The organism is Burkholderia sp. LFS061 (genome assembly GCF_047978125.1).
Lineage (GTDB): Bacteria > Pseudomonadota > Gammaproteobacteria > Burkholderiales > Burkholderiaceae > Burkholderia > Burkholderia pyrrocinia_C.
This window is the reverse complement of the sequence record NZ_JBFPFS010000015.1, coordinates 1-56542: the sequence shown is the minus strand read 5'-3', so window position 1 is coordinate 56542 and position 56542 is coordinate 1. Positions and strand designations below refer to the sequence as shown.

Genomic DNA, 56542 nt, shown 5'->3' with positions numbered 1-56542 from the left:
TAGCTCGGCACGATCTGGCGGATCTTCTGCTGCCACTCGGGCGTCGCGACCTTGTCCTTGAACACCTTCTTCATCAGGTTCAGCATGATCGGCGCGGCCGTCGACGCGCCCGGCGACGCGCCGAGCAGGCCCGCGATGCTGCCGTCCTGCGAGCTGACGATCTCGGTGCCGAGCTTCAGCACGCCGCCCTTCACCGGGTCGCGCTTGATGATCTGCACGCGCTGGCCGGCCTGCCACAGGCGCCAGTCTTCCTTCTTCGCGTTCGGGAAGTATTCCTTCAGCGCGTTGTAGCGGTCGTCGTCGGTCAGCATCAACTGGCCGGCGAGGTACTGGACCAGCGGGAATTCGTCGACGCCCACGCGCATCATCGGCGCGACGTTGTGCGTGTTGGTGCTCGTGAGCAGGTCGAAATACGAGCCGTTCTTCAGGAACTTGGTCGAGAACGTCGCGAACGGCCCGAACAGGATGATCTTCTTGCCGTCGATGATCCGCGTGTCGAGGTGCGGCACCGACATCGGCGGCGAGCCGACCGACGCCTTGCCGTACGCCTTCGCGAGGTGCTGCTTCACGACGTCGGGGTTGTCGGTCACGAGGAACGAGCCGCCGACCGGGAACGCGCCGTAGTCCTTCGCCTCGGGGATGCCCGACGCCTGCAGCAGGTGCAGCGCGCCGCCGCCCGCGCCGATGAACACGAACTTCGCGTCGACGGATTGCGGCGGTTCATCCGAATGCAGCTTGACCCACGACACGTGCCACGTGCCGTCGGCGTTGCGCGAGATCTCGCGCACTTCGCTCGACAGCGACAGCGTGAAGTTCGGCTGCGTCTTCAGGTAGCCGACGAACTGGCGCGTGATCTCGCCGAAGTTCACGTCGGTGCCGATCGGCGTCCACGTCGCGGCAACCTTCTGCTTGCGGTCGCGGCCTTCCATCATCAGCGGCACCCACTGCTTGATCTGGTCGTAGTCTTCCGAATACTGCATGCCGCGGAACAGCGGGCTCGCCTGCAGCGCTTCGTAGCGCTTCTTCAGGAAGCGGACGTTGTCGTCGCCCCACACGAAGCTCATGTGTGGAGTCGAGTTGATGAACGAATGCGGGTTCTTCAGCACGCCCTGCCTGACCTGCCACGCCCAGAACTGGCGCGAGATCTGGAACGATTCGTTGATCTCGACGGCCTTCGAGATGTCGACCTTGCCGTCCGCCTTTTCCGGCGTGTAGTTGAGTTCGGCGAGCGCCGAGTGGCCGGTGCCCGCGTTGTTCCAGCCGTTCGAACTTTCCAGCGCGACGCCGTCGAGGCGCTCGACCATCGTCATCGACCAGTCAGGCTGAAGCTCGTGCAGCCAGACGCCGAGCGTCGAGCTCATGATGCCGCCGCCCACCAGCAGGACGTCGACCTTCTTCGTATCGGCCGCGTGCGCGGACGACGCGGCGACGCACAGCGCGAGCGCCGACAGTATTACCCGTAACGTTTTGATCACAGCAGATCCCTTTTTCAACTTGGATGCATCGGTTTGCCATGCCGCCCGACGAGCGTTTCGATCGCGGCCGATACGCGCATCCGGAGATCCGGATCGCGATTCCGGAATTCCGGACCGACGCTGCTCGTCGTTGCATTTGCGCACGCGAAACCGTTGAGAAGGACACCTTCGGATCGGCTTCTTGCGGGCGGGCAATCACCTGCGTCGCGGTGGCGCGCAACGCGCCCGGGCCCCTGCGGCAAGCCGGTGCGGACGACGCTTCAGGCTGCGTGGAAAGAGGCCGCGCGCGACGCGTGTGGCGGGGGCGGGGTGGCAAGGGGCGCGTAATATAACCGAAGTCGATTGCCGTGTCGCACGCGAAAAATGTCCTTGTTTTTGTGGGGTTTTTCGCGTGTCCGGGTTTCCGGAATCGGGGTGTGCGACGCCGGAAAAGCGTGGGAAGTTGAGTTTCGACGCAAGAAAAAGGACATGCAGTTTCCGGAAAGTCGAGAAATTCTTCGAACGCACTTCCCGCCCTTCGGTTCATGCTTCTTCAGATTCCGGGTCTCTCGCCCACCATACTGGATGGTCGTGTTGCCCTCTTAGCCACATCCACTGGCCTGCTACGAACTCGGTGACCCGTCGCTGTTCGCGTTCCTCGCGCGGCGTCAATGTGCGGACCTTGGGAAATTTTTGGCCCTTGTAGACCACCAACTTGTCCGAACTGGAGACCGTGCGATATCCCTCCCACAACCCCGTCTCCGGACACAGCATGCCCGTGCAGAGGTTCATTTCGCCATATTTCTGGCGTTTGGCTTGCCGCTCTTCGAGGCGGCGCTGCTTGCGTTTCTCGGGCGTCAGAATCGTGTAGGCGCGACTTAATCTGACTACACTCAGCATTTGCGGCAACGATCCATCCAACGGGTTTGCATAACCAAGCTCGACATCGATGGGGAATTTACTTCCGGGAATATCTTTTGATCGATAACGAAAGTCCTGCGCATTGGGCATGCTCGGGTGACGTGGTATTATCTCGTTGCCATATTCACGATTTCCGTCCGAGTCAATCCAAAAGCCCTCCAATTGAAGAAGAGCCTTGATTTCCGTGTCTGGCAGACCGGCAATCATCGGGCTAAGGCGAATTCTTATTTCTGCCGGAACGATTTTCACCTTCGACCGGTCATCGCTGTAATCTTCCGGATCGGTGCGTGTGACAAGTTCAATCGTCGTTGAAGACAAGGCGCGATTGGCATAACGATAAAGAGCGCCTTTCGCGGATTGCTGAGTCCATGTTGAAAAGAGTTTTCCAACGGTCATATCCCGAGGATCATACGGCTTGTCATCGCGCAGGATCGTCATCGCTTCTTTCAGAATGCTGCGTACCGTGGCCCGCTGTTCATCGGCGGTCGTCTGCATTTCAAACCCCTCCCCCAATGGCTCGTAGTGACTCACTATAGGCTCCAGTGCATGTGCCGGGGTTGAACACGAGAGTGCGATCATGACGGTCCCAATAATCCTGCACGACACCAGCACATGCGTAAGCGTCTTCTTCATGTAAATGGCTCCGATATCCGTCTTTGAAACTCGCCATCTTCGTCGCTGTCTCGGGCGACACTCGTAGCAATTTGCACACTTCGGCCTGTGCAACAGGCACATCGGGTTTCACATAAGTTCCACCCGCTTGGTCTTGCATATACGAGACCATCCAGTAATAGTGGAAAATCAACATGCGGTGCAGTCCCGCCATCACTCGCGAGTCGCCGGGAATATAAATTTTTCCAGCGGAATCTAAGGAATATTTTTGTGTGCTTTCCTTGTATACCTTCGTTGCATGAGCGAACATTGCATAGTCAGGTGAATGTTGCTGAAACAGTGCCATCATCCAGAATGTTTGCTGGCAGTGTCGTGCCTCATGGTAGAGAATGTCAGCAAATGCCTTTAGTGTTCCATCGAGCGCGGCTGAATCATTCGCTGCCGCAATAATTTGTGCGACCTCTTTCTCCTGAATGGCCACGGTCCATTCCTTGGTGACAAACGATGCACTAACATCGGGGCGCATGTTGTATCGCGATAGACCTGTCTGCACATCAATAATTTCTATTTGAGGAAGTGCTCCGTTTGAAGTCGAACCGTCACCAACATCTCCATCCGGCAACCCGAAAGGCCCTGTGGTGAGGGCAGTATTCAACACTCGGAATACCGCAATCACGATCTGGTTCTTGAGTTCGTTGGATATTCCGCCGCTCAACGTGTTGAACTTGGTCCACTCGATCTCGCGAAGCGCATCCTTGATCGCCGCAGTATAGGCTTTCGTCACCGGATACACGACATCGTTGCGCGGTCGATTCTCCGGCACATCGCTCTGCTTGGCCCCGTCGATGAAGTGATGGAAGCGCAGCCCGAAGTTGAGCGGGTCGCAAGTCGCATAACTGGGTCGCTGATTCTCGGACGTCGCACCCTGTTCCGGCGTGCTCGCCGTATTGCCCCTGATTTTCGCAGTCCGCTTGTCAGCATTCGGCGCGGTGGCGGTGTAGGGCGTCGCGTTGTCGCGCACGACCGCCGCATGATTGACCGCAATCACCTTGTCCGGATCGCTTGCGGCCAGCAACTCGACGATCCCGAACGCAACGTCGTGGTCGGCAATCAGCGACGTTTCACCACGCTCGTTACTTACCCCCTCGATCACGCGCCCGTTATCGAGCGTGATGCGGTAAGGCTGTTGCGGCAGCGCGAAGCCGCTGTCGTGTTCCATCAAGACAAAGTGTGCGGCAAACTGCCCCGGATTGTCCGGCGTGACCGGCAGGCGCATCGGCCGGGTCCGAGGAGTGTCGGTCTGATGGCTTCCCGCGTAGATCCTATGCTCACCCGCCGTGCGCACCACGTAACCTTGATCGCTGATGCGCACCTCCGTACTACCGGCATGCAGCACGATTTCCTTCGCCGCATGGAGATGAATGCTGTCGGTGGTACTCGTGATCGTGACCGCGTGCTTGGCCGTCATGTCGATACCGTCGGCCTGCGCTTCGATACGAACCTTGCCAGCGGCGGCAATCAGCTTTATGCCTGCCTTGTGCACGAACAGCGAGAACGCGTTCGCCACGCTCGCGAACAGCGACCGGCCAACCGCCAGGCCAACATGACGACCGCTCGTTACCGCGACATCCTCGTTGCTCGCGATATGAACGTTACGTTCGGCCGCGAGACTGATCCCCGCCGGTCCTGACAGCAACATGTCGGCTTCCGCCAGTTCCGGGAAGTCGTCCGGATCGCCCGATGGATTCCCTTTGATCGTGTCATTGCGCGCCTTGATCGCTTTGGCAACCTCGCTTTGGTCAGCGTCGTGTCGCTGTGCCTCATGCCTTTGCGCCAGCCCGGACAGGCTCTCTTGCAGTTCTCGCGCCCGCGTCAGCCGGCCGATTGCCTCACGCGCATCCTTCGTGTGGCCAGGGCCGCCGGCTTGGCCGTCTGTCGTGACGAACAGGCCCTTCAACGCCCGCATGACACCCCAATAGTCCGTGCGCAGGTCGAATCCCTTGCCTCGTGCATCCGCCCGCCCCTTCTTCTTCACGATGCGCCGGATATTCCCAAGACTGAGTTGAGAGGCACCCGCATCGCTCGCAATCTGCGTCTGGATTTGCCCCTGCGTATCGTCGATCGCCAGATGGCCGGATGCGGTGCCGTGGAATTCCCGGCCGCGGATTACCGATACGGCCTGGTTGTCCGGTACGTAAAGCGCCGGTTGACGGAACGCGTTCACGGCACTACCGACAATTACCGGCAAATCCGGGTCGCCGTAGTAATGATCCACGGCGACTTCATGGCCGATCCGGGGAATAAACGTCGCCCCCATGTCCATGCCCTGCCACGGCGACAGCACGCGCAGCCAGATGCCTGAATTCTCGTCGTGCCTCCCTTCACGATCCCACTCGAACTGCACCTTCACCCGGCCGTATTGGTCCGTCCAGACTTCCTGCCCGGCTGGCCCCACGACGATGGCTTTCTCCGGACCGCTCAACATGGGTTTGTCGACGCTGCGTTTGAGCCGGAACGACTCGTTTGCCGGCAGCAGTTCGAACTGCGTTTCGACGCGGTATGTTTGCGCGATGCCTGCGCGATTGCCGATTTCCTCGATATCGAGCGTGCATGACACGACGACGTATTCGCGGTTCGCAGACTGCTGCGGGTAGCCTGTCAGGGTGAACGTGCGGCCGACCGTCAGCCCGCGCAGATTGCCCGCGCCATGCGCACGCAGCCCCGCACAGCGCTGCGTCTCGAGTTGCACGCGTGCAAAATGGTGCGCTTCCCGGTCCGTATCGTTCGGCTGGCCCGCAAGACCCTGGGCGCCCGCCAGCGGTTGGCTGTAGTCGCCCCATGCGTAGATCTCGCCGTCTGCGCTGGCGGTCCCGCGTGGATTCTCTTCGGTGGCAGCCAGCTTCGCGCGCGGACGCGTGTAGTCGTAGTCCGTCACGGTGACACGGCCGACCGTGAGCCGGCTCGTTACCGACAGCGCATGAATGTGTTCTTCATCAATGCGCTTGCTGTCGGGCGGTAGATAGCGCAGCGTCTCATACGCCGCACCGTGCGGCTGGTGGCCGCCCATCGTGTCGCACAAGACCAGGCGATGATGGCCGTTGTCGTGTTCGAACCACCACCAGATGCCCCATTCCTCCCACAGCCGTTGCAGGAACGCCCAGTCCGATTCGAGCGCCTGACGCTGCATGTCCCGCTTTGGATAAACCCCTCGAAATATGCCCGCGAGACGTTTTTCAACCATGTACGGGTATTTCGACAGCACCGCGTCGGTAATTTCGACGACGGTCATCTCCTGAAAGAGTCGGCTGTCCTGCGTCAGCGTCGCACGACAGAGCCACGGGCGCAATTCCAACTCGTACAGAATCGAATCGCGGTCCTGACCGGCAATTCGGGCCGCCACGACCAACCCCGTGATTTCGCGCGTTCCTGCGCCGATACTTCCAAGTCCAGTATTGCCGGCCAATCCGGGAATGAAATGGCCTTTGCCTTCGAACCGGATCAAAATGGTGACCTCGGTGCCGACCACTTTATCCAGATCGAGATTGGACGTTACGCTCGGGGAGAATGCATAAGCGTCATCGGTGCGCAGCGTAACGAGATAATGACACTCGTCAATACGGCCGATCGTTTCGGTGCCCTGCAATCGCACCGGAACAAATACCGGCAGCGCATCCATTCCGTAGGTGGGCAATGCTGCGCCGGAGATGGACAGCGTACGGGCTTGGGTCAGAATCGACATGATTGCTGGTCCTCGCCGCTCAAGCACCGACGACCGTGGCGCCGCAGCCGGTCTTGTCGCCGCGATACTCGACCAGACGGCCATGGTGCGCGCGCGGGCCGCTCGCCAGCAGCGGAAAAGCGCCGCCGCATTTTGGGCATGTCACGCCGTGGCCGTCCAGCGCTACGCTGATGCCAAGATGTTTGAGATCACTGGCGGCCTCGGTGACGGCGCCGCCATGGTCGGTGGCATCCCCTAGGAGGACCATTTCGCGGCCTTGTGCGTTTTTCATCGATGACTCGTACGAGGAATGAAACCGTCCTTTTACCGCGCTTCGACGGGCTGCACAATTTTCAAGATGGGAATCGGTCGCTTTCGATAATTTGATTAGTATTTCGACTGATATTTTCGTACTTATATGAGCGTTTCGGCTGTGCCGCACGCGTCGTCAGCAGCAGGGCGCTGCTCTTTGCGGCGGCTCGGGAAGCCTGAAGACCGTGGATCCGGATAAATATTTATTCTTCCGGCAACCGCGCGCGCGATGAGCCTTCGTCTCGCGCAATGCGAGGCCCGACAGGATCGATGACACGCCCGCTCGCCCTCCGATCAAGCGCTCGACGAGTTCCGTCTATCCGCTCACTTCGCCGAATTGTTCCTGCAGAATTGCTCGTACGACAGCGCCGAATTCGCGAAGCCCTTTTGCTTCGCGAGTTCCCACGGGCGCTCGCATTGCTGCGTCTGTTCGCACCATGCGTAGCCGGCCGAGCCGATACAGCCGTGCGCATCGCGATCGCCGCCGACCATCGGCGGCGCGGCCGGCGCGGAAGCGTCGATCGGCGCCGACGCATTGGCAGGCGCGGTGGATTGCGCCGCACAGGCGCTCAATGCGAACGCGATCGCGGCGGCAAGCGAGGCGGAGGGGATGAAACGTTTCATGGGGGCGTGCTCCATGGGATGGGTTTAAGGGAACGGAATGACGGGCTGCATGTTCATCGCACCGTTCACGCGTCCGGCACCCGCACGCGCGACGAGAACTTCACCTCGCGCAACGCGAGGCTCGACTGGATCGACGACACACCGGCCTGCTTCCTCAGCACGCGCTCGACGAATTCCGCATACGCGTCGAGATCGGCCGCGACGACCTGCAGGATGTAATCGGCCGCGCCGGTGATCTTGTGGCACGACAGCACCTCGTCGTGCCGCCGCATCACATCCTCGAAGTGATCCGAATCCTGGCCCGAGTGCATGTTGAACGTCACCTGCACGAACGCGAACACGTTCATCCCGAGCGCGCGCCGGTCGAGGTTCGCCTGGTAGCCGGTGATCACGCGTTCGTCCTCGAGCCGCTTGCGGCGGCGCCAGCACGGCGTGACGCTCAGCGACAGCTTTTCGCCGAGCGTCGCGTTCGACAGCGCGCCGTCTTCCTGCAGCAGGCGGAGCATCGCGCGGTCGACGCCATCCAGTTCAACCGAAGCGCGATTTTTGCTCATGACCGTGGTTCCGTAGACAGTTTTCTCAAAATTGTACGAAACGGGAATGTGAAAAGCAAAGTTATTGCCGGTCGGCGGCAATAGACTGTTGCCACCCCCTCACTGCCATCACTGCAACGGTCAACCATGCTCACGGTCTACAGCAGCGATCATCACCTGCATCGCGGCGTCGAACTGAAGGACGGCGCGATCACCGAGTCGTTCGAAACCCCCCTTCGCGCCGAAACGGTGCTCGCGCAGGTCCGCGCGGCCGGCCTCGGCGACGTGATCGCGCCGCGCGCGTTCGACCGCGCCAGCTATGCCGGTGCGCACAGCGCGCGCTATGTCGATTTCCTCGCCGGCGCCTGGGACGAATGGACCGCGACCGGCCGCACCTGCCAGGCGCTGCCGCTCGTGTGGCCGGTACGCGCGATGCCGGCGGCCGCGACGCTGCCCGATTTCATCGACGGCAAGCTCGGCTTCTTCGCGATGGACGCCGGTGCGCCGATCAACGCGGGCACGTGGGACGCGGTGAGCGCGAGCGCGAATTCGGCGCTCACCGGCGCCGACCTGCTGTCGAACGGCGCCGCGCGCGCGGCGTTCGCGCTGTGCCGGCCGCCCGGGCACCACGCGGGCCGCGAATACATGGGCGGCTACTGCTATCTGAACAACGCGGCGATCGCGGCGCAGCACGGCATCGCGAGCGGCGCCGCGCGCGTCGCGGTGCTCGACGTCGATTTCCATCACGGCAACGGCACGCAGGACATCTTCTACGAACGTGAGGACGTGCTGTTCGCGTCGATCCACGGCGAGCCGCCCGTGTCGTACCCGTACTTCTCCGGCTACGCGGACGAGCGCGGCGCGGGCGCGGGCGAAGGCTTCAACCTGAACCTGCCGCTGCCGAAGGGCACGCAGTGGGACACCTACGAAGCGGCGCTCGGCCACGCGACGGCCGCGATCGTTGCGCATGCACCCGACCTGCTCGTCGTGTCGCTCGGCGTGGACACGTTCGAGCACGACCCGATCAGCCATTTCCGCCTGCGCTCGCCCGACTACCTGCGCATCGGCGAGGCACTCGCGCGCCTGAACCTGCCGACGCTGTTCGTGATGGAAGGCGGCTACATGGTCGAGGAGATCGGCATCAACGCGGTGAACGTGCTGTTGGGTTTCGAAGGGCGCGCGTGAGCGCGTCGCACGCGGTTGCGCACCCCGATGTCGTTACGCGTTATGCCCGTACGCGCACGCTGTCCGCGCGACGTTCCGCGTCGTGCACGATGTGCAGCTCGCGCGTGCGGATCGGCAGCGCGCAATCCGCATCGGCGAGCGCCTTGCGCACCTGGCGCGCGAGGCGCCAGCGCATCGCCCAGAAGTTGTCGGTATGCGTCCACACGCGCATGTTCGCGACGGCCGTGCTGTCGTCGAAGCGCATCACCATCACGTCCGGCGCGGGATCCTGCAGCACGTCGGGATCGGCTTCGGCCAGCGCGCGCAGCGCGTCGAGCGCGCGATCGATATCGTCATGCACGGACACTTCGACCTCGAGATCGAGGCGGCGCGTCGGATTGCGCGTGTAGTTGCGGATCGAGCTGCCCCACAGCGCGCTGTTCGGCACGTATTCGCAGATGCCGTCCGGCTTGGTCAGCCGCGTCATGAAGAGCCCGACCTCTTCGACGGTGCCCGCGACGCCCGTGCCGCCGTCGATATAGTCGCCGACCTTGAACGGCCGCAGCAGCAGAAGCATGATGCCGGCCGCGATGTTCTGCATCGTGCCCTGCAGCGCGAGCCCGATCGCGAGGCCGGCCGCGCCGAGCACCGCGACGATGCTCGCGGTTTCGATGCCGAGCTGCGACAGCGCGCCGACGATCGCGACGATGCGGATGCCCCACACGGCGACGTCGCAGAGAATCGGCCGCAGCGTGTCGTCGACGCGCTCCTTGTTCGAGAGCAGCCGGTTCAGCCAGTTGCCGATGCGTTTCGACAGCCACCAGCCCGCGACGAGCAGCGCAAGGCCGGCGCACAGCTTGATGGAAAGGGTGGACAGCGCGTTCCACAGGAACGTCCAGCGTTCCGGATGTAATTGATCGAGAAACATGACGGGATTCCGGTTTGAAGACACATGGCGCGACGCGCAGCGCTTCCGTCTCGGTCGGAAAGGCTTGCGCTCGCGCGGGCGGCCCTCGACTGTACACGGCACGCGATGTTTCGTGCGAATGCATGGGGTCGGACTGCCCTGTCGTCGGACGGTGAAATCGCGATTTCGTTCTAGTACTAATCGACGGTTTCATAAAATAGGATTCGTCCTATTCAGCCGTTTCAAGCACCCCGATACACTCGGTTTCAAGTTGCCGGATCGCGACGATCGTTCCTCCGCGATACCCGGTTCTTTCCCGATTTTTCATTGATAGCGAGTGACGACGCCATGCGGTTGAACCTGCGTTTCCGTCTCGCACGCGAACAAGGTCAACCCGCGCAACGCGGCGTTCGCTGTTTCCCGATTCGCCGTGCACTGCTGCGCGGTGTCGTCGTGGCGGCCTGCGTCGCTGGCGCACACGGTGCGGCAGCACAGGCGTTTCACGACGCCGCGCCGTTCACGCCCGTGACGGCGGAAACGGCAGACCTTGTCGACGTGCCTTTTTTCAGTTCTGCCCGGACGACGTGGGGCGGCTTGCATGCATCGTCGGCAGCGCCGCTCGACGTCGCGTACGCATCGCATGCGTCGAACCTGCCGACGGGCGCCGATCGCGACGATCCCGTTACTCGTTTCGGCGCATGCGTGGCCTACCGCGTGCTCTGCGACGCGGCGCGCGGTGCGATCGAACGTGGCTACGCGACGCGGTTCGCCTACGGCATTGCATCGCCGTTGCCGTCGATCGGCGCACAGCCGGCATTCGAGCGGAGCGCCGTCGATCTGGCGTCCGCCGAGCCGTTCATGCTCGCAGCGCCGGATCGCGGCACGCGCGCCGGTGCGATTACCGGCAGCCTGCGGGCGTCGCTGGTGCGCGCCGAACTGCCTGCCGGCGTCGCGGCGCAGGTCGTCCGTTTGCTGGCCGGGCGCATCGACCCGAAGCAGCGCGGCTTGATCGGCGACACCTTCCGCGTGGCATTCGAACCGGACGACGGCGCGTCGCTGCCGGGCGGCGTGCGCGTGACGGCGCTCGATATCCGCTTTCGCGGTCAGCAGGTGGCGGGCGTATGGTTTGCGCCCGACGCAGGCTCGCCGGGCGCGTATTACGACCTCGACGGCGTGCCGCTCGCCGGTGCGCATTTCGCGATGCCGGTCGCCGCGACGCGGATCAGCTCGCAGTTCGGCGCGCGCGTGCATCCGGTGACCGGCGCGCGCCACGTGCATTCCGGCGTCGATCTGGCTGCGCCGACGGGCCGTGCCGTCCATGCGTCGGAGAACGGCGTCGTGTCGTTCATCGGCACCGAGCCGCGCGGCTACGGCAAGTATGTGGTGATTCGTCACGATGGCGGCTACGCGTCGTACTACGCACACCTGTCGGCGTTCGAGCCGACGCTGCGAACCGGCGCGCGCGTCGAGCGCGGCCAGCGTGTCGGCGCCGTCGGCAGTACCGGGACCGCGACCGGCCCGCATCTGCATTTCGAGGTCCGGCGGCAGAACCGTATCGTCGATCCGGTCGCGCTCGTTCAGGCAGCGAAAGCGGCAAAGGTGAAGGGCGAGCGGCGTGTCGCGTTCAACCGCGTGGCCCTCGATGCGCGCACGCGTCTGGCCTCGGCCACGTGGTCGCAGCCTGTCGCGATGTCGACGCCTGCCGCATCGCATGCCGGCTGACCGCTGATCGTTGACCGGATGTCGGCCATGCCGGCCGGCATCGTTGCAGGCGCGCATCGACGTGCGTGCCGGCGCTCAAGCGGCCGGGCCGATCAGTGCAGACAGCCAACTCACGCGGATTTTTCTACAGGCAACCAGATTTCGAGCATGCCGGTGCCCGTCACCGGATCGTAGTCCTCGCTGTAGCGTTCGAACTCGGGCGCGTCCACCGCGTTGAATCCCGACGTCGGCAGCCAGCCGTTCCAGATGCTGTAGAAGGTCTGGTGAAGCGTGGAGATATGCCCGCTGTGTTCGAAGACCGCATAACGCTGCGGTTCGAGTTCGACGCAACGAAATGAAGCGGGTAGCCGGTCGCGACTCTTGACCTCGACACCCGCGATGTATTCGAAGCTGCCATCCGCATCCGGGTTGCAGCACACGCCATACGTTACGCCGCCGACCTGGCCGGGGATGTTGCCGATATACGGGATGAAGGCTTGCCAGAGCGCAGGAATCCCTTCATTGGTTTCAAAGGTATACCGGCTGCTCATGCCCGCGATCAACTGCCTTTCGGGGGCTTCGAAGCGCGATGGCGTAACGGCGATGATTTTCAGATCTTTCATGCGAAGCGGCTCCACAAGAGACAACCCGTCGAGAGTGCGCCGTGCCCGCACTTCTTCCGGCGTGACGCCGAAAAGATCGCGGAAGGCGCGCGTAAACGCCTCATGGGAGCCATATCCGGCATCGAGTGCCACGTGAAGGATGTCCGGCGCGCCTTGCGCCAATGCCCGCGCCGCACGCGTCAGCCGCCTCGACCGGACATAGCGCATCACCGGCCAGCCGGTATTCATCGAGAAGAGGCGCGAAAAACCGAAGCGCGTCATGTCGCAATCGGCGGAAATCCTGTCGAGTGTCAGTTCCCTGTCCAGTTCGGTTTCGATAAACCAGAGTGCTTTTCCAACCGGGTTCATGGTGTGCCAATGAAGGTGTCGGGCGGACTATATGGTATCGGTGGCGGGAGCATTTGATCGTTCTTGCGACACGCGGCTTGGCCTGGCGGGCGCGCTCAAGCAAATCGCCACGCCGGGCGGCGTGGCGATGGTCGGCAGGATTCTGCTGCTTAACCGAGCGGCCAGTTCAGGATCGCAATCCCGTCGTTATAGTCGCCGTCCGTACCGTCCTCCGATCCGACCAGCCCGAAGTAGGTCTTCTTGAAGATGTCGACCTGCCGCGAGCCGATCTTCGACGGCTTGCCGTTCGCCGTCACGACCACGCGCACCTTCCCCTTGCCCGAATTCAGCACTTGCGTGTTCAGGTTCGCGTCCTGCGTGCCGGCGCCCTGGAACGTGGCGGCCGGTTTCGGGTTGTCGTCGACGAACACCTCGATCGTCTGCTGTGCGGACGAGTTGACGAGCGCCGTCACGCCGAACGCGATGTTCGGCGGCAGGTTGAAGATGCCGTCGCGTTCGCCGCCGGCATTCGTCGCGGGGTCGGGCTGAGCGGGTTGCGGTTGCGCAGTCGCTTTCGCGAAGTACGTGACCACGGCGCCGATGCCGAACTTCGCGGCGGCGCCGGGCAGCACACCGGGTGCGCCGGCCCACGTCACCGTGCAGGCGACCACCTGCCCCGTTGCATCGGTCTTGACCTTGTTCTGCCAGCTGCTGATGTCGAAGCTGTACGGCACGGTGGAGAGGTCGACGAACACATCGAATTGCGGCAGCTTCTCGACGAGCTGCGCGGTCATGAACTGACGCATCCGGTCGAGCACGGCCTGGTCGCCGCCAGCCTGCACGGCGGTCGCGTCGTTGCCGGCGAGTTGCAGCAGCGCGTACAGATCGTCATGGGTAAAGGGTTGTGGCATGTCGTCCTCGTCGTAATGGAAGGTCTCGCGTCGCGCGGCCGACGAATCGGTTTCGCCGTGTCGCGCGCGGAGCAAAGCGTGGGCAGTCGCGGCTGCCCGAATGAATCGCAATGCGTGGTTGGCCCTGTCGCCATTGCGATACCGAAAGCGGCGCGCAATCCATGCCGCGCCGTGCGTCCCTGTTATCGATGTCTGTCGATCAGCCCAGCGGCCAGTTCAGGAACACGATGCCGTCGTTGTAGTCGTCGTCCGCGCCGTCTTCCGACCCGACGATCCCGAAGAACGACTTCTTGAAGATGTCGACCTGTCGCGAGCCGAGCCGCGACGGCTTGCCGTTCACCGTCACGATCACGCGCACGCGGCCCTTGCCGGAGTCGAGCACCTTCGTGCCGAGGTTCTGGTCCTGCACGCCCGCGCCCTTGAACGTGGCGGCCGGTTTCGGGTTGTCGTCGATGTAGATGTCGATCGTCTGGTCGTTCGACGCGTTGGTGAGCGCGGTGACGCCGAACTTGATGTTGGCCGGGAGATTGAACGTGCCGTCGCGTTCGCCGCCGCCGCCGATGTTGCCGGCGCCGCCGGTGCCGCTGCCGCCGCCGGTTTCGGCGCCCTGATTCCCGCCGGATTGCGACGACGATTGCGTGGCCGTTTCACCGATCGCGGAAAGGCTCGCGAACGAATCGATATGCATTGCGCTGCCGCGCACGCTTTTCCACTGGCCTTTCACGAACGTGTGGCCGTTGGCGACGTCGATGGCGACGACGAGCGTGAACGGTATGCGGCTGGGATTCTCCGGCACTTTGGAGAAGTACGAGAAGGCGCCGTCCGCGACGATCCCCTTGTTGGTCGTAATGACGAAGTAGATGCCGGGGAAATTGTTGCCGGTGGCGTACGGCGTCGGCACGTTGAGCGTGACCAGCAGCTTGCCGTCGCGAATGTTTTCTTTCGCGAGGTCGAGATAGAGGCCGGGGATGTCGACGTAAGTCTCGGACGTGACGACGGGCGCGCTGTTGATCGATGCCGAAATGATGGGCATGGCGGTCTCCTGAAGGCGAAACGGGTTTGGATTGAGTTGCTTCGCGTTTTCGATGCACAACCGCCGGGCTGCCGGGCAGTCGGTGGCCCGGCGGTCATCGGTCGATCGGCGTTTAGCCCATCAGCCGATCGGCCACTGCAGCACGACGATGCCGTCGTTGTAGTCGCTGTCGTGGCCGTCTTCCGACACGACGATCCCGAAGTTGACCGTGAACGGCGACCCGTCCGACTTCTTGCCGTTGATCGGTGCGAGGCGTGCGTCGGTGGCCGACGGCTTGCCGTTTACCGACACCTCGAAGCGGATCTTGCCGTTGCCGGAATTCAGCGTGTTTTCGCGCGGGCCGTCGCGCGTGGTCAGCTTGTGATACGCGGCGGGTTCCTTGCTGTCGCCGATAAACAACTTGATGTGCTGTTGTTCGGCGGCATTCGCGAAGAAAATCGCGCGAAAATCGGTATTCGGCGGAATCGAAAATTCGCCGGCGCGATTGGATGACGTTTGAGAATCGGCCATGCTTTCCTCCTGAAGAACAGTGGTAAGGCGTCTCCCCGCGTCTCGCAAACGTTTGCCGTTTGAAACGCGGTTCGACAAGCATGTCGAAAAATAAATAAAAAAATATTCAGATGAGAATGGTAATTGTTCAGCAAATCGAAAACCAAAGTGAATCGATTTAATGAAATATGTTTAATCGATGGTGTTTTTATATATTCCGGAAACTATATCGGCGCGCGTGTCGTTTTTCTGAATAGTGCGCGGTATAGGCGGATCGGCTGCGGTGCAATCGGGCTTCGGGGCGAGCGCTCGGTGTTCGCATCTGGCAGCGTTCGTTTCAACATCAGCATCTCTGTCGTGGCCGCGCCCACCGGCCACCACCGAACGCCCACGCCGAAGCCCGATCGCAAGAGAAGGGTGCGCGGCGACCGGCGAAGAGGATGGACCGACTCACTCCGAACATGAATAGGACCTCACCGGCGCCGCACCCGTGAAGCATAGCGACGGGCGCCGCCGCCGCCTATCGGACGGGACTGATTTTGCAGGCGGCGCGGCCATGCGATGCACGCGCTCCCCGTTGACAGCCCCCTCCGCGTTGTGATCTGATTCCGGCCATGCAAGCCGCCCAGCCCCTCTTCTCGCTACGACTACTAGCCCGTTGTTCCGGGCTGGGTCTGCGGCTGCGCGCTTTCCATCTGCTTCTTTCCTGAAGCGCCAGATTTCCCCCGTATCACCGACCTGGCCCCGGTTGTCGACCGGCGCCTGAGTTCGTCTTTTCTCCGTATCGCTCCGCTCCGTCCCGGTCGCCCAACCGTCAAGGCCGTCGTTCGCCGTACCGCTTTGCCGCTTTTTTACCGCTTTGATCGCTGCGTGCGCAGCCGGCCTCCGCTGCTGAAGGCCGCCGCGCCGCGGTTTCCCGACAAACCGACCGAGGACCGAACATCATGATGCTGAAGAACCCTGCAACGAAATACCGGCCGTTCACGCCCGTCAATCTGCCGAACCGGACGTGGCCGTCGCGCACCATCACGCACGCGCCGATCTGGATGAGCACCGACCTGCGCGACGGCAACCAGGCGCTGTTCGAGCCGATGGATGCGGCGCGCAAGATGCGGATGTTCAAGACGCTCGTCGCGATCGGTTTCAAGGAGATCGAGGTGGCGTTCCCGTCGGCGTCCGAGACCGACTTCAACTTCGTGCGCGAACTGATCGAAGGCGGCCACATTCCCGACGACGTGACGATCGAGGTGCTGACGCAGGCGCGCGACGATCTGATCGAGCGCACCTTCGGATCGCTGCGCGGCGCGAAGCGCGCGATCGTGCACCTGTACAACGCGACCGCGCCGGAATTCCGCAAGATCGTGTTCGGCCTCGACCGCGACGGCGTGAAGCAGCTCGCGGTGAATGCGGCGCGCACGATCAAGCGCTGCGCCGATGCGGCGACCGACACGCAGTTCACGCTGCAGTACAGCCCGGAAACGTTTACGGCGACCGAGCTCGACTTCGCGAAGGAAGTCTGCGACGCCGTGTTCGACGTGTGGCAGCCGACGCCCGAGCACAAGGCGATCGTGAACCTGCCGGCGACCGTCGAGGTCGGCACGCCGAACTTCTATGCGGACCAGATCGAATGGATGCACCGCAACCTCGCGCGTCGCGATGCGCTGATCCTGTCCGTGCATCCGCACAACGACCGCGGCACCGCGGTCGCGGCGGCCGAGCTCGCGGTGATGGCCGGTGCCGACCGGATCGAGGGCTGCCTGTTCGGCAACGGCGAGCGTACCGGCAACGTCGATCTCGTGACGCTCGCGCTGAACCTGTACACGCAGGGTGTCGATCCGGGCCTCGATTTCTCGCAGATCAACGAAGTCGCGCGCACCGCCGAGGAATGCACGCAGTTGCCGATCCATCCGCGTCATCCGTACGTCGGCGACCTCGTGTTCACCGCGTTCTCCGGCTCGCATCAGGATGCGATCAAGAAGGGCTTCGCGGTGCAGCGCGCCGACGCCGTGTGGGAAATGCCGTATCTGCCGATCGATCCGAGCGACCTCGGCCGCACGTACGATTCGATCATTCGCGTGAACAGCCAGTCGGGCAAGGGCGGCGTCGCGTACCTGCTCGAGCAGGGTTATGGCATCGCGCTGCCGCGTCGCCTGCAGGTCGACTTCAGCGCGGCCGTGCAGCGCCTGACCGACGACAGCGGGCACGAGGTGACGAGTGCGCAGATCTGGTCGCTGTTCCAGCAGGAATACGTGGAGGGCGACGCGCCGCTGCGCTATGTCGGCCATGAACTGTCGGAGCGCGACGGCCGCGAGACGATCGTGCTGACCGCCGACGTGCACGGCGAGCGCCGCGTGCTGCGCGGTGAAGGCAACGGTCCGCTCGACGCGCTGATGCATGCGTTGCGCACGCCGCTGCGAATCCAGCACTATGAGGAACGCGCGCTGTCGCAGGGCGCCGATGCGAAGGCGATCGCGATCGCGGAACTGGCCGGTTCGGGCGTGCGCGGCAGCGCGTTCGGTGTAGGCATCGACGCGAACCTGACGACCGCGTCGATCCGCGCGGTGATCAGTGGCGTCAACCGCGCGTATGCGCGGGCGGACGAAGCGGCGCAGGCGACGTTCTTTGGCGCGCAGGCGGCGGCGAAGGCCGTCGCGTAAGCGGGATGGTGACGGCCGCGCCGGCGGCGCGGCCTGACAAACCTGACAGGAGATGACTCCACGCAACGGGCGTATCGTGCTAGCGGCGCGCGCGGGGCCATTTTCCCGCGCCCATCACCATGAGGAATGCGTCATGTCGAAGCTCGATGCCCTGCGGGGCGACATCAAGGGGCAGGCCCAGGAAGCGGATCGCCACAACCTGGTTCGGCCGGACGTAAACGGTGCGCTGTGGGCGCGCGGCCTGACGACCAAGCGGGTGGCCGACCTGTTCCGGACGCTGCCGGGCTTGCCGGGTCACTGGATGCAGTTGCAGAACGAGGTCAACGCCGGGAATCGCTACTTCTACGGCGGCATCCAGAACGGCAGCGTGACGACCGAGGAAGGGAAGGCGCTGATCCGCTGGATCGCCAAGTCGGTCGTGAGCGCGGCCGAGAAGGCGTCGTTCGACTTCCCGCTGCAGCAATTGCGCTTCACGGCCGATATGGGCTGGCTCAAGCTGCAGCGCGTGTCGGGGCGCGTGATGGTGTTCTCGCAACCGTGAGCCGTGCGTCGAAGCCGATGCTGACGGCCCGGGGAGCGCATCGGGACGTGCATCGGGAAGCGCGCGGCGCGTAGTTGAAGGCCGGGCTGTCGTCGGGTGAAGGGTTCGCCCGCTGGTGCAGTCGTTTTGTTTGTCCCCGTTCGTTGGCCGCCGCTTCATCTCGAGGTGGCTTCTCGGAATTCGATATTTCGATTATTATCGAATAATGGAAACGAACCAGACCATCGCCGCGCTCTCGGCACTCGCACACGAATCCCGGCTCGCCGTCTTTCGCACGCTCGTGCAGGCGGGACCGCAAGGTCTGCCGGCCGGGCAGATCGCCACGCTGCTGAATGTACCGCCTTCATCGTTGTCCTTTCATCTGAAGGAGTTGGCCCATGCAGCGCTCGTCACGAGCCGGCAGGAAGGCCGCTTCGTCATCTATGGCGCGAACTTCGCGACGATGAACGGCTTGCTGGCCTATCTCACGGAGAACTGCTGCGGCGGCAATCCGTGCTCGCCGGTGTCCGCGTGTTCGACGTCCGGCCCGCAACCTTGCTGAAGCGCCTTCGCATACCTCGCCCATGACCACGAACGTCCTGATCCTCTGTACCCACAACTCCGCGCGCAGCGTGCTCGCGGAAGGCATGCTCAATCATTGGGCCGCGAAGCTCGGCAAGGACGTGCGCGCGTACAGCGCCGGCAGTGCGCCGAGCGGCCGGCTCAATCCGTTCGCGCTGGAAGCGCTGACGAACGCCGGTGTCGACGTAAGCGGCTACCGCAGCAAGAGCTGGGACGAATTCACGGGCGACGGCGCGCCTGAAATGCGCGTCGTCATCACGGTATGCGACAGCGCGGCCGCGGAGGCGTGCCCGTACTGGCCCGGCGGCCCCGTCAAAGTGCATTGGGGTTATGCCGATCCGTCGAACGCGGTGGGCGGCGACGAAGGCAAGCGGCTCGCGTTCGAACTCACGCGGCAGGCGATCGGCTATCGGATGCTGCAATTGCTGGCGCTGCCGCTCGATCGCATGAGCAACGCCGAGCTCCAGGCGGCGCTGACCGAAATTTCCCGGAGCTGACCGTTCGCATGGCGGCCGGCCGAATTCACCGGCCGCAGCGACTTCGAGGCCGATACCCGTCCAATGAACACGTCCAACGCCGCTCCGCCGGAACAAGCTGTCGCCAAGCCTTCCATCAACTTCTTCGAACGCTATCTGACCGTCTGGGTCGCGCTGTGCATCGTCGCCGGCATCGCGCTCGGCCAGGCGCTGCCCGGCCTGTTCCAGCAGATCGGCCGGATGGAATACGCGCAGGTCAATCTGCCGGTCGGATTGCTGATCTGGGTGATGATCATCCCGATGCTCGTCAAGGTCGACTTCGGCGCGCTGCATGAAGTGCGTCAGCACGTGAAGGGCATCGGTGTCACGCTCGTCGTGAACTGGCTCGTCAAGCCGTTCTCGATGGCGTTCCTCGGCTGGCTGTTCATCCGGCATCTGTTCGCGCCGATGCTGCCGGCCGATCAGCTCGACAGCTACATCGCGGGCCTGATCTTGCTGGCCGCCGCGCCGTGCACGGCGATGGTCTTTGTATGGAGCCGGCTGACGGGCGGCGATCCGCTGTTCACGCTGTCGCAGGTCGCGCTGAACGACAGCATCATGGTGATTGCCTTTGCGCCGCTGGTCGGCCTGCTGCTGGGGATGTCGGCGATATCCGTGCCGTGGGCGACGCTGCTCACGTCGGTCGTGCTCTATATCGTGATCCCGGTGATCCTCGCGCAGCTTTGGCGCAAGCGGCTGCTCGCGAACGGGCAGGCGGCGTTCGATGCCGCGATGGCCAAGATCGGCCCGTGGTCGATCGCCGCATTGCTGGCCACGCTCGTGCTGCTGTTCGCGTTCCAGGGCGAAGCGATCCTGAAGCAGCCGCTGGTGATCGCGTTGCTCGCGGTGCCGATCCTGATCCAGGTGTTTTTCAACTCGGCGCTCGCTTACTGGCTCAATCGCGCCGTGGGCGAGAAGCACAACATCGCGTGTCCGTCGGCGCTGATCGGCGCGTCCAATTTCTTCGAGCTGGCAGTCGCGGCTGCGATCAGCCTGTTCGGTTTTCATTCCGGCGCGGCGCTGGCCACCGTCGTCGGCGTGCTGATCGAAGTGCCGGTCATGTTGCTGGTGGTGCGCATAGTCAACCGGTCGAAGGGCTGGTACGAACGTGCTTGAGCAAACGGGAGAATCCATCTGCATGAACTACGTCACGATTCACTGCAATTACGCGGAGGGTACGCATGTCTGACCGTCTGGATGACCTGCCGCAACTCGACGTCGAATCGTTCCGCGTGCCGGATGCCGGCCAGTTGCGGCCGGCGGTGCCGTCGACGCATCCGCCCCGGTTCCTGCTTTTGTACGGCTCGCTGCGCGAGCGTTCGTTCAGCCGCCTGCTGATCGAGGAAGCCGCGCGTTTGCTCGCGGCAATGGGCGCCGAGGTACGCGTGTTCAATCCGAGCGGCCTGCCGCTGCCCGACGATGCGCCCGAGAGTCATCCGAAGGTCGTCGAGTTGCGCGAACTGGTGCAGTGGTCGGAAGGCATGGTGTGGTGCTCGCCGGAACGGCACGGCGCGATGACCGGCATCATGAAAGCGCAAATCGACTGGATTCCGCTGTCGATGGGTGCCGTTCGCCCGACCCAGGGCAAGACGCTCGCCGTCATGCAGGTCAGCGGCGGCTCGCAATCGTTCAATGCGGTGAACCAGATGCGCGTGCTCGGACGCTGGATGCGCATGCTGACCATCCCGAACCAGTCGTCGGTGGCGAAGGCATTCGCGGAATTCGACGAGGCAGGGCGGATGAAGCCGTCGGCTTATTTCGATCGCGTGGTGGATGTGCTGGAGGAACTGGTCAAGTTCACGCTGCTGACGCGGGATATCGGCCCGTATTTGGTCGATCGGTATAGCGAGCGGAAGGAAAGCGCGGAGGAACTGGCGAAGCGCGTCAATCAGCGCAGTATCTGACGCGCCATGGTGCCGAGGGGCATGACGATCCGCAGCGAATCGTCGGCCACTTCCGTCCCGATCGAGGCCCTGCGCGCTCGCGAATTGCTGCCGCCTGAAATGGCTCCCCCCTTCGAGGATCGACACCATGCAACTACGTGCTGCGGCGGCATCCGATCTGGTCTCGATAGAGGCCCTGCTTCGCGCTTCGGACTTGCCTGTTGCCGGCGTGGCGGATCACCTGCCGAATTTCACTGTGGCCGTTGATGCCGGGACCCTCATTGGATGCGGCGGTATCGAATACCACGGCAACTTCGCGTTGATCCGTTCGATCGCGGTCGCTGAGCGAGCTCGCGGCGGCACATTGGGAAAGGCGATCGTTGCGCACTTGCTGGCGGAATGCCGCAGTCGCGCGATCGAGGCGGTCGCATTGCGCACGACCACGGCGGAGGGCTATTTCGCCCGGCAGGGTTTTGTGCGAATTGCGCTCAGCGACGTGCCTGGGCCACTGCTCTCGTCCGGTCAGTTCGCAGGTGTGTGCCCGGCATCCGCGAGCGTCATGCTGAAGGTGATTTAGCTGAGCACGCGCTGTCGAGGCCGAGCCGCTGTCCGTCACGGACGGCTCCCGTTTTACTTCGCAACCCCAACGCCTGCCGGGTGCGCACGCCGTGCCGGCCGCACCGCGATTTCAACGTGCTGTCCCAGCGACACCAGCGCTTCCATCACCTGGCCCAGCGAAATTTTCTGGAGCTTGTAGCGGCGCACCCGGGACACCTTCGGCTGCGTCATACCCGTGATCGCTGCTGTCTCGGCCTGGCTCAGGCCGTGCTTGTCGATCAGCTGGTTGAGCTTGAGCGCGAGCGAAGCCTTGGCCGACAACGCAACTGCGTCATCGAAACCGAGGTCTAGAAGCATGTTGTCCGTGCCTTGCGGATGGTCGTTGTCATCCGCGCCACGCGGGCCTGTTCCATCTCAGCGACCGAAGCGCGTATTCACCGTGTCCTTGAGCCTTGCGGCGGTGATCTCGCCCATGTGCGACTCGACGAGTTTGCCTTTTTCATCGAAGAACAGCGTCGTCGGCAGCCCGCGCGAACCGTAGGTCCGCATCGCGCCGAGCGAGCGGTCGAGCAGCACGTGGTCGAAGCGCAGCCCTTTGCGTTCAAGAAACGCGCGCACGGTCTGCACATCCTCGCCTTGATTGATCATCAGGAAACTGACGCCCGGGTAATCCCGCTGCGCCTGCGCGAGGATCGGCATTTCGCGCTGGCACGGCGGGCACCAGGTCGCCCACAGGTTCACGACGACGGGTTTGCCCGCGTAGCGGTTCGGTGCGACGGGCGTCGCATCGAGCGTCTCCACACGCAGCGCGGACAGCGGCGCCGCCGTGCGGTCGAACGTCGCCAGCAGACCCTGCGCCGCACCCCAAGCCAGCATGCCGGCGGCGATGCCGGCGAGCGCGGGGCGCGCCAGCCCCGGCAGGCGGCGCGACCGCCAGCCGATATAGGCGAGCGCGACCGGCAAGCCGATCCACCAGGTAAAGCCGCCGTCGCCGAGCGCGACGATGGATTTCGGTGAAGCGAAGTAGTCGGGCCACCAGCGCGCGATATAGCCGACGCGAGCGGCGATCAGCCCGATCAGCAGCGCGTCGAGCAGCAGGCTCGCGGAAGTTTTGTGCTGACCGTCCTGTCGAGTGCGCTGCGCGAAGCGCGCGACGAGCCACGCGATCAGGGCGGCGATGGCTACGGCCACGACCCTTACGGAAAAGGGGCCGATGCTCAGCATGAGAAAGCGTTCATTGTTATTAATCGAATGAGGAATGCGTTGATGATTGGCGGCCAGGCACGCGATGTGTTGCCGTGGCGATCGCATCGTCGCGTTGCTTCGATGCGCATGCGCCGCAATGTGGACAGACTGCCGCACTGGCATCGCCGGACGATGCTTGCTGCGCCCGTCCGCGTTCGAGCGCGGACGCGACGAGCTCCGCGCCCATGATACCGGTCGGGAACGCGATGATGCCGTAACCGAGCAGGATCGCGCACGACGTGATCAGCCGGCCGAGCGGCGTGTGCGGCGTCAGGTCGCCGTAACCGGTCGTGCTCATCGTCACGGCGGCCCAGTACACGCCGACCGGAATGCTCGTGATGCCGTTCTCGGGGCCTTCGACGAGAAAAATCACCGTGCCGAGGATCACGACGATCACGAACATCCCGCCGATGAACACGAAGATCTTGCGCCGCGCACGCGAGAGCGCGCGGATCAGCATCTGGCCTTCCTCGAGATAGATCGCGAGCCCGAGTATGCGGAACACGCGCAGCAGCCGCAGCAGGCGCACGTCGATCAGCGCATGCAGGCCGGGGAAGAAAAACGCGAGATAGGTCGGCAGGATCGACACGAGATCGACGATGCCGAAGAAGCTGCGCGCATAGGCGGCGGGCTTGCGCGCGGTGAACAGCCGCACCGCGTATTCGGCGGTGAACAGCAGCGTGAACGCCCATTCGGCCGCGTACAGCGCGTTCCCGTACTGCGCGTGCAGTTCCTGCACGCTGTCGATCATCACGACGAAGATGCTCGCGACGATCAGCGCGAGCACCGCGATGTCGAGGCCGCGGAGAAAGCTGGGGCGACGGATCGCGTCGCGCATCGTATGGACGAGGGGGGCGGTCGAGAGGTTCACGGGTCGGAGTTTACGTGCCGCCCGACGCCAATCCTATCGGACCTGTCTGAATTGCCGGTGGGTCTTCTTGCGCCCGAAAATCAGACCAGACTGATTCCCGGATGCGGAGCGCTCGTCAACAATGGATCTACCGGACGGCGTGGTGGCCGGCCGGCGTCTCCGTCTGAACACGGTAGACCTCTCCTTTACGGCTGCTTCAGGGCAGCCGCTTTTTTGCCGCCTTGCGTACGACACCGATCGTCGATACAACGAAGACACGGACGAGCGGATGTCCGATCGGAATGCGGCATTCGAAGCCGCGACGCGTGCCTGTTGCCAAGGGGCATGCTCAAAGGAGACTCTGCTCGATGAAGATCGTTGTGGTCGCAACCCGCATCGTAGCCGTTGGGTGAGCGCGGCGGCTGCCGCCCGACGGGCCGCGAATCCGCGGTCCATCGGGCGTCGGACATTACAGTTTCTTCTCGTGAGCCGCGTCCGCTTGTTGCGCGCCGGCCGACGGGTCGAGCGTCGACAGCGTCTTCTCGGTGAAATTCTCGTACAGCCAGTCCATGCGCGTCCCGTCCATACCGGCGATGCCGCCGAGTGCATACGATGCCGACACCTTGAAGCGGTCGAGCTGACGATTGTCGGTGCCGACGAGCGTCACGGTGCCGTCGACATAATCGCTGCCCGCCATGAAGCCGAACATGACCGCGGAGAAACTCGAGCGCACCCGAATGCCGGTCACCTCAACGTTCAGCTGCATCGCATCGGTTGAATCGGCCTTTGCCAGAAGCTTGCGTGCGTACAGCGCGTTTTCGATTTGCTCCTGCAGTTTCTTGGGGCTGAACTTCAGATTGTCTTTCAACGCTTCCTGGGCAGCCGCGTCCAGCGTAACTTTCACGATAACCGGCTTGGTGCCGAATTTGGACGTCGACGCAGTCGCGGAGGCCTCCGCCTGATTACCTGCGTCGCGTGTCACGCTGCTTGCGCAGCCCGACAGGAAGCCGATCGTCACCAGTGCCAGAGCGGCATGACGGATAACAGATTTCATGATTTGGTCTATGGATTAAGGTTATTAGAGATGGCTCTGTGGCCGGGCGGAAATTTATCACGGGGGGATCTGATTCAAATGGTCGAATGGATAGAAAACACCCCGGCATTTATTCGCCACGGACTTTTTTTCGCGGATCGAGGATATGAGCACGCTGCGCGGCGATCCGGTTTCGTTCTACCCGAATCCGAACGAAGAGAAGCGATGATGCAGGCGCGGTAATCAGGCATCCGCTGCCGCGGCGCCGATCACTTACGTGCGGTCACTGGCCGTTGCCGGATGCCGCGCCGCCGAGCCTGTAGGCCGTGAAGAATTCGTACCACGGCGAACCTTCCGCAATCGGCACTGCGAGCGCCGACGTGCGTCGCTTCAGCGCGCCGAACACGTCGTTGATGCGGGCCGTCTGCGCGGCGTCATTGAACGGATAAGGCCGGGACCTTCCCGCCGCGAACGCGCCATACGCGATCGCGAGCAGGCGTGCGCCGTCGTCGGTGCCCGCGATCGCCGCGTCGATCGTTTCGACGAAGCGCGGCCGGTCTTCGGCGCGCGACCCGGACAGGCACAGGAACACGATGGCCGACAGTTCATGCAGGTCGTTCACCTGCAGCAAGGCGGGCAGCCGCGCGACGATCCGTTCCACCGGCTCTGCACGCAGCGCGTCGCCGAAGTCGAGCACAGCGGTCATCGGATTCCTGTCTGATTTCAGGCGATCGAGCGCAGCCGACGTGGCCGACGCGCCGTCCGGCAACGACGGCGGCGCGGATCGCAACGCATCCGCCACCTGCTGCGTCCATTCCGGAAAGATCATCCTCACGTTACCGAACTGCTCGCCGCCTTCTGCCGCCGGATTCCATCGATAAACGATCGTGCCGCCGCGAATGAACGGCGAATACAGATGCTCGGGCGTTTGCGGCAGCGGCCGCCGATTGATCGGCAGCCACGCGAGCGTCAGCCAGTCGTAGCGGCCGGTTGCGGGCACCGACGGGCTCGAACTCGCGACGACCTGCCACGTGCCGCGATTCGCATAACGGCGGCGCGCGTCGGGCACCGGGACGGTCCGGCCTTTCGCGGTGTCGAAATACGTCGCGCCGGTCACGTTCGCGCCGCTGTCCGCGGCCGGCGTGATGGTGGAGATGACCCACGATGAACCATCGGCCGAACGGTAGTCGGACGGCTTCAGCGTGGCGACGTCGTGAACCATGCGCGTTTCCGCCGCGACGGGGCTCGGGGGGAGATTGGCGGGAGCAGCGACGATACTCGGCATGGGCTTTCCTCGGAATTGGATGCGTATCGTCGAACGGGACGATGCCCGGCGGCGCGGGTTGTTTTCTGTAACTGTAGAACTTCGCCGCCGGAAACGGAAAGCGCCGGATGTGGCGCAACCCGGTCATGCGAACCGCCGCCGGACCATGGCCGATACGGATCGGTTGAAGCAGTGGGCGCACGTACCGCTGTTTCCGTGGATCAAGGCGCGGCCGGTGGGGCGAGGCAGGCGCAGGAGGCCGGACTTGTTCCCGTCGGCTGAATCTGCGCGGGCATCAGTTTTCCTTGCCGTGATTTGCCAGCAATTCCGAGCGGCCAATCACCTCTCTCGCGTTATCAGCCCGGTCCGCGTCTGAGAACCCGGCGGCCTCGATGACCGGCGTGAGTGCTTTGAGCGCCATTTGTGGCTTGGCGCTGCGGAGCGACCCCATGCCTTCGTTCCATGCGTGCAGCATTTGCTTCGCGATCCAGTGCCACCGCGTTTCATTTTTAGCCGCTTCGACGATGTCTTTTCCTGTTGATACGGCGGAGTCGCACAGTGCTTCGACCATTTCGCGATATTGCTTCGGCGGAATACCGAGACGCGTGTTGAAAAAGCGTTCCAGCGTCTTGCCAGGTGCCCACGTTTTGCGACCTTCGACGCTCAGGCCGGGGGGATTGTTCGCAAAGCGCGGATAGGCCTCAGTGGTGACAATGTCGTAGGCTGGCGTGTAGACGACGTCATCGATGTTCGAGTAGAGGAGAGCGATGTTCTTGGCGTGGCAGTCCGCGTTGCGCACAACATAGTTGGCGATGAGCTGCCAGCCGAGTTGCTGGGCCTCTCGTCTCCAATTGGCGGCGCTGATATAGGGCTTCGTTGCGTTGAGGACCTGTTCGGTCGACGGGCGGTATTTCTCATGAGGAGGAAGGCCAAGCAGGCTGCAAGCGTCTTCCAGGCCAAACGTCGGTTTGCCTTGCTCGTCGACGTCGAACCGGTCAACGACGAGCACGCGGCCATCGTCCGACATTGCGGTCTTTGCTACTCTGGCGACGCCGAGTTTTGCCAGCACCTGCATCGAGTAGTGCTCGTTGAAACCAAGATAGGGTGTTTGCTCGTCGGATCCCTTGATGATGTGTCGGCTCGTGCGGAGTGTTTGCTTGCCTACCTGTGCCTGGGCCGGCGAGAGTTCAGGCGCAAGGAATTTGGGCACGGCACCTGAAATTGCCGCGCGAGCGTAGTACCGTACAAGTTCCGCAAAGCGGGCGGTTGTGATGTCCTCGTGCAGCAGGCTCTTCAGGTCGAGCGGGTCGAGTTCACCGCCTGGCGCGCCATCTTCTGGGGCGACGGTTACCCGGCCGATGCCGGCGCTGCCGATGACGGCCAGAAGCGAAAGGTCCGTTCCATCGAGATAGGGGCCGAACTCTTCGCGAATCACCTGAAAGAGAAAACCTTCCGGCAAGTTTTGCCGGAAGAAGGGATGCAAGTCGCGAGGCCAGACCCAGGGATCTTCTCGAACGGGCATGGTCAGGCTGGCAAAATCTTCGGAGGTAGCGTCCGCGGTGTAACGCAGCGCATAGTCGTCCGCCTGGCGATAGAGATGAGCAACGAGTCTGCCTTTGACGTAGACGGGGAGGCGCATGTCACGAATCTCCCGTCGTGCGTTGTTCGGTCAGTATGTCGTCCAGCGTGCGTCCATGTCCGCGCTTGACCGCTCGCAGGTCATAACCGGCTGCTTCAAGGAGGCGAACGAGCGCAGATACGCTCATGTCGCCTCGCGCAAGCGTTTCCATGCGGGCGAGCGTCGTACGCGCGACACCGGCGCGCTCGGCCAGCTCTTGCTGTGAGAGACCTGCCGCGCGGCGGCCTTCTCTCAGCATTTCTCCAACATCGGCCAGTGTTGTCATTTGTAGCCCCAGGGCATCAAAAATTGCCAGATTGGTTCTGATTGTAGCCCTTCTGCTACAAAATGGCATGTTTAAATTGTGGCCTTGGGGATACAGGAGCTGGCGAAGAGGAAGATTTTGTGGCCCCGGGGCTACCAAGGCTGCCGAGACGACCGTTTCCGGGATTGAGCATGGGATTCAATCGTGCGGGGCAATTCCGGAGGCGACGCTTGTCCACGTTTCGCCATTTGGCTCATTGAAGCAATGGTCGCGTGTGCCGCCGTTTCCGTGGATCAAGGCGCGGCCGCTGGGTTGACCACCCGCCCCGCCGTGCTCAGCGCGGCAACACCTTCCTGTAGACCACGAACCCCGATTTCTCCGCGACGGTGTCGTACAGCCGCATCGCCGTGTGATTCGTCTCGTGCGTCTGCCAGTACACGCGTTCGGCGCGATGCTGGCGCGCGGCGTCGTACACGGCCTCGATCAGTGCGCGGCCGACACCCTTGCCGCGCTCGCTGTCGAGCGTGAACAGATCCTGCAGATAGCAGGTCGGCCCGGCGAGCGTCGTGCTGCGGTGATACAGGAAATGCGCGAGCCCGACCAGCTTGCCGTCGCGCTCCGCGACGAAAGCATGCACGGGTTCGTAGCCGTCGAAGAAGCGCGACCACGTGATCTGCGTGATGGCCGGTGGCAGTGCCGTGTCGCCGAAGCGTCCGTAGAAGCGGTTGTAGCCGTCCCACAGCGGCAGCCAGTTGTCGTAGTCGTCTTCCCGGACCGCGCGTACGGTCAGGCCGGCGTCGTTGGCGTTCATGTTTGCGGACCTTTCGATGAGGAGTGGGCGCGTTGCCGATCGGGGCAGCACGTCGCAGGTCTCTACGATAGGAAGTTCGCGGCGCGATGGGTAGGCCCATGACGACGGCGCTTTCTGGTGCCACGGCGAATCCCGATCGGCGCGCTACGGTCGATATGTGAGAAAAAGATCACGTTCATTGAGAACCGGCGACTCTTTCGAGACGAGCTGACGGCCCGACTGCAATCGCGATTTTTCCTCGAACACCGTTGTTGGGACTCTCCAGCCGGGCATGGGCGAGCGGAATGTCGGCAAGGGAATAGACAGCGCCAACGTGCGGCCGCAGTTGGCCGCGCATAACCAATGCGCTCAACTCATCAAGCTTGCCGCGGTTTTGTCTTGTGAAAACGAAGTGATAACTCGCGTTCTTGCCCCAGGCCTGGATGACGTTTTGCGGCTGTGCAATATCCACGATCGTGACAACGCAGCCAAGTTGTGCGAGCGCGTCGGGGCTGCGCGACAAGGTGTTGCCGCCGATGGTGTCGAACACGACATCGACTCCGCGGCCATCCGTTTCCCGCATGATGGCGTCGACATAATCGTCTTTTTCGTAGTCGATGATCACATCGGCACCCAGACTTCGTGCGAACTCGACGTTTGCTTCGCGCACGGTCGTGAATACCCTTGCGCCCATCGCTTTTGCAAGCTGGATCGCCACATGGCCGACGCCTCCCGCGCCGCCGTGTACCAGAATGCTTTCCCCCACTCTCAGCGCCGCACGCACGACCAGTGCTTCCCACGCCGTCCCGCCAACCAGGGCCAGGCTTGCCGCCTCGAGATGGCTCAGCAATGGAGGCTTCTTCCCGATAATCCCTTCGGCAGCAACATGGTATTCGGCATAACTGCCTGGGCCGTCGAAGATTTGCGGGGTGTACCAGACTTCGTCTCCTGGAGAGAAGTCCGTCACACCCGGCCCGACTGCTTCGACAACGCCAGAGACGTCGTGCCCGGTAATGGCCGGCAGTTGCACCAGGTCGGAATAGTCGCCGCGTCGGACCTGGTAATCCAATGGATTGATGGAGGTTGCATGTACCCGGACCAGGACTTGTCCCGTGTGCGGCACAGGCTTGGGCACCTCGCAAAGTTCGAACGATTCCGGGCCGCTAAATGATTTGAGCATGAGTGCTTTCATTGGAAATCCTTGCTTCGATAAAAAGGGATATCGGGAATTGTCGATATTACGGGGCAAAAAATTACAGTTCTTTCCCAATGTGCTTGGCAAGGGCACTGATGGTTGCTTCGTTTCGCTTGTAGTAGGTCCATTGACCGATGCGCCTGACTTCGACCAGGCCTGCTCGTTGCAGCGTGGCAAGATAATCGGACACCGTTGACTGTGACAGTCCGACGCCTTCTTGAATACTACTGACGCAGACGCCCACCGTGAGAACGTCCCCTTCATCCTGCGGAGGGAAGTTTTTCACGGGATCCTTCAAGCCTTGCAAGATTTCAAGGCGTGTCCGGTTCGAGAGAGCTTTGAATATTTCGAGCAATTCCATGCCGCGAGTATATCGAGATTTACCGATATGTCAATGCGAGCGCCAACCGCCGTTCCGTCGCATCAACCCGGTTCCGGAGCAACGCACGGATTTGCAAGCGATCACGCACCGGCGTTCGGTCGTCGGTGCGACTGACGAGGTCGTGCGGCTCGGCGACGCGGGCGTGCCAGCATGGCACGGCATGGCCACGTCGGTTCGCCGTCACCCCTTACCCGCGCAGCGGCGGATTGAGTCGCGCGAACGCCTGTTGCCGGCGATACGGGAAGTACGGATACGGCGCTTGCACCGCGCTCGCCGTGTCGAGCGTCGCGACCTGCGCAGCGGTCAGCGACCAGCCGACCGCGCCGAGGTTCTGGCGCAGTTGTTCCTCGTTGCGCGCGCCGATGATCACCGACGACACGGTCGGTCGTTGCAGCAGCCAGTTCAGCGCGATCTGAGGCACGGTCTTGCCGGTTTCCTCCGCGATCGCGTCGAGCGCATCGACCACGTCGTACAGGCGTGCGTCGTCGACCGGTGGCCCGTAGCTGGCCGTTTCATGCAGGCGACTGCCTTCGGGCAGCGGCGCGTTGCGGCGGATCTTGCCGGTGAGCCGGCCCCAGCCGAGCGGGCTCCACACGAGCGCGCCGAGGCCCTGGTCCGCGCCGAGCGGCATCAGGTCCCACTCGTAGTCGCGGCCGACGAGCGAGTAGTAGACCTGGTTCGCCACGTAACGCGACCACCCGTAGCGATCGGCTGCCGCAAGCGATTTCATGATCTGCCAGCCCGCGAAATTCGATACGCCGATGTAGCGCAGCTTGCCCGCGCGTACGAGATCGTCCAGCGTCGACATCACTTCCTCGACCGGCGTGCCCGCGTCGAACGCGTGCAACTGCAGCAGATCGATGTAGTCGGTGTCGAGGCGGCCCAATGCGGCGTCGACGGCGCGCACGAGCCGTGCGCGCGACGTGCCCGCGTCGTTCGCGCCATCGCCGGTCGGCAGGCCCGTCTTCGTCGAAATCAGCACCCGGTCGCGGCGGCCCTTGAGCGCCGCGCCGAGCACGCGTTCGGATTCGCCGTCCGAATACACGTCGGCGGTGTCGAACAGGTTGACGCCGGCTTCCAGGCAGATGTCGACCAGGCGGCGCGCTTCGTCGACGCCCGTGTTGCCCCATGCGCCGAACAACGGGCCGGTGCCGCCGAACGTGCCGGCACCGAAGCTCAGGACGGGAACCTTGAGGCCGGAGCGGCCGAGCGTACGGTATTCCATGTGCGTTTCCTTTGAATGGTCGAAGCCCGGCGCGTGCCGGACGGGCGCCCGTCGGCGGAATCACACTGTATCGCTTGCGGATATTTCAGATAATTGGGCAGAATTCGAAAATATCCTTCGGATAAGGCGAATAATGCTGCTCGATAACCTCGCGCTGTTCCTGCGCATCGTGGAAAAGGGCGGACTGGCCGCGGCCGGTCGCGAGGTCGGCCTGTCGCCGGCCACGGTGTCCGAACGGCTGGCCGCGCTCGAGCGCCACTACGGCGCGGCGCTGCTGACGCGCACGACGCGCGCGATCAGCCTGACCGACGAGGGCCGCACGCTCGTCGTCGGCGCGCGGCGCCTGCTGGCCGAGGCCGATGAACTCGAAAGCCGCGTGCGCGTGGGCGCGCAGACGCTGTCCGGGCCCGTGCGCCTGAGCGCGCCGGCCGATCTCGGGCGCGAGCGCGTCGTGCCCGTCGTCGACGCGTTCCTGGCCGAGCATCCGGGCGTCACGGTCGACCTGCATCTCGGCGACGGCTACGTCGATCTCGTCGGGCAAGGGCTCGATTTCGCGATCCGCCGCGGCACGCTGGCGGACAGTTCGCTGCGCAGCCGCTCGCTCGGCCGTGCGCGGCGCGTGGTGTGCGCGTCGCCCGCGTATCTCGCCGCGCATGGCACGCCACGGCATCCGGACGATCTCGCCGCGCACGATTGCATCGTGATGCGTTTCGGGCCCGACCTGTATGCCGAATGGCCGTTCAGCATCGATGGCGAACTGAAGCGTGTGATGGTGCGTGGCCGGCGCGTAGCCAATGACGGCGCGCTCGTCCGCGCGTGGTGCATCGCGGGGCACGGCGTCGCGCTGAAGTCGCTGGTCGACGTCGAACGGGATCTGGCGTCGGGCTCGCTCGTCGAGGTTCTGCGCGCGTTCTCGCCGGGCGACGTCGATTTGCAGATCGTCTATCCGGGCAGCGCCGTGCAGCCGCGGCGCGTGCGCGCGTTGATCGAGCGGCTGGCGCAGGCACTGGCGGCGGCGTAAAGGCGCGTTGCTCGCGCTGCCTGCGGGAGGGTGCGGCAGCCGTTTTGCCGCGATCGCATCGAATGCCGATGTCGTGATCCCGAACGTGACGCGACAGCCTGAAATCGGACCTCGATCAGATTGCCCACGTTTCGTCATTTAGCTAATATACGAAACGTTAAACAAAGCCTTCCAACCCCATGGACGACGTCACCCGCATCAGCGCACTGGCCAACGAAAGCCGTCTGGCCGTGATGCGCTGGCTCAAGCAGCCGCGCAAGCATTTCCCGCCGCAGCCGCACGGCGATTTCGACGAACTCGGTGTGTGCTGCACGTACATCACCGAGAAGCTCGGCATCGCGCCGGCCACGACCACGCGCCACATGCGCATCCTCGCGGATGCCGGGCTCGTGCAGGCGACCCGCGTCGGCAAGTTCACGTATTACAAGCGGATCGACGGCGCGCTGCAGCAGCTCGGCCGCGATCTCTCGCAACTCTGATTCGACCGATCCCCACCGAGGCAACCGATATGGACGAACTTGCATTGCTGGCCGACGCCGACCGGCGCGCGCACGCGTACCTGGCAGCGACGAACGAACGGCGCGCGTTTCCCGATGCGGCCGCGCTGGCCGGCCTCGCCGCGTTCGACGAGCTGCTGCCCGATACGGGCCGCCCGGCCGACGACGTGCTGCGCCTGCTCGACGATCAGGGCTCGCCCGCGACCGTCGCGTCGAACGGCCCGAACTACTTCGGCTTCGTGATCGGCGCCGCGCTGCCGGCCGCGGCGGCGGCCGAGCGGTTGATGCTCGCGTGGGATCAGTGCGCGTCGTCGTACGCGAATTCGCCGGTGGCCGCGACGATCGAGCGTCAGGCCGCGCGCTGGGTCGTCGACGCGCTTGCGTTGCCCGAAGGCAGCGCGGTCGGTTTCGGCACGAGCGCGACGGCGTGCACGCTCGTCGCGCTGGTGGCCGCGCGGCGCGCGCTGCTTGCACGCAAGGGCTGGGACGTCGACGAGGACGGCCTGATCGGCGCGCCCGAGGTGAAGGTCGTGATCTCCGAGCTTGCGCACATCACGGTGAAGAAGGCGCTGCGCGTGCTCGGCTTCGGGCTGAAGCGTCTCGTCGTCGCGCCGGTCGATGCACACGGTCGCATCGACCCGGCGCAGTTGCCGTCGCTCGACGACATGACGATCCTCTGCTTGCAGGCCGGCGAAGTGAACACCGGCGAATTCGATCCGTTCGCGGCGTTGATTCCGCCTGCGAAGGCGGTCGGCGCATGGGTGCATGTGGACGGCGCGTTCGGGCTGTGGGCACGCGCGTCGTCGAAACGCGCGCTGACGGACGGCATCGACGGCGCGGATAGCTGGACGACCGACGGCCACAAGTGGCTCAACACGCCGTACGACGGCGCGATGGTGATCTGCCGCGACGCGGACGCGCTCGCGACCGCGATGAACAGCGATGCCGTCTACCTGAGCGGCGCGCAGGACGCGCAGAAGAACCTGAACCTCGAATTCTCGCGGCGTGCGCGTGGCATTCCCGTGTGGGCCGCGCTGCGCTCGCTCGGCCGTGCCGGGCTGGCCACGATGGTCGAGCGGCATTGCGCGCAGGCATCGCGTGTCGCGGACGGCCTGCGTGCGGCCGGCTACGACGTGCTGAACCGCGTCGTGCTGAACCAGGTGCTGGTGCGCGCCGGCACGGACGAGGAAACCGTCGCGATCCGCGAGGCCGCGCAGGATTCGGGCGACGTGTGGTTCGGCGCAACCGTGTGGCAGGGGCGTCCGGCGTTCCGGATCAGTGTGTCGTCATGGCGCACGGAAGACGCGCACATCGATCGGCTCGTGGCGCTGCTGACTGAACTGCGCGGCACGCCCGTGCGCTGACGGGTGGCGGGGGCCGGAGCGGCGGCGAACCGGCGTCGCCATGCGATGCGGTGTCTCCACGCGGCCGGAAATGTCGGACAATGCCGGGGCGCGCCCATGCGCCGCGTCGCCCGTTCGACGGCTGCCCGTTCGCCGGCCCCGGGTGGCGCGTCCAACCGATGCAGTCACGCTAACGAGAGCCCCCCATGTCGATCACCCCTCCCCGGGAATTGCTGAAGGCCGCCGATATCGCGAAGATGGAACCGACGCGCGCCGTGCATTCGCTGAATCCCAATGCCGTTCGTTTCAAAAGACCGCTCAGCGACCTGACCGGTATCACGCAGTTCGGCTTCCACCTGCTCACGCTGATGCCTGGCCACGAATCGGCCGAATACCACCGTCACCTGTACGAGGAAGAATGCGTGTACGTGCTGTCCGGCACGGGGACGGTCACGATCGGCGAACGTCCTTACGACGTCGGGCCCGGCGATTTCCTGGGCTTCGCGCGCGGCGGTGAAGCACACACGCTGCAGAACACGGGTGACGTGCCGCTCGAACTGATCGTCGCCGGGCAGCGCCTCGAACACGACGTGTGCGAATACCCGAGAATCGGCAAGCGGCTGTACGTGGCCGGCGAGCTCGAGGATTTTGTCGATCTGCCGAAGCAGCGCTGAGCCGATCGGCGATGCCCTGATGCAGGCTGCAGGTCACCGCGCCCGGCGATCGCTGGGTCAAGCGGTTGTGACGATCGTCGCTGCCCCCGTTTTCGCTGGTATCACGGCTCGTGCGGCTGGCCTGTATCGACGCGAGAGCGATCGTGTCGGACCGGCTCCCCGATTCCCGGCAGCGACGATTGCGGCCAGCTTTCCGCGTGGTACGTGCTGCCCGTGCCCGGCATCTGTTCGCTGAACCCGGTCGGCGGCGTGTTTTGCCTCGGTACGCCGCTGTTCAAGGAAGTGACGATGGATATCCCGGTCGCGTCGTCGCGCTTATGATGCGGGAACGCCACCGACAGGGTTCCCCGATATGGACGCGCCGCTCCCGCCGATGCATGCCCCGATTTCCGAAACGGAGCCTGAAACCGAAGCCGCTGCCGAGCCGCGCGCGTCGCGCCTGCATCGGCCCGTCGCGCTCGTCACCGGCTCGACGTCGGGGATCGGCGCGGCCATCGCGCGCCGTCTGACGGCGGACGGCTATGCGGTGATCCTGCATTCCCGCCGTTCGGCCGACATCGGACGCGCGATGGCGCGCGAACTCGGCGCGGCCTACGTGCAGGCCGATCTCGCCGACGATGCCGGGCGCGTGCGGCTGATCCGCGACGCGCTCGCCGTGCACGGGCGGCTCGACGTGCTCGTCAACAATGCGGGGATCAGCCGCGTGATTCCGCATGAGGACCTCGCGGCGGCGACGCCCGACGTGTGGCGCGAGATACACGAGATCAACGTGATCGCGCCGTTCCGGCTCGTCGCCGAAGCACAGCCCGCGCTGCTCGAAGCGGCGTCGCGCGGGCGGGCCGGTTGCGTCGTGAACGTCAGCTCGCATGCGGGCGTGCGGCCGAAAGGCGCGTCGATTCCGTATGCGGCGGCGAAGGCCGCGCTCAATCACACGACGCGGCTGCTGGCGCGCACGCTCGCGCCGGCGATTCGCGTCAATGCGGTCGCGCCGGGGCTGGTCGATACGCCGCTGACCGCCGGCTGGACCGAAGCACAGCAGCTCTGGCGAGAACGCGCGCCGATGCGTCGCGCGGCGACGCCGGACGACATCGCGCAGACGGTCGCGATGCTCGTCGCGTCCGATTACGTGACGGGCGAGATCGTCATGCTCGACGGAGGATTGAACCTGACGTGACGCCGTGCGGGCGGCCGCGTACGCGACGTTGTGCGCCGACGCGACCGGGCAACGCGGTCGCCTCGCGCAGGCGTCGTGCGCAAGCGCCGAAGCGGCCGGCCGGCCGAAGCTGCCAACCCAGCCAACCCGATCAGCCGAGATTCGACCGCAGCCGCGCGAGCGCGCCGTCGTGCGTGCGCTCGAACTTCAGCGGCGTGACGGCCACATACCCTTCGCCCAGCGCGACCGTTTCCGAATCCGCGTCGTCGTCGCGCGGCGCGCGCGCGAGCTTCAGCCAGTGATAGTCGATCTCGCGCGGGTCGCGGCCCGACACGATCTCGACGCCCTGTAGCGTGCCGGCGCCCTGGTTCGTCACCTTCAGCCCGCGCACGTCCTGCGCGGGGCGAGCCGGGAAATTCACGTTGAGGCACGCGTCGTTGTCCCAGCCGGCGGCGACGAGCCGGCGAATGACGTCCGGCGCATGTGCGAGCGCCGTGTTCCACGGCACCGCGTTGCGATCGGCGAACGCCTGGCTCAGCGCGATGGCCGGCACGCCGACCAGCATGCTCGTCATCGCGGCGCCGACCGTGCCGGAAAACACCGTTTCGGTGCCGAGATTCGCACCGCGGTTCACGCCGGACAGCACGACGTCGGGCCGCGCGTCCTTCATCAGGTGGCTGACCGCGATCGCGACGCAATCGCCGGGCGTGCCGCGCACCGCGAAGCGGCGTTCGCCCTTGCGATGCACGCGCAGCGGCTCGTGCAGGCTCAGCGAATGCGACGTGCCGCTCTGGTCTTCGGCCGGCGCGACGATCCACACTTCGCGCGCCAGTTGCGTGGCGACCTGTTCGAGCACGTCAAGGCCGGGGGCGTCGAATCCGTCGTCGTTGGTCAGCAGGACGCGGTCGAAAAGCGGGCGGGTTTCTTGCATCGGAGCGGTCCTCGCGGAGATGGGCGATGAGAGGGAAGTGCAGCGTGGCGCAAGCCACAAGGCTAGCATCCCGGCGTGAGAATCGTCGTGTCGCCGGCGCGGACGTGAAAACGGGCGCATCGCGCGCCCGTTCGTCGGTGGAGGTGCCGCGTGCGCGGCGGGTCGGAACGGCTTATCCGAGCAGGTGCCGCAGCAGCCCCGCCGACACGACGCCGACGATGACGGTCGGCAGGATCGACAGCCGCGTCGCCGCGAGCAGCGTGATCGCGAGTGCGAGCAGGTCGGCCGGGCGCGTCGACACGAAGGCTGGCGCGATCACCGAGATCAGCACGCAGCCGGGCACGTTCTCCATTACCGATGCCATCCGCGGGCTGAGCGTGCGGTTGCGCAGCAGCACGTAGCCGAGGATGCGCGACAGGTAGGTCGTCGAGGCCATCAGCACAATCGTCGCGACGGTGCTGAAATCCGGAAGCTCAGGCATCGCGCGGCTCCCACCGCAGCGCGGCGATCAGTCCCGCGCACGCGCCGGCCGCGACGTACCACGCGCCGGGCACGGCCAGGTGCGTGGCCGCCGCGACGACGAGGCTCACGAACCACGGGCGGCTCGCGCGCATCCCTTTCCACATCCCGCGCAGCAGCACCAGAAACACGGCCGTGAACGCCATGTCGAAGCCGTACTGCTCGACGTTGCCGATCGTCGGGCCGACCGCCGCGCCGAGCGTGGTCATCGAGATCCACGTGAGGTAGAGCCCCGCGCAGATGCCTGCGTAATAGGGGACGCTGATGTGCGTGGCCGAGCGCGCCTTCGCATCGGCGAGCGACATCGCCCAGCTCTCGTCGCACATGAAGAACAGCGCCGCGAACGCGCGGCGGCGCGGCAGGCGCCGGATGTACGGCGCGAACGCGGCGCCCATCAGGATGTGCCGCGAGTTCACGAGGAACGACATCGCGACGATCAGCGCGATATGCGGCGGCGACGTCCACAGATGGATCGCCGCGAATTCGGACCCGCCGCCGAAGTTCAGGCCCGTCATCATCGGTACCTCGAACAGGCTCAACCCTTTTTGCGCCGCCTGCGCGCCCAGCACCAGCGCGAACGGCACGAAACCCAGCATGACGGGCAGCGCCGCGCGCAATCCGCGCCCCATCTCGGCGACATAGGCGGGCTTGTCGCGAAGCCCGGACGACGTTGAAACGCTACTGCTCATGACTCCTCCTTCGGGGGAGGGATTGTCTGCTTTTTTGACTCGAATCGGGTTGCGTTGTCGCCATGGGTTTCGGAGAATTTGGCATTGAACGCGTGATTTGAGATTTTTTTGGAATCGGATGCCAAATGAAACTGGATGCCATCGACCGGCGGATCCTCAGCGCGCTCCAGCGCGACGGCCGCATGCAGAACGTGGAACTCGCGCACGAGGTCGGGCTGTCGCCGTCGCCGTGCCTGCGGCGCGTGCGGCTTCTCGAGGAAGCGGGCGTGATCGAGAAATACGTGGCCGTGCTGAATCCCGCGAAGGTCGGCAAGGGGCTGACCATCTTCACGCGCGTATGGCTGAAGGGGCAGGACGCGGAATCCGTGAACCGTTTCGCCGATGCCGTTCAGCAGATGCCGGAAGTCGTCGAGTGCCACCTGATGGCCGGCGACTGCGATTTCCTGCTGCGCGTCGTCGCGGCCGACATCGACGACTACCGGCGTTTCCAGATGGAAACCCTGACGCGCATCCCGGGCGTGCTGAGCGTGAAGACCGATATTCCGATGCAGAAGGTCAAGCTCACGTCGGCGCTTCCGACTTAGCGCGGCGCGTGCGTGCGGCGACGAGTCGACGAACGGTCACGGCTCGGTGACAATCGCCGGATAAACTGGCGTGTCACGCCGCATCGAACGTATTGCTCGCACCGCCGTGCGACGTTCGATGCACAAGCAACTAACGGTCAATGTCGACGCGATCGGGCAGGTGCCGCGCGCACCGAATCATGCGCCGGCGCGGATGCGTTTCTTCTTGTCGGGTCACCATGCAGCCATTCAACAATCCGTGGAATTCGCTGGAAATCGTCAAGCTCGTGCTCGGCGTGCTGACGCCGCTGTCGGTCGCGTGTCTCGGCTGGCTCGTCGCGCGCCGGCTGAAGCGGCTCGAACTCGTGCAGTGGACCAACCAGCGGCTGATCGAGAAGCGGCTCGCGCTGTACGACGCGGTCGCGCCTCAGCTCAATGCGCTGCTGTGCTTCTATACGTGGATCGGCTACTGGAAGGACATCTCGCCGGACGACGTGATCCGCGCGAAGCGCGAGCTCGACCGCACGTTTCACATCTACCGCTATCTGTTCGACGAAGATGTGTACAACGCGTATCACACGTACATTCACGCGCTGTTCGACATGCACACGGGCCCGGGCCGCGACGCGCGGATCCGCTCGCTGATCCAGGCGCCCGACGGCGACCGCAGCGTGCACGGCTCGTATGAATGGAAGCCGGCGTGGTCCGATCGCTTCGCGACCGCGAATGTCGTGCCCAAGGACGACGTGCTGCGGCATTACACGCAACTGATGGAACGGTTGCGCGTGGCGCTGGGCGCGACGCGCTGACCGCTCGGCATCGCGCGCCACGCGTCTCGCCGGTATCGAATTTCGCTACCCGGCGGCGCGGATTCTCACCCTCGCGCATGCAGCGGATGCGGTGCGCGGCTGCTGCTGACATGCTCGCGCCATGTTCACTCGCGCGAGGTTCGTATGGTTGTCGATACCGGCTGCCGGCCGCTCATGATTCGCTCGCCCGGCGCGGGCCGGCGGCGTCTTTTCTCCGTCGGTTCCCCCGAACCGCATGACATGTCGTTGCCGGTCGAGCCGGAGATCGGCGACATCGTGTTCATCCGCGTGACGGTGCGGCCGTTTCTCGAAGTGGCCAGCGCAACGCGCTCGTGGACGAATCACGTCGGGATCGTCGTCGGGGAGCGCGGCGGCGAGGTACTGGTTGCGGAGAGCACGTTTCCGCTGTCGCGCGTCACGACGATGTCGCGGTTTCTCGCGCGCTCCGATCGCGGCGCATGCGTGATCGCACGGCTGAAGCAGCCGATCGATGCCGCGCAGCGAAGCCGGCTCGTCGACGCGGCGATGCGCCGGGTCGGCGTGGTCTACGACACGGGTTTCAATCTCGCGTCGCGCCGGCAGTTCTGTTCGCGTTTCGTTCGAGAAGTGGTGCGTGACGCGACGCGGATCGCGCTCGGCGACGTCGAGACCTTCGACATGCTGCTGCACCGGAACCCCGATCATCCGCTCGGTTTCTGGAAGGTCTGGTACTTCGGCCGGATTCCGTGGCAGCGCCGCACGGTGACGCCGGCGAGCTTGATGGGCAGTCGGGAACTGCGCGTGGTGGCGGATACGCGCGATTGCGCCTGCGATGTGTTCGAGGACAGAGAATAGAGCGGAAGCGCGGAGGTGAGCCGTCAGTCGTCCGGTGTGACTCAGGCAAAAGAGATCACGAGTTTCTTTCCGCACGCGGCTGCATACTTGCGCAGTGTTTCAATCGACGGAGAGTGCTGGCCTGTCGCGAGCGCGCGTTCGAGCCGCGTGACGGCAGGCGCCTTCGTGCCCATGCGCTCTGCCACATCGGCCTGCGAAAGACCGGCGGCTCGCCGGGCGGCCAGCATTGCGTCGAGCAGCGCGAATTCCTCGCGGTTCAGCCGGTCGTATTCGGCGCGTACCTTCGGATCGGACAATGCGCGCTCGCGCAGTGCCTTATAGGTTGCCATATCGAATCTCCTTCAATCGGCGGCGCGCGGTTTCCAGTTCTTTCCCCGGCGTTTTCTGCGTCTTCTTCACGAAGCAGTGAAGCATGACGATCCGCCGTTCGACGGCCGCACAGTAAAACACACGGGCGATACCTTCCAGGCCCTTCAAGCGCATTTCATACAACCCGTCGCCCATCGGCCTGGTGTGAGGTTCGCCCAGATTCGGGCCGTACTGCTCCATACGGTCGGCGAGTGCGAAGAACCTGGCGGTCAGCGTCTTCGGCAACGCAAACACGCCTGCCTCGACTTGCTCGCTGAAGAAATGGATTTCATACGCGACGGTTCGCATGGTAACAAATTTGTTATTTCCTTGCAAGAAGGAGCGCCGTCGTGTTTGTCATGAGGGTGGCTCGTCGAATGCACGGAAGCACCGGAGAAACGTCCAGACGTTTCTCCGGTGCTTCGTTGCCGATGTGCGAGCCAGATTGTTTGCCGGTGACCTGAATTCGACTAGTTATCCGAATGGATATCAGGCCTGCTCGTGTGCTTCGGGAGGTGGCGAGATCAGTTCCGTCCCGCCACCGCGAGTCGCGCGGCGAGCCCCACGAACACCGTGCCGAGCAGGTATTGCGGCAGTTTCGACGGACGGCGGCGCGCGCCGATCCGCTGGCTCAGCCGGCTCGCGGACAGAATCACCGCGCCGTTCACGACGAGCCCGATCAGGTTGAGCACCGTCGCGAGCACGAGAATCTGCACGGCGATCGAGCCATGCCCGGGCCGCACGAACTGCGGGAACAGCGCGAGCACGAACAGCGCCATCTTCGGATTCAGCAGGTTCGTCGTCAGGCCCTGACGGAAGATCGCGGCGGTCGAGTGCCGGCACCGCGACGCGACGGGCGATAGCGCGGTCGCGTCCGAACGAAACGTCTTCCACGCCAGATAGAGCAGATAGGCAGCGCCGGCGAAACGCACGATGTCGTATGCGATCGGTACCGCGAGAAAGAGCTGCGACAGCCCGAGCGCGGCGGCGAGCGCATGACAGTAGGTGCCCGCCTGAATGCCGGCGAGCGTCGCGAAGCCCGCGCGCCGGCCCTGGCTCACGCTGCGCGATGCGATCAGCAGCATGTCGGGGCCCGGCGTGGCCGTCAGCGCGAGACACGCGCCGGAGAACAACGCGAGCGTGGAGAAGTCGATCATGGGAATCCTTCTTACGTGAGCGGCGTAAAAAGGAATGCCACTTTAGGCGTGCCGCTGCAGGTGGTCAACCGTGCTCGCGCCAGAATCCGGCCGACGGCCGACTTGCTTCCATCCTTCCGATAAAGCGGGAGCCGTTTTTTGCCATTTGGGCATGTCGCGCGGCTGCTCCGGCAATTAACAATTACGTCACGAATTTTCGTACGTGATCTAAATACATGCGGAATGTCTGTCTGTAGCATTCGGCGATTGAGTCACAGCCGGCAAGTGCCTTGTCGGCCAGGTCCGAATGTATTCCATGTGGGTAGATCATATGCAAGTCGTCGACCGCCTTCGGGCCGACATCGGTAGCGTCGAAGCGACGCGGTCGCGCGAGGCCGGTTCGCGTTCGGTGTCGCACGACGTCGGTGTGGTCCCGCGGGTTCGCCACGCATTGTGCGTGGCGCTGATCTGCGGCGGTGCCGCGAGCCTGTTCGAGCCGGTTCATGCGCAAGTGCCGGATGCGGGGCGAGCGATGCGCGATATCGAGGCACCACGGCCGGATCTGCCGCCGGAAGCTATGCCCGAGCTGACGGTGGCGCCGTCGGAAGAGGCTGCCGAGAGCGCGCCCGAGTCGGGGCCTCGCGTGCTCGTTCGCGCATTCGCGCTCGACGGCAATACCGTGTTCGGCAACGACGAGTTGCAGCCGCTCGTCGCCGATCTTGCCGGCAGCACGCTGGGTTTCGCGGACCTGCAACGCGCCGCCGCGCGCATCACTGCCTACTATCGCCGCCATGGCTACGTGCTTGCACGCGCCTATCTGCCTCGCCAGGACATCGACGACGGCGTCGTGCGTATCGAAATCGCCGAAGGGCGCTACGGCGCAATCACGATCCAGAATCATTCGCGCGTGCTCGGTGCCGCGCTGCGCCAGCCGCTCTCGGCGCTGCATCCCGGCGATGTCGTGCGCGGGTCCGGTCTCGAGCGCAGCCTGTTGCTGCTCGACGACCTGGCCGGCGTCGCTGCGCGCGGCACATTGCGTCCGGGCGATATGCCCGGCACCACCGATCTCGTCGTCGACGCCGACAAAGGGCCGCTCGCGTCCGGATCGCTCGAATTCGACAACTTCGGCGACGCAGCGCTCGGGCGCTACCGTGTCGGCGGCAGCGTCGACGTCAATTCGCCGCTGCGGCTCGGCGATCGCCTGAGCCTGCGCGGGCTCGTCAGCAACGAGTTGCAGCGCTACTACCGCGCCGGCTACCAGCTACCGGTCGGGCCCGCGTCGACACGGGTCGGCGTTGCGTATTCGTCGCTGCGCTACCGGCTCGGCGGAGCATTCTCGGATCTCGATTCCAGCGGCCGCGCGAGCGTGCAGACCGCGTACGTGACCCAGCCGCTCGTGCGCGCACGAAACCTGAGCGTCACCGCGCAGATCCAGTACGAAAACAAGAACCTGCGCGACGACTACGGTGTATTCGACATTCGGCGCGACAAGAACGTCGGCCTGTGGACCTTCGGCGTCAGCGGCAACAGTCAGGACGGCTGGCTGGGCGGCGGCCGCAACGGGTTCTCGGTGATGTTCGGCGTCGGGCGGCTGCGCAGCAACGATCCGTTCGAAGCGGATGCGCTGAAAAAATCGATCGGCAGCTTTACGAAGCTGAATGTGAGCGCGCTGCGAGTGCAGGCGCTGGGGCGTCGGTTCGAGTTGTACACGCAATTCAGCGCGCAGCTCGCGTCGCGCAATCTCGACGAATCGGAGAAATTCAGTCTCGGCGGCCCGTACGGCGTGCGCGCGTATGCGCTCGGCGCCGGCAGCGGCGACCAGGGCTGGCAGGCCAGCGCGGAGTTGCGGTATCTGGTCGCGCCGGGGTGGCAGATCAGCACGTTCGTCGACGCCGGGCGCGTGCAGGCCGACAAGTACCCGTGGACGCAAGGGCGAAACATGCAGCACATGCAGGCCGGCGGTGTCGGCGCGAGCTGGTTCGGCGCGAAGCGCCAGGTGACGCTGACGGCCGCGTGGCCGCTCGGCGCGGCGTTCGGCTCGCCGACCCGCGCGCCGAGCGTATGGGTTCAGGCCGCTCAGTATTTCTGAGCGCGCGTGATCGGTCCGTCCGACAGGGTGGGTTCTATAAAGCAGATTGAAGAGGATACCAAAATGAACAAGGCCTATTCACTGGTGTGGAATGAAGCACAGGGTGGCTGGTGCGCAGTCGGGGAAACGGCGCGCCGTCGCGGCAAGAAGAGCGGCGGCAAGCGCCTGCTTGCGGCGGGTGTGTCGCTGTTGGGGCTGGCGGCCGCGTCGGGCGCGTATGCGTTGCCGACGGGCGGCGAGATTGCGTCGGGTAAGGCGGACATCGCGACGTCGGCGGACGGCAAGACGATGTCGATCAACCAGCACACGGACAAGCTGATCACGAACTGGCAGGACTTCAGCGTGGGCGGCGGCGAGCGGGTGTCGTTCCAGCAGCCGACGAACCAGTCGATCGCGCTGAACCGGGTGATCGGGGCGAACGGCAGCCAGATTCACGGTCAGCTGGACGCGAACGGGCGGGTGTTCCTGGTGAACCCGAACGGCGTGATGTTCGGCGCGGGCGCGCAGGTGAACGTGGGCGGCCTGGTGGCGTCGACGCAGAACCTGTCGGACGCGGATTTCCTGGCGGGCCGCTACCGGTTCGCGGGCACATCGGGCCAGTCGGTGGAGAACGCCGGAACGATCACGGCGGCGGACGGCGGGAGCGTGGCGCTGCTGGGTGCGCGGGTGTCGAACACGGGCGTGATCCGCGCGCAGATGGGGCGCGTGGCGTTGGGCGCGGGCAATGCATTCAACGTGAACTTCGACGGCAACGGGCTGCTGAACCTTCAGGTTGAAGGCGGGGCGGTGGACGCGCAGGCGCATAACGGCGGGCTGCTGAAGGCGGACGGCGGGGAAGTGCTGATGACGGCGCGCGCGGCCGGCGATCTGCTGGGATCGGTGGTTAAGAACAGCGGCACGATCGAGGCGAAGGGGCTGAGCAGCCGCGCCGGGAAGATCACGCTGGACGGCGGCGAGGTTCAAGTTGGCGGGAATCTGGACGCGAGCGCGCAGGACGCGTCGACGGCGGGCGGCACGGTAACGACGCGCGGCGAGCGGGTGGCGGTGTCGCGCGACGCGCAGGTGGACACGCGCGCGGCGTCGGGCCAAACGGGCCTGTGGACGATCGAGGCGGCCAACGCCGGGGTTGGTGCGGCTGCACGGGCCGGCAAGCGCGGTCTCGTCATCGGAGGCGGGATCAACGGCAATACCGGCAACGGTGGGACAGGCGTGATAGTCGGTAGCGCCGACGGTGCGATCGACGGGGAGACGCTGTCGCGCAACCTGGGCACGACGAACGTTGCGCTGACGAACACGTCGGGCGACCTGACGGTGGGCGACGCGGTGACGTGGGCGAGCGACAACACGCTGGCGCTGACGTCGAAAAAGGGCAGCGTCGACCTGAAGCAGTCGCTGACGGCGAGCGGCGTGAACGCGGGCGTGACGATGAACGCGGCGCAACAGATTCGCGTCGGCAACAAGGTGACGCTGACGGGCGAAAACGCGAACCTGGCGCTGAACGCGGGCAGCGGCCATACGCTGACGAACGACGATGCGGTGGTGACGCTGTCGGGTCGCAACGCGTCGTTCTCGGCGAATGGCGAAGCGTATGGCGTGATTCACGATCTCGCGGGGCTGCGCGGTGTCGACGGCAACATGAACGGCCGTTACGTGCTGGGCAATGCGATCGACGGCAAGGGTGCGCAATTCCGCAGCCTCGGCGGCAACCGTGCGATGTTCGGCGGCGTGTTCGACGGTCTGGGCAATACCATCGGCAATCTGTCGGTCTCGAATCCCGGTAGCGCGACCGTCGGGTTGTTTGCGGTCAACGGCGGCCGTATCTCCAACCTCGTGCTGGACAAAATCACGGCGCGCGGCCTGGTCGGGCAAGTCGGCTCGCCGGTCAGCGTCGGCGCATTGGCCGGCTACAACACGGGTGACATCACGAACGTGAAGGCGAAAGACGTCGTGGTGAGCGGCGAGGGCCGCGCGATCGTCGGTGGTCTCGTCGGCAGCAACCTGAGCGGACGGATCGATCGCGCATCCGTTTCGGGCCGCGTCGAAGGCGGCAAGGAGGCGATGTATGTCGGCGGTCTGGCTGGAGAAAACCGCACGTTCCTTTCGCCGGATCGTGGCGAGGCGACCATCAGCAACAGCCACGCCGACGTACAGGTCAGCAGCGGGTCGTCCGGCGTTACGGGCGGCCTGGTCGGTATCAACCGGGGCGCCATCGCGGCGTCGACGGCCGCGGGCAGCGTCAGCGCCCTGGCCCGCGGCGCGCGCGCTGGCGGCCTCGTCGGCTACCATGAAGGCGGGAGCATCAAGGCATCCTCGTCGTCCGCGAGCGTGCGGGCTGGCCATGACGCGACGGCGGGCGGCCTCGTCGGCTACAACGCCGCGTCGATCGAGGCATCCGACGCGACCGGCGGCGTGACCGTGGGCGACAACGCCAAGGCGGGCGGCCTGGTCGGGGAGAATCTCGGCAAGATCGCCGCGTCGACGGCGGGTGGCAATGTCGTTGCCGGCAAGTCGGCCATCGTCGGCGGGCTCGCCGGCGTCAACCGTGCGACGATCCTGGCGTCGACGGCAAACGGCAGCGTTCAGGCCGGTAACGCCGCGGTGGCGGGCGGGCTCGCGGGATATAACGCGGGCACGGTTCGCGCATCCACCGCGAACGGCAAGGTCTCGACAGGCGCCGACAGCGAACTGGGCGGCCTCGTCGGCCGTAACGGCGTCCTCGGCCAGGTGATCGCGTCGAGCGCGAACGGCAACGTGGACGGGCGCGACAACGTGAAGGCCGGCGGGTTGGTCGGCTTGAACGACGGCGCAATTGACGGTTCGTCGGCCACGGGGACGGTCAAGGTCGGCGCGCGGAGCGTGGCGGGTGGCCTGGTCGGCGTCAACACCGAAAGCGTGAAGTCGTCCGATGCACGCGGTCCGGTTATTGCCGGCGTATCGAGCACCGTGGGCGGCCTCGTCGGCGAGAACAGCGGCGAGGTGGTCGCTTCCTCGGCGGCCGGCAGTGTATCGACCGCTGCGAACGGCATCGCAGGCGGGCTCGTCGGCAAGAACGCGGGCAAGGTGGCGAATGCCAGTGCGCGCGGGAGCGTCAACATTGCCGGTACGGGCAGCGCCGGCGGCCTGGTCGGGCGCAACGAAGGCAGCGTGTCGTCGTCGAGCGCGTCGGGCGACGTCGTCGCGGGCGCCGATAGCTACGTCGGCGGTCTGGTCGGGCAGAGCGTCATGAGCGCATCGATCGATGCGTCCAGCGCCTCCGGTTCCGCGAAGGGCGGGGATTGGAGTAATGTCGGCGGCCTCGTCGGCGAAAACGACGGCAAGATCGCGTCGTCGTCGTCGTCAGGTACGGTGTCCGGCGGGCGCGGTTCCCGCCTGGGCGGCGTGGCAGGCTCAAACTTCGGCAACGTCGATCGTTCGAGCTCGAGCAGCCGTATTGCCTACACGGCTGGCTACGACCAGTTGTACGGCGGGCTGGTCGGCCTCAACTTCGGCTGGATGCGCGGCAATGCCGTGAGCGGAAGCGCGGCAGCGGTGCCGCTCGCGGGCCTCAATTTCGGCGCAATCCGGAACTGATCGGTCTTGTCTCGGGAGGCGGGTTTCATTGCAGTGATGCCCGCCTCCTGAGCACATCTCGCTGTCGCGGCTTCGATGCGACGCCCGTTCGGCATGGGTGCCGGACGGGTTGGCGACTGGCGATGGCGGCACGCGCGCCATCGCCGGCTCGGTCTTCACCGCAACGATGTTTTTCAAGGGTTCTTCACGTCGATTCGCGAAGAACCCTTTCTTTTGGCAGCGAGCCGGGTACGGCCGGAAAATCGAGGGGCAGTCGGTATTGGCCGCCGTCGTTACGCATCAGCTAGCCGCGCGGCCGGGGCTATCTCTAAAAAACTCCAGCCCAATGTGTTGCCTGAGAGGCTAACCCGCCGAACGCTCTGTCAACGCAATGCGAAACAAACGACTCGAATTTACCGCGTCAAAGTTCGTTCAAGTCCGAAATTCTGATGCCGTTAGTTTTGACGTGTACGAAATGGTTCGTACGATGAGGACACCCCCGCGAGCCTTTGGCATGATCGGAAATCCCATTATTCCAGGTGTTTCCCGAGACGATTGCGAGTGCCGGAACGACGTCGTTCCGGCCGCGCTCGCAATCGTTGCCGCGCCATGTCGCAGAGCCCGCTTCAATCCCTTCGTCGCTATCAGAGCATTTCGGTGTTCGGCGGCGGTATCGTCGTTACCATCCTTGTCCTGATCGCTTGCGGTCTCGGGATGGCGTCGATCGTCTCGGGCTATGTCGAGGGGCAGCGGCGCAACTACCTGAACGGCCTGGAACAGACGCTGAACGAAATCCAGGTAAGCGAAACCTCGTTCCGCAACGGCGTCGCGAATGCGCAACTGATCTGGCAGGAGGCCAGCGACGTGCCGGCGGCGGTCGTCGACGATTTCTTCCTCAACGACCAGCGCGTCGCGACCCGTCCGCATCCGTCGCTCGTCGTCGGCGTGCCCGCGCGTAACAGCGATCGGGCTGAAGTCGCGCGCTATCTGTCGCTGTCGGTCCTGTTGGCACGCATCTGCGCGGCCAGTTCGCTCAATCGCGGCCGCACGCTGGAGGGCTATCACTACAGCACGCGCACGGGCTTGTTCGCGCTGATACCCCATCGGGATCGCGACGATCCGGCGCTGGTTTCGCCGGAAAGCCGCGCACGTGTGCTGGATGCGCTGCGCGTCGATTTCGAGCGCCCCTATCCGGGCATCGTCGATGCGCGCCCGCACGTGCGCTGGCTGGCGCCGTTCACCGATCCCGTGTCCGGGCAGCCGCGCATCCGGCTCGCGGCCGAGGCGCGCGACAACGGCAAGCCGTTCGCGGTGCTCGTCACCGAATATCCGCCCGATTACCTGCTGTCCTGGCTCGCCGACTATCGCCCCGAAGGCATGTTCTACATCACGACGGCCGATGGCCAGCTCGTCACGATGGATCCCACGGCGGGCGAAACCGGCCGCGTGGAAAGCCTGCTGAAGCTGAACCCGTGGCGGGGCGGCGCGTCGTCGTCGAGCGCGCCCGTGTTCCGGGACGGCTTCCTGCTGTTTCACGGCAAGCTCGAATCGACGGGCTGGACGCTTGCGTATGCGCTGTCGTGGACCGACATCGCGGCCGGCGTCGCGCGCTCGGCCGGTACGCTCGGCGCCGCGACACTGCTCGCGCTCATGGTCATGTGGGGGTTGCTGCTGCGCTTTCATCGGCGGGAGTTCGTGCCGCTCTACGCGCGCTCGCAGCGTGTGTTCGACAGCGAAGCGCTGTGCCGCAGCGTGATCGAGATGGCGCCGATCGGGCTCGGGCTGATCGCGCGCGACGACGGGCATTTCATGCTCGTGAGCCCCGCGCTGACGGACATGGTCGAGCGGATCGGCGGTGACTATCACGTGCTGTCGAGCCAGGTGGCCGACGCATGGCAGGCGCGCGGCGATGCGGGCGGCGTGCTGCACGGCGACCTCCTGGTGGGAGACGTGCAAGCCGCGGACCTGCACCTCGAATTCATCGCGTGTGGCGCCCGCTATCAGGGCACGGACGTGCTGATCGCCGCTGTCGCCGACATGAGCGCGAAGCGGCAACTCGTGCAGCAGCTGGAAGACGCCGTGCGCGCGGCCGATTCGGCCAACGCCGCGAAATCGTCGTTCCTCGCGGCGATGAGCCACGAGATCCGTACGCCGCTGAACGTGATTCTCGGCAACCTCGAACTGCTCGAGCGCTCGGCGCTCGACGCGACCCAGCATGGCCGCGTTCATACGCTGCGCACGTCGGCAACGAGCCTGCTCGCGCTCGTCAGCGACATTCTCGATTTCTCGAAGATCGAGGCCGGCGCGATGTCGGTCGAATCGATCGCGTTCGACGTGACCGCGGCGGTCGAGCGCGAGCTGAACGCGTTCGCGACGATCGCGAAGGCGAAGGGGGTGCAGCTATTCTGCGAGATCCATGCGAGCAGTACGCAACAGATGCGCGGCGATCCGACGCGGTTCGCGCAAGTGCTCCGCAACCTGCTGAGCAACGCGCTCAAGTTTACCGACGTCGGTCGCGTGACCGTGCGCGTCGCGGTCGTTGCCGAAGGGCACGACGCGCCGGAACTGTCGGTCGAGGTCGAGGACACCGGCATCGGAATTGGCGCTGAACATCGACGCAAGCTGTTCAAGGCATTTTCGCAGGTCGACACGTCAATCACGCGGCGTTACGGCGGCACCGGGCTCGGGCTTGCGCTGTGTGACCGGCTTGTCGCGGCGATGGGCGGCCGCATCACGGTGGAGAGCAAGCCGGGCGCCGGCAGCCGTTTCACGGTGAATCTTCCGCTCGGCATGGACATCGCCGCGCTCGACCTACCGCGCGCGGTTCACCCACACGCGCTGGCGCTGATCGCCGCGCATCCCGGATGGCGCGATTTTGCGTTGCCGCATCTACGGGCATGGGGATTCGACGTCAGCGTGTACGACAGCCCGTCGAGTCTGCCGGCCGGCATTGCACGACGCGGCGCGGTCGTGCTGTTCGGCGATTCCGACACGTGGTCGCAAGCGGATCTGAACAGCCTGAGTGATTGCGCGCCGCTGATACTCGCGATACCCGACGGCCCGCTCGAACCGTATCGCGCGGGCGACACGGTACGCGTGTCGAGTTATTCGCTCGGCGGCTTGCGCGCCGCGTTGGCGCTTGGCGGCCCGATGGGCGATGAACGCGCGATCGATGTCGTATCGGGCGATGACCTGTGGCGTGACGACCTGCATGCTCGCGGCTCGGCGACGGCTGAAACGTCTCGCGACGCGGCCGCGCACGGCAGTTGCGCATTGCGTGTGCTCGTCGCAGACGGCGAAACCATCAACGGCTCGATTTTCAGCGAGCAACTAGACGCGCTCGGCTGCAGGGTAGCCGAGGTCGGAACGGGGCGCGCGGCGCTCGAATCGCTGGCCGGCGACGACTGGGACGTGCTGCTGATCGGCGACGATCTGCCCGACATGCGCGCACACCAACTGGCCGAAGCGGCACGCGGCGTCGATGCCGCGTGCGACGTACTGGTCGTGACGTCACATGTGACACCCGAAGGCATGCACCGCTGCACGGCAGCCGGTGTCCGGCGCGTATTGACGAAACCCGTGACGCTTCGGCACCTGCGCGGCGCGCTTGCGCATGCGCGGCAGCGACGTGCCGCGGCTGCGGCGAAGGAGGCATGCGTGGCCGCGTGCCCGTCGGGCTCAACCAATGATGAAACGGAATTGCATGACAAGTAATCAACAGCAGCGATCGCATCAACAAGTATTCGAGATAACAACAGCGGCAGGGTGCCGACGCACGTCGCGCGGCAGATTTCAAATCAATACTGGAGGGGAATATCGTGCGTCATGTAGGGAAGATATTCGCACTGTTGCTCGATTTCGCCGCACTTTCTGAGAAGTCTCGCCGGGAATTCCTGACGATGATGAACGAGTTTTTGCTGATGTCACCGGTTCAGCGGCGACGTGCGCTGATCGAGTGGAAAAATAGGGTGGATGGCAACTCGCATGATCTGCCCGGTGATTCGAGCCACTGATAGCGCGCCGTGTCGCGGCGCGGCCGCGCTACCAGGGAGCGCGGCAGGACGACGTCGCGGCCTTCCGTAACGCTCCGAACCGTCGTGAGCTTCGGCAAATCTGCGCGGTGTGTCCGTGCGGACGCATCGTGCGCGCCGCGGGCGCAGATGCATCGTCCGCCGCGCGGCCATGCGCCGATTGAAAAGCAAACCTGGATTTATCTTAAAATTGAGGCACTATTTGTCCGGTGCGCCGAATACGGCCAGCCATCGACACGATGGCGCGAGCATGCTCCCCGTCGCGACGGGGACCGGATGCGTGACTGAAAGCCTCGGGGAAACAGGAACATGGACGAATTCTTTGTGCGCGTGATGGTAGCCGATGATCATCCGGCGTCCGCGCTCGGCATCTCGCAGGCGCTGCAAGGCAACAGCACGATCAAGCTCGTGGGCACCGTTTCGAACTCGACGGATCTGGTCGCGGCGCTCGACGCGCAGCAGAGCGACGTGCTCGTGCTCGACTACGTGATGCCGGGCGGCAAGTACGGCGACGGGCTCGTGCTGCTGTCGTTCCTGCAGCGCCGCTATCCCGCGCTGCATATCGTGACGATCACGATGATCGACAATCCGAGCGTGCTGCGCGCGATCCACAAGCAGGGCGTGAGTTGCATTCTCAGCAAGTCCGACGCGATCTCGCACCTGATCGGCGCCGTGCATGCCGCCTACGTCGGCGCGAACTACATGTCGCCGTACATCAAGCAGCTCCTGCAGGACGTCGAATCCGAGCCCGCCGCCCGCGCACTGACGACACGCGAGATCGAGGTTGTCCGGTTGTTCGGCGCGGGCTATACGGTGGGAGAGATTGCCGCGCAGCTCCATCGCAGCAAGCAGACCATCAGTTCGCAGAAGTCGAGCGCGATGAAGAAACTCGGGATCGTTCGCGACGCGGATCTGATTCGTTACAACGACGAGCAAAACCTCTCCGGCGCGCCTGACGGCGATGCGTCGTCGTCGGCGTGATGTGCGCGAGGGCCAGTTGCCGCTCTGGATCCGCTTCAGCACAGATGCCGCCGAAGTGAAGCAATGCGTGTGGGTGGACGCACGCCGCGCGACACGACCACCCTGTTTTCAAGGGCGCCGACGCGCCAGTATCGGCGAATGATGCGGTTTGCCCGGCCACGAGCGACGAGATCGATACGACATGCCCGCAAAGCTCAAAAGACTTGTTTCTCACGCCGCCGTGGCGGTTCACAAACCATTCGAGCCGGGTCGTGTCCGGCGGCAGCAGCAGTTCCTGCTGTACGCAAGCGGCGCGGCGGTCTCGGCGTTCATTCTGGTGTGCGCGACGCTCGTCGTGCTGCTCGACGTGCAGGAATCCCTCGAGCGCTTTCGTATCGAGTTCACGGAGCGCAAGGCCGAGCTCGTTGCCGAACTGGAGGTCATGAAGGCACTGCAGAATCGTTATGTCGAGGACATGGAGCTACATTGGGCAAGCGTCGCTGAAGATGCACCGGGCCTGCCCGGGTTGCTCGAAGGCAAGCGCGGCAAGCAGCGGTTCGTCGGGCGGATCGGGCGAGTCGCGGTTGCCGCGTACGCCGACATCCCATCTGCGGATTCGACGAACACGCACCTGCCGTACCTTGCGCGCTTTCTCGATCGGGTCGAAGTGACTGGTGTCCTGGCGCCGCCGCAACCGGCCGATCCGGGGTTGACCGGCTATCTGATCGATCCGAACGGCGATTTCCTCGTCGAGACCGGGTATCCGCTGGTGAAGCGATCGCTCGCGTTGCCGGCCGGTTTCGACGTGAGGGCACTGATCCGGCAATTGAGTCCGATGAACGATGGTGCGTCCGTAGCGGCGACGCCGGCCGTTCCCGGCAGAAACACGATTATGCTGGACCGTCGATTCGACCCGGTGCTCGGGCGCTCCGTGCTGCGGCTGGTGCAATGGGTGCGTGGCGCGAGCGGCAGGCCGGTCGTCTGGTTGGTCATCAACAGCCGGCCGCAGACAGACGAGATTTTGCGTTCGCCGGGCGCCGGCAGGGAATATGCACTCGTCGACTCCGACGGAAATCTCCTGATCGGCAGACAGCCCGACAGCACGATGGTGGCCCGTGCGCTCGGTCATGCGCGCCGCGCGCCCGGCGAGAAAGCGGTTGCACATCGGGTCGGGATGAACTTCTTCGTCAGCGACATGCTCCCGGGGTCGGACGAAGTGGTGATGGCGACCTTCTCGTGGCGCAGCGTGCTGAGCGACATCGCTCTGCGCGTGGGCGTGACGGTCGGTTCCGCGCTGTTGGCGCTCGTGCTGATGTGGGTTGCAATCGTGACGTTCGACCGGCGCGCACTGCGTCCGGCGAACCGGCGAGCGATTCGCCTGATCGAAAGCGAGGCGCTCAACCGGACGCTGATCCGCACGGCGCCGGCCGGGCTCGTGCTGCTGTCGTTCATCGACGGCGAAGCGATCGTGCGTAACGACGCGATGATCGCCTACGAGCGGGACGTGTCGGGCGAGCCGCTCGGCAAGCGGCTGTGGCGCGCGTACCGGGACGGCGCGCCCACCGGCAACGCACGCAAGCGCGTGACGCGAGAGCTGGCCGTCGAGCGCGAGGGACACGGCACCGTCTATCTCGACGCGCACATCGTGCGCACCAAATACCGCGGGATCGACGTGCTGCTGTGCACGTTGCTCGACATCACGGCCCGCAAGCAGGCGGAGGAGAAGCTGCGCGAGGCGCGCGAAGCCGCAGAACTCGCGAACAAGGCGAAGTCGACGTTCCTCGCGACGATGAGCCACGAGATCCGCACGCCGCTCAACGCGATCATCGGCAACCTGGAGTTGATGGAGCGCGCGCAGATGGCGGCGCCGCTACGGCGCCGGCTGGGGACGATCATGTCGTCGTCCGACGCGCTGCTGCGCGTGATCAACGACGTGCTCGACCTGTCGAAGGCCGAGTCGAACCAGATGGTGCTGGAAAGCATTCCGTTCGACCTGCGTCGTGTCGTGAACGACGTGGCCGCGATCTTCCGCCCGCTCGCGGATGCGAAAAACCTTGCGCTGACGTGCCGAATTGCCCCGGATCTCGCCGATGGTTACTTAGGAGATTCGACCCGGCTGCGGCAACTGCTCTCGAACCTCGTCAGCAATGCGATCAAGTTTACGAAGCGCGGCGGCGTGACGATCGAAGTGCGGCTTGCACAGGCGGGCCTGGCCGACCGTGGCGTCGAAATCGCAGTCCGCGATACGGGCATCGGCATTCCCGAAGACAGCATGCCGACCCTGTTCGATGTCTATATCCAGACCGATGCATCGATCTACCGGCGCTTTGGCGGCACGGGGCTCGGCCTGCCGCTGTGCAAGCGGATCGTGACGCTGATGGGCGGGGCGTTGAGCGTCGACAGCCGTCTTGGTGAAGGCACGGCTTTTGTGGCTGCGTTGCCGTTGCCCGAAGCGCCGTCCGGCTGGCGAGACGATGCGCCGGAACCCGCGGCGTTCGCGGATGCTGCGCGCGGGTACGGAGCAGAGGCGGAATCCGAAGCGGGCGCGGAGGCTGACGCACGCGCGGGGGCCGACGATGACGAACCGCTGCAAGTGCTCGTCGCCGAGGATCACCCGGCAAGCCGGGCGTTGCTGCGAGACCAGCTCGACGCGTTGGGCTACCACGCGACGATCGTTTCCAACGGCATCGAGGCGATGCGCGCCTTCTTCGAGCGACCGTACGACGTCGTGTTGACCGATCTCGGCATGCCGGAACTCGACGGCTTCGCGCTCGCGAACTTCCTGCGCGAGCAGGGTGCGCGCGTGCCCGTGATCGCGATGACGGCACACGCGACCGACGAGGATCGCCGGCGCTGCGAACAGGCCGGTGCTGTGGAGATCGTGCTCAAGCCACTGTCGATCGAGACGCTCGACGCGGCGTTGCGGCGGCATGCGAGACGCCCGGGACCAATGAATCACGGGCGTTCGGGTCAAGTCGCGCGACCCGTGATGACGGATGAGATTAGGCAGACGCTGCACGCGGCCTCGCTGCATTCGCTGACGGTGATCGACACCGCACTGGCGAATGACGACGCCGATCTGGTCAAGATCGAGCTTCACTCGATGCGCGGCGGCTTCGCACTTGCTGGCGCCACGGAAGCGAGGGATGCGTGCGCGCATGCCGAAAAGACCCTGACAGAAGGCGGCATCGAAGCAATGAAGGCTGCTTGGCCAGCGTTCGAGCGGCAGATCGACTATGCGCTCGGGCGGCTGTCCGGAGCCGGGCCACGTGGATCGTGCGAGCCGGTCTGATTCGCGAACAAGCGGCGCGCCGTTGCGGATCGGTACGGCGGTCGCCGACCTAACAGGCTGTTGAAATTGGGAACGGTGTAAACGGGCTCGAAGGGCGGTGCGTTAGAGATATCGTGTTCATGATCTTGAGCAGATGAGCCGATGCGTGGAATGGACGAGATGCAAGAACCGTTGTTCACGACGGTGAAGCTGG

General features: G+C 64.6%; 52 protein-coding genes (1 of these 52 cut by a window edge). 24 read left to right on the top strand and 28 right to left on the bottom strand.

Annotated features, from left to right (window positions below; translation table 11 throughout):
- The 6 genes from mqo to ACNQQL_RS15850 form a co-directional block, all read right to left on the bottom strand.
- Positions 1 to 1493 carry the 5' portion of a malate dehydrogenase (quinone) gene (gene mqo / locus ACNQQL_RS15875; RefSeq protein WP_347064668.1) on the bottom strand. The gene continues 169 nt to the left of window position 1, outside the view, so 1493 of the gene's 1662 nt are visible here — the first part of the coding sequence; its start codon is at positions 1491 to 1493; its stop codon lies off the left edge, out of view.
- Between the two features lie 504 nt (positions 1494 to 1997).
- Positions 1998 to 2870: a hypothetical protein gene (locus tag ACNQQL_RS15870; protein WP_347064667.1), complete on the bottom strand. Its 873-nt coding sequence runs from the start codon at positions 2868 to 2870 to the stop codon at positions 1998 to 2000.
- Position 2871: 1 nt separating this feature from the next.
- Positions 2872 to 6726 carry a type VI secretion system Vgr family protein gene (locus tag ACNQQL_RS15865; protein ID WP_347064666.1) on the bottom strand — a complete coding sequence of 1285 codons (3855 nt, stop codon included), beginning with the start codon at positions 6724 to 6726 and terminating at the stop codon, positions 2872 to 2874.
- 19 nt (positions 6727 to 6745) lie between these two features.
- Positions 6746 to 6997 carry a PAAR domain-containing protein gene (locus ACNQQL_RS15860; protein ID WP_347064665.1) on the bottom strand — a complete coding sequence of 84 codons (252 nt, stop codon included), beginning with the start codon at positions 6995 to 6997 and terminating at the stop codon, positions 6746 to 6748.
- A 344-nt stretch (positions 6998 to 7341) separates the two neighbouring features.
- The gene (locus ACNQQL_RS15855) at positions 7342 to 7641 is read right to left on the bottom strand and encodes a hypothetical protein (RefSeq protein ID WP_072438121.1); all 300 of its coding nucleotides are present in this window, start codon (positions 7639 to 7641) and stop codon (positions 7342 to 7344) included.
- Positions 7642 to 7706: 65 nt separating this feature from the next.
- Positions 7707 to 8195: an Lrp/AsnC family transcriptional regulator gene (locus tag ACNQQL_RS15850; protein WP_347064664.1), complete on the bottom strand. Its 489-nt coding sequence runs from the start codon at positions 8193 to 8195 to the stop codon at positions 7707 to 7709.
- A gap of 126 nt (positions 8196 to 8321) precedes the next feature.
- Between ACNQQL_RS15850 and ACNQQL_RS15845 the strand changes: the two genes are divergently transcribed.
- Positions 8322 to 9359, top strand: coding sequence for a histone deacetylase family protein (locus ACNQQL_RS15845; RefSeq protein WP_347064663.1), 1038 nt, complete (start codon positions 8322 to 8324; stop codon positions 9357 to 9359).
- A gap of 40 nt (positions 9360 to 9399) precedes the next feature.
- Here the strand turns inward: ACNQQL_RS15845 and ACNQQL_RS15840 are convergent, their stop codons facing one another.
- A complete protein-coding gene (locus ACNQQL_RS15840; protein ID WP_204422236.1) occupies positions 9400 to 10266 on the bottom strand; it encodes a mechanosensitive ion channel family protein in 867 nt (288 codons plus the stop codon).
- Positions 10267 to 10593: 327 nt separating this feature from the next.
- Between ACNQQL_RS15840 and ACNQQL_RS15835 the strand changes: the two genes are divergently transcribed.
- Positions 10594 to 11967, top strand: a complete 1374-nt coding sequence (locus ACNQQL_RS15835) for a M23 family metallopeptidase (RefSeq protein WP_347064662.1) — start codon at positions 10594 to 10596, stop codon at positions 11965 to 11967.
- Positions 11968 to 12077: 110 nt separating this feature from the next.
- Here ACNQQL_RS15835 and ACNQQL_RS15830 read toward each other — a convergent pair whose 3' ends face one another.
- The 4 genes from ACNQQL_RS15830 to ACNQQL_RS15815 form a co-directional block, all read right to left on the bottom strand.
- Positions 12078 to 12917: an AraC family transcriptional regulator gene (locus ACNQQL_RS15830; RefSeq protein WP_347064661.1), complete on the bottom strand. Its 840-nt coding sequence runs from the start codon at positions 12915 to 12917 to the stop codon at positions 12078 to 12080.
- 149 nt (positions 12918 to 13066) lie between these two features.
- Positions 13067 to 13807, bottom strand: a complete 741-nt coding sequence (locus ACNQQL_RS15825; RefSeq protein WP_347064660.1) for a fucose-binding lectin II — start codon at positions 13805 to 13807, stop codon at positions 13067 to 13069.
- A gap of 199 nt (positions 13808 to 14006) precedes the next feature.
- On the bottom strand, positions 14007 to 14840 hold the full coding sequence (locus ACNQQL_RS15820) for a fucose-binding lectin II (protein WP_347064659.1): 834 nt from the start codon (positions 14838 to 14840) through the stop codon (positions 14007 to 14009).
- A gap of 120 nt (positions 14841 to 14960) precedes the next feature.
- Positions 14961 to 15350, bottom strand: coding sequence for a fucose-binding lectin II (locus ACNQQL_RS15815; RefSeq protein WP_072438133.1), 390 nt, complete (start codon positions 15348 to 15350; stop codon positions 14961 to 14963).
- 926 nt (positions 15351 to 16276) lie between these two features.
- Between ACNQQL_RS15815 and leuA the strand changes: the two genes are divergently transcribed.
- The 7 genes from leuA to arsN2 all read left to right on the top strand — a co-directional run bounded on the left by leuA (position 16277) and on the right by arsN2 (position 22063).
- Entirely contained in the window at positions 16277 to 17986 is a 1710-nt protein-coding gene (gene leuA, locus ACNQQL_RS15810; RefSeq protein ID WP_347064727.1) for a 2-isopropylmalate synthase, read from the top strand.
- A gap of 133 nt (positions 17987 to 18119) precedes the next feature.
- The gene (locus ACNQQL_RS15805) at positions 18120 to 18527 is read left to right on the top strand and encodes a peptide ABC transporter ATPase (protein WP_072438137.1); all 408 of its coding nucleotides are present in this window, start codon (positions 18120 to 18122) and stop codon (positions 18525 to 18527) included.
- 205 nt (positions 18528 to 18732) lie between these two features.
- Positions 18733 to 19068, top strand: a complete 336-nt coding sequence (locus ACNQQL_RS15800) for an ArsR/SmtB family transcription factor (protein ID WP_072438139.1) — start codon at positions 18733 to 18735, stop codon at positions 19066 to 19068.
- 22 nt (positions 19069 to 19090) lie between these two features.
- Positions 19091 to 19585 carry an arsenate reductase ArsC gene (locus tag ACNQQL_RS15795; RefSeq protein ID WP_347064658.1) on the top strand — a complete coding sequence of 165 codons (495 nt, stop codon included), beginning with the start codon at positions 19091 to 19093 and terminating at the stop codon, positions 19583 to 19585.
- A gap of 63 nt (positions 19586 to 19648) precedes the next feature.
- Complete coding sequence (gene arsB, locus ACNQQL_RS15790; RefSeq protein ID WP_347064657.1) at positions 19649 to 20719, top strand: ACR3 family arsenite efflux transporter; 1071 nt, start codon at positions 19649 to 19651, stop codon at positions 20717 to 20719.
- A 65-nt stretch (positions 20720 to 20784) separates the two neighbouring features.
- Positions 20785 to 21507, top strand: a complete 723-nt coding sequence (gene arsH / locus ACNQQL_RS15785; protein ID WP_347064656.1) for an arsenical resistance protein ArsH — start codon at positions 20785 to 20787, stop codon at positions 21505 to 21507.
- A 127-nt stretch (positions 21508 to 21634) separates the two neighbouring features.
- Positions 21635 to 22063, top strand: a complete 429-nt coding sequence (gene arsN2, locus ACNQQL_RS15780; RefSeq protein ID WP_347064655.1) for an arsenic resistance N-acetyltransferase ArsN2 — start codon at positions 21635 to 21637, stop codon at positions 22061 to 22063.
- A 53-nt stretch (positions 22064 to 22116) separates the two neighbouring features.
- Here arsN2 and ACNQQL_RS15775 read toward each other — a convergent pair whose 3' ends face one another.
- The 11 genes from ACNQQL_RS15775 to ACNQQL_RS15725 form a co-directional block, all read right to left on the bottom strand.
- The gene (locus ACNQQL_RS15775) at positions 22117 to 22401 is read right to left on the bottom strand and encodes a helix-turn-helix transcriptional regulator (protein ID WP_347064654.1); all 285 of its coding nucleotides are present in this window, start codon (positions 22399 to 22401) and stop codon (positions 22117 to 22119) included.
- Positions 22402 to 22458: 57 nt separating this feature from the next.
- Entirely contained in the window at positions 22459 to 23268 is an 810-nt protein-coding gene (locus tag ACNQQL_RS15770) for a TlpA disulfide reductase family protein (RefSeq protein WP_347064726.1), read from the bottom strand.
- 19 nt (positions 23269 to 23287) lie between these two features.
- Positions 23288 to 24127, bottom strand: coding sequence for an ion transporter (locus ACNQQL_RS15765; RefSeq protein WP_347064725.1), 840 nt, complete (start codon positions 24125 to 24127; stop codon positions 23288 to 23290).
- A gap of 481 nt (positions 24128 to 24608) precedes the next feature.
- Positions 24609 to 25193 carry a DUF4410 domain-containing protein gene (locus tag ACNQQL_RS15760; RefSeq protein ID WP_347064653.1) on the bottom strand — a complete coding sequence of 195 codons (585 nt, stop codon included), beginning with the start codon at positions 25191 to 25193 and terminating at the stop codon, positions 24609 to 24611.
- A 262-nt stretch (positions 25194 to 25455) separates the two neighbouring features.
- A complete protein-coding gene (locus tag ACNQQL_RS15755; RefSeq protein ID WP_347064652.1) occupies positions 25456 to 26457 on the bottom strand; it encodes a hypothetical protein in 1002 nt (333 codons plus the stop codon).
- Positions 26458 to 26731: 274 nt separating this feature from the next.
- Entirely contained in the window at positions 26732 to 28075 is a 1344-nt protein-coding gene (locus ACNQQL_RS15750) for a type II toxin-antitoxin system HipA family toxin (RefSeq protein WP_347064651.1), read from the bottom strand.
- 1 nt (position 28076) lies between these two features.
- The gene (locus ACNQQL_RS15745; RefSeq protein WP_347064650.1) at positions 28077 to 28340 is read right to left on the bottom strand and encodes a helix-turn-helix transcriptional regulator; all 264 of its coding nucleotides are present in this window, start codon (positions 28338 to 28340) and stop codon (positions 28077 to 28079) included.
- A gap of 313 nt (positions 28341 to 28653) precedes the next feature.
- Positions 28654 to 29130 carry a GNAT family N-acetyltransferase gene (locus ACNQQL_RS15740; RefSeq protein ID WP_347064649.1) on the bottom strand — a complete coding sequence of 159 codons (477 nt, stop codon included), beginning with the start codon at positions 29128 to 29130 and terminating at the stop codon, positions 28654 to 28656.
- A 175-nt stretch (positions 29131 to 29305) separates the two neighbouring features.
- The gene (locus ACNQQL_RS15735; protein ID WP_347064648.1) at positions 29306 to 30301 is read right to left on the bottom strand and encodes a zinc-dependent alcohol dehydrogenase family protein; all 996 of its coding nucleotides are present in this window, start codon (positions 30299 to 30301) and stop codon (positions 29306 to 29308) included.
- Positions 30302 to 30362: 61 nt separating this feature from the next.
- Positions 30363 to 30665: a metalloregulator ArsR/SmtB family transcription factor gene (locus ACNQQL_RS15730; RefSeq protein ID WP_347064647.1), complete on the bottom strand. Its 303-nt coding sequence runs from the start codon at positions 30663 to 30665 to the stop codon at positions 30363 to 30365.
- 208 nt (positions 30666 to 30873) lie between these two features.
- Positions 30874 to 31911 (bottom strand): aldo/keto reductase, encoded by a 1038-nt coding sequence (locus tag ACNQQL_RS15725; RefSeq protein ID WP_347064646.1) that lies wholly within the window; start codon positions 31909 to 31911, stop codon positions 30874 to 30876.
- A gap of 133 nt (positions 31912 to 32044) precedes the next feature.
- On the opposite strand from ACNQQL_RS15725, the gene ACNQQL_RS15720 reads away from it, so the two are divergent.
- From ACNQQL_RS15720 to ACNQQL_RS15695, 6 genes are all read left to right on the top strand, one after another.
- Complete coding sequence (locus ACNQQL_RS15720) at positions 32045 to 32932, top strand: LysR family transcriptional regulator (protein WP_347064645.1); 888 nt, start codon at positions 32045 to 32047, stop codon at positions 32930 to 32932.
- A 179-nt stretch (positions 32933 to 33111) separates the two neighbouring features.
- Positions 33112 to 33411 (top strand): ArsR/SmtB family transcription factor, encoded by a 300-nt coding sequence (locus ACNQQL_RS15715; protein ID WP_034181860.1) that lies wholly within the window; start codon positions 33112 to 33114, stop codon positions 33409 to 33411.
- Between the two features lie 29 nt (positions 33412 to 33440).
- Positions 33441 to 34793, top strand: coding sequence for a pyridoxal phosphate-dependent decarboxylase family protein (locus ACNQQL_RS15710; protein WP_347064644.1), 1353 nt, complete (start codon positions 33441 to 33443; stop codon positions 34791 to 34793).
- A 185-nt stretch (positions 34794 to 34978) separates the two neighbouring features.
- Positions 34979 to 35446, top strand: a complete 468-nt coding sequence (locus tag ACNQQL_RS15705; RefSeq protein WP_072438165.1) for a cupin domain-containing protein — start codon at positions 34979 to 34981, stop codon at positions 35444 to 35446.
- A gap of 48 nt (positions 35447 to 35494) precedes the next feature.
- The gene (locus ACNQQL_RS15700) at positions 35495 to 35767 is read left to right on the top strand and encodes a glycoside hydrolase domain-containing protein (RefSeq protein WP_347064724.1); all 273 of its coding nucleotides are present in this window, start codon (positions 35495 to 35497) and stop codon (positions 35765 to 35767) included.
- A gap of 31 nt (positions 35768 to 35798) precedes the next feature.
- Positions 35799 to 36620: an SDR family oxidoreductase gene (locus ACNQQL_RS15695; protein ID WP_347064643.1), complete on the top strand. Its 822-nt coding sequence runs from the start codon at positions 35799 to 35801 to the stop codon at positions 36618 to 36620.
- Between the two features lie 130 nt (positions 36621 to 36750).
- Here the strand turns inward: ACNQQL_RS15695 and surE are convergent, their stop codons facing one another.
- From surE to ACNQQL_RS15680, 3 genes are all read right to left on the bottom strand, one after another.
- Positions 36751 to 37530 carry a 5'/3'-nucleotidase SurE gene (surE, locus tag ACNQQL_RS15690; RefSeq protein ID WP_347064642.1) on the bottom strand — a complete coding sequence of 260 codons (780 nt, stop codon included), beginning with the start codon at positions 37528 to 37530 and terminating at the stop codon, positions 36751 to 36753.
- Positions 37531 to 37702: 172 nt separating this feature from the next.
- Positions 37703 to 38011 carry an AzlD family protein gene (locus ACNQQL_RS15685; protein WP_175002410.1) on the bottom strand — a complete coding sequence of 103 codons (309 nt, stop codon included), beginning with the start codon at positions 38009 to 38011 and terminating at the stop codon, positions 37703 to 37705.
- Positions 38004 to 38738, bottom strand: a complete 735-nt coding sequence (locus ACNQQL_RS15680) for an AzlC family ABC transporter permease (RefSeq protein ID WP_347064641.1) — start codon at positions 38736 to 38738, stop codon at positions 38004 to 38006. The genes ACNQQL_RS15685 and ACNQQL_RS15680 overlap by 8 nt, the downstream gene beginning before the upstream one ends.
- Before the next feature lie 125 nt (positions 38739 to 38863).
- On the opposite strand from ACNQQL_RS15680, the gene ACNQQL_RS15675 reads away from it, so the two are divergent.
- The 3 genes from ACNQQL_RS15675 to ACNQQL_RS15665 all read left to right on the top strand — a co-directional run bounded on the left by ACNQQL_RS15675 (position 38864) and on the right by ACNQQL_RS15665 (position 40944).
- Positions 38864 to 39322, top strand: coding sequence for an Lrp/AsnC family transcriptional regulator (locus tag ACNQQL_RS15675; RefSeq protein WP_006749370.1), 459 nt, complete (start codon positions 38864 to 38866; stop codon positions 39320 to 39322).
- A gap of 218 nt (positions 39323 to 39540) precedes the next feature.
- Positions 39541 to 40110, top strand: coding sequence for a hypothetical protein (locus tag ACNQQL_RS15670; RefSeq protein WP_347064640.1), 570 nt, complete (start codon positions 39541 to 39543; stop codon positions 40108 to 40110).
- Positions 40111 to 40254: 144 nt separating this feature from the next.
- Positions 40255 to 40944 (top strand): YebB family permuted papain-like enzyme, encoded by a 690-nt coding sequence (locus ACNQQL_RS15665; RefSeq protein ID WP_347064639.1) that lies wholly within the window; start codon positions 40255 to 40257, stop codon positions 40942 to 40944.
- A gap of 41 nt (positions 40945 to 40985) precedes the next feature.
- Here ACNQQL_RS15665 and ACNQQL_RS15660 read toward each other — a convergent pair whose 3' ends face one another.
- The 3 genes from ACNQQL_RS15660 to ACNQQL_RS15650 all read right to left on the bottom strand — a co-directional run bounded on the left by ACNQQL_RS15660 (position 40986) and on the right by ACNQQL_RS15650 (position 42449).
- Entirely contained in the window at positions 40986 to 41273 is a 288-nt protein-coding gene (locus ACNQQL_RS15660; RefSeq protein WP_072438177.1) for a helix-turn-helix domain-containing protein, read from the bottom strand.
- Positions 41260 to 41601, bottom strand: coding sequence for a type II toxin-antitoxin system RelE/ParE family toxin (locus tag ACNQQL_RS15655; protein ID WP_347064638.1), 342 nt, complete (start codon positions 41599 to 41601; stop codon positions 41260 to 41262). The genes ACNQQL_RS15660 and ACNQQL_RS15655 overlap by 14 nt, the downstream gene beginning before the upstream one ends.
- Positions 41602 to 41816: 215 nt before the next feature.
- Entirely contained in the window at positions 41817 to 42449 is a 633-nt protein-coding gene (locus ACNQQL_RS15650; RefSeq protein WP_347064637.1) for a LysE family translocator, read from the bottom strand.
- Between the two features lie 295 nt (positions 42450 to 42744).
- Between ACNQQL_RS15650 and ACNQQL_RS15645 the strand changes: the two genes are divergently transcribed.
- From ACNQQL_RS15645 to ACNQQL_RS15620, 6 genes are all read left to right on the top strand, one after another.
- Entirely contained in the window at positions 42745 to 44517 is a 1773-nt protein-coding gene (locus ACNQQL_RS15645) for a ShlB/FhaC/HecB family hemolysin secretion/activation protein (protein WP_347064636.1), read from the top strand.
- Between the two features lie 63 nt (positions 44518 to 44580).
- Positions 44581 to 48087: a GLUG motif-containing protein gene (locus ACNQQL_RS15640; protein WP_347064723.1), complete on the top strand. Its 3507-nt coding sequence runs from the start codon at positions 44581 to 44583 to the stop codon at positions 48085 to 48087.
- A gap of 588 nt (positions 48088 to 48675) precedes the next feature.
- Positions 48676 to 51780 (top strand): ATP-binding protein, encoded by a 3105-nt coding sequence (locus tag ACNQQL_RS15635; RefSeq protein WP_347064635.1) that lies wholly within the window; start codon positions 48676 to 48678, stop codon positions 51778 to 51780.
- 134 nt (positions 51781 to 51914) lie between these two features.
- Positions 51915 to 52079, top strand: a complete 165-nt coding sequence (locus ACNQQL_RS15630) for a hypothetical protein (protein ID WP_416392620.1) — start codon at positions 51915 to 51917, stop codon at positions 52077 to 52079.
- A 327-nt stretch (positions 52080 to 52406) separates the two neighbouring features.
- The gene (locus ACNQQL_RS15625) at positions 52407 to 53078 is read left to right on the top strand and encodes a response regulator (RefSeq protein ID WP_072438188.1); all 672 of its coding nucleotides are present in this window, start codon (positions 52407 to 52409) and stop codon (positions 53076 to 53078) included.
- A gap of 181 nt (positions 53079 to 53259) precedes the next feature.
- Positions 53260 to 56349, top strand: a complete 3090-nt coding sequence (locus ACNQQL_RS15620) for an ATP-binding protein (protein WP_347064634.1) — start codon at positions 53260 to 53262, stop codon at positions 56347 to 56349.
- Positions 56350 to 56542 lie beyond the last annotated feature (193 nt).

Bases quoted from the DNA above. Each gene is read 5' to 3' on its own strand.
- ACNQQL_RS15770 (WP_347064726.1), bottom strand. From the start codon at position 23,268: ATGCTGAGCATCGGCCCCTTTTCCGTAAGGGTCGTGGCCGTAGCCATC.
- ACNQQL_RS15685 (WP_175002410.1), bottom strand. From the start codon at position 38,011: ATGCCTGAGCTTCCGGATTTCAGCACCGTCGCGACGATTGTGCTGATG.
- ACNQQL_RS15775 (WP_347064654.1), bottom strand. From the start codon at position 22,401: ATGCTTCTAGACCTCGGTTTCGATGACGCAGTTGCGTTGTCGGCCAAG.
- ACNQQL_RS15710 (WP_347064644.1), top strand. From the start codon at position 33,441: ATGGACGAACTTGCATTGCTGGCCGACGCCGACCGGCGCGCGCACGCG.
- ACNQQL_RS15705 (WP_072438165.1), top strand. From the start codon at position 34,979: ATGTCGATCACCCCTCCCCGGGAATTGCTGAAGGCCGCCGATATCGCG.
- ACNQQL_RS15695 (WP_347064643.1), top strand. From the start codon at position 35,799: ATGGACGCGCCGCTCCCGCCGATGCATGCCCCGATTTCCGAAACGGAG.
- ACNQQL_RS15800 (WP_072438139.1), top strand. From the start codon at position 18,733: ATGGAAACGAACCAGACCATCGCCGCGCTCTCGGCACTCGCACACGAA.
- ACNQQL_RS15635 (WP_347064635.1), top strand. From the start codon at position 48,676: ATGTCGCAGAGCCCGCTTCAATCCCTTCGTCGCTATCAGAGCATTTCG.
- ACNQQL_RS15835 (WP_347064662.1), top strand. From the start codon at position 10,594: ATGCGGTTGAACCTGCGTTTCCGTCTCGCACGCGAACAAGGTCAACCC.
- ACNQQL_RS15725 (WP_347064646.1), bottom strand. From the start codon at position 31,911: ATGGAATACCGTACGCTCGGCCGCTCCGGCCTCAAGGTTCCCGTCCTG.
- ACNQQL_RS15840 (WP_204422236.1), bottom strand. From the start codon at position 10,266: ATGTTTCTCGATCAATTACATCCGGAACGCTGGACGTTCCTGTGGAAC.
- ACNQQL_RS15795 (WP_347064658.1), top strand. From the start codon at position 19,091: ATGACCACGAACGTCCTGATCCTCTGTACCCACAACTCCGCGCGCAGC.
- ACNQQL_RS15860 (WP_347064665.1), bottom strand. From the start codon at position 6,997: ATGAAAAACGCACAAGGCCGCGAAATGGTCCTCCTAGGGGATGCCACC.
- arsB (WP_347064657.1), top strand. From the start codon at position 19,649: ATGAACACGTCCAACGCCGCTCCGCCGGAACAAGCTGTCGCCAAGCCT.
- ACNQQL_RS15825 (WP_347064660.1), bottom strand. From the start codon at position 13,807: ATGCCACAACCCTTTACCCATGACGATCTGTACGCGCTGCTGCAACTC.
- ACNQQL_RS15650 (WP_347064637.1), bottom strand. From the start codon at position 42,449: ATGATCGACTTCTCCACGCTCGCGTTGTTCTCCGGCGCGTGTCTCGCG.
- ACNQQL_RS15815 (WP_072438133.1), bottom strand. From the start codon at position 15,350: ATGGCCGATTCTCAAACGTCATCCAATCGCGCCGGCGAATTTTCGATT.
- ACNQQL_RS15850 (WP_347064664.1), bottom strand. From the start codon at position 8,195: ATGAGCAAAAATCGCGCTTCGGTTGAACTGGATGGCGTCGACCGCGCG.
- surE (WP_347064642.1), bottom strand. From the start codon at position 37,530: ATGCAAGAAACCCGCCCGCTTTTCGACCGCGTCCTGCTGACCAACGAC.
- ACNQQL_RS15845 (WP_347064663.1), top strand. From the start codon at position 8,322: ATGCTCACGGTCTACAGCAGCGATCATCACCTGCATCGCGGCGTCGAA.
- leuA (WP_347064727.1), top strand. From the start codon at position 16,277: ATGCTGAAGAACCCTGCAACGAAATACCGGCCGTTCACGCCCGTCAAT.
- ACNQQL_RS15675 (WP_006749370.1), top strand. From the start codon at position 38,864: ATGAAACTGGATGCCATCGACCGGCGGATCCTCAGCGCGCTCCAGCGC.
- ACNQQL_RS15740 (WP_347064649.1), bottom strand. From the start codon at position 29,130: ATGAACGCCAACGACGCCGGCCTGACCGTACGCGCGGTCCGGGAAGAC.
- ACNQQL_RS15720 (WP_347064645.1), top strand. From the start codon at position 32,045: ATGCTGCTCGATAACCTCGCGCTGTTCCTGCGCATCGTGGAAAAGGGC.
- ACNQQL_RS15625 (WP_072438188.1), top strand. From the start codon at position 52,407: ATGGACGAATTCTTTGTGCGCGTGATGGTAGCCGATGATCATCCGGCG.
- ACNQQL_RS15870 (WP_347064667.1), bottom strand. From the start codon at position 2,870: ATGCAGACGACCGCCGATGAACAGCGGGCCACGGTACGCAGCATTCTG.
- ACNQQL_RS15760 (WP_347064653.1), bottom strand. From the start codon at position 25,193: ATGAAATCTGTTATCCGTCATGCCGCTCTGGCACTGGTGACGATCGGC.
- ACNQQL_RS15660 (WP_072438177.1), bottom strand. From the start codon at position 41,273: ATGGCAACCTATAAGGCACTGCGCGAGCGCGCATTGTCCGATCCGAAG.
- ACNQQL_RS15820 (WP_347064659.1), bottom strand. From the start codon at position 14,840: ATGCCCATCATTTCGGCATCGATCAACAGCGCGCCCGTCGTCACGTCC.
- ACNQQL_RS15865 (WP_347064666.1), bottom strand. From the start codon at position 6,726: ATGTCGATTCTGACCCAAGCCCGTACGCTGTCCATCTCCGGCGCAGCA.
- ACNQQL_RS15830 (WP_347064661.1), bottom strand. From the start codon at position 12,917: ATGAACCCGGTTGGAAAAGCACTCTGGTTTATCGAAACCGAACTGGAC.
- ACNQQL_RS15655 (WP_347064638.1), bottom strand. From the start codon at position 41,601: ATGCGAACCGTCGCGTATGAAATCCATTTCTTCAGCGAGCAAGTCGAG.
- ACNQQL_RS15730 (WP_347064647.1), bottom strand. From the start codon at position 30,665: ATGGAATTGCTCGAAATATTCAAAGCTCTCTCGAACCGGACACGCCTT.
- arsN2 (WP_347064655.1), top strand. From the start codon at position 21,635: ATGCAACTACGTGCTGCGGCGGCATCCGATCTGGTCTCGATAGAGGCC.
- ACNQQL_RS15715 (WP_034181860.1), top strand. From the start codon at position 33,112: ATGGACGACGTCACCCGCATCAGCGCACTGGCCAACGAAAGCCGTCTG.
- ACNQQL_RS15735 (WP_347064648.1), bottom strand. From the start codon at position 30,301: ATGAAAGCACTCATGCTCAAATCATTTAGCGGCCCGGAATCGTTCGAA.
- arsH (WP_347064656.1), top strand. From the start codon at position 20,785: ATGTCTGACCGTCTGGATGACCTGCCGCAACTCGACGTCGAATCGTTC.
- ACNQQL_RS15640 (WP_347064723.1), top strand. From the start codon at position 44,581: ATGAACAAGGCCTATTCACTGGTGTGGAATGAAGCACAGGGTGGCTGG.
- ACNQQL_RS15620 (WP_347064634.1), top strand. From the start codon at position 53,260: ATGCCCGCAAAGCTCAAAAGACTTGTTTCTCACGCCGCCGTGGCGGTT.
- ACNQQL_RS15645 (WP_347064636.1), top strand. From the start codon at position 42,745: ATGTGGGTAGATCATATGCAAGTCGTCGACCGCCTTCGGGCCGACATC.
- ACNQQL_RS15680 (WP_347064641.1), bottom strand. From the start codon at position 38,738: ATGAGCAGTAGCGTTTCAACGTCGTCCGGGCTTCGCGACAAGCCCGCC.
- ACNQQL_RS15855 (WP_072438121.1), bottom strand. From the start codon at position 7,641: ATGAAACGTTTCATCCCCTCCGCCTCGCTTGCCGCCGCGATCGCGTTC.
- ACNQQL_RS15665 (WP_347064639.1), top strand. From the start codon at position 40,255: ATGGTTGTCGATACCGGCTGCCGGCCGCTCATGATTCGCTCGCCCGGC.
- ACNQQL_RS15805 (WP_072438137.1), top strand. From the start codon at position 18,120: ATGTCGAAGCTCGATGCCCTGCGGGGCGACATCAAGGGGCAGGCCCAG.
- ACNQQL_RS15670 (WP_347064640.1), top strand. From the start codon at position 39,541: ATGCAGCCATTCAACAATCCGTGGAATTCGCTGGAAATCGTCAAGCTC.
- ACNQQL_RS15745 (WP_347064650.1), bottom strand. From the start codon at position 28,340: ATGACAACACTGGCCGATGTTGGAGAAATGCTGAGAGAAGGCCGCCGC.
- ACNQQL_RS15755 (WP_347064652.1), bottom strand. From the start codon at position 26,457: ATGCCGAGTATCGTCGCTGCTCCCGCCAATCTCCCCCCGAGCCCCGTC.
- ACNQQL_RS15750 (WP_347064651.1), bottom strand. From the start codon at position 28,075: ATGCGCCTCCCCGTCTACGTCAAAGGCAGACTCGTTGCTCATCTCTAT.
- ACNQQL_RS15765 (WP_347064725.1), bottom strand. From the start codon at position 24,127: ATGCGCGACGCGATCCGTCGCCCCAGCTTTCTCCGCGGCCTCGACATC.